Origin of the sequence: Ochrobactrum teleogrylli (assembly GCF_006376685.1) — a bacterium.
GTDB classification, from domain to species: domain Bacteria; phylum Pseudomonadota; class Alphaproteobacteria; order Rhizobiales; family Rhizobiaceae; genus Brucella; species Brucella teleogrylli.
The window spans coordinates 54587-112257 of sequence record NZ_VEWL01000012.1 but is presented as its reverse complement, the minus strand read 5'-3'; the positions used below and the strand labels follow the sequence as shown (position 1 = coordinate 112257).

Sequence of the window (57671 nt, the reverse complement as noted above, 5' to 3'; positions counted from 1 at the left end):
GCCCGTTGCCGAGCTCATTTCGGGTATCGTATACGCTCCCGTTCCTTCGGTTGTTACGCCCTGACCCTGGACGGTAATTGTTTCCAGTATCATGGAGCCATCCGGTGACGTGGCGGCGGCGGCATGATCCGAACCGTATTCTGATTGGTAAAGGTATAAGTGAGGCCGGTGCCGGAGAGGAGCCGTTGCAAAGCGACTTCTGGCGACAGAGCGCCGTTTACCGCGGTCGATTTCTTACCCAAGGCGAGGGAGGATGTAACGAAAATCCCGAGCTTCGTCTGGCGCGAAAAAGCGATCAGTGCCGTCGAGAGTGATTGGGCTGGGATATTGAATTTGGTCGATGTTGCCGATGTCGTGGCGGATTGCGCTTTGGCTTGCTCGACAATTGGAACGGACATCATGGCCGTCCCGGCCAGCAGAAATGTGATTATACCCGCTGACCGTCTTATGCGCGCGCTATTTCCGTCACCGATTCCCGAAACCTCGTCTCCAGATTGCATGGAGACCGGTACGAAAGTGGTCTCCTATTGTTGAAGACGCTGAATTCGGAAAAGTAATTAGTCGTTTCTCGTATTTTTTCAAAATCATCATTTTTGCGCAATTGCGACCAGCAGATTGGTCGCGCGATAAACCCGCAGATTGAGGCTTTCGGCAATTGTGTCGAGCGCCGCATCGGGGCGATGCGTGTCAAAAACAGCCGTCACGCGAAGATTGCCAGTTTCCCCGCTTAGCAACTGGATGCGGCCATAGCGATAACGCTGCAACTCGGCGATTACCTGATTAAGGGGAGCGTCATTAAACACCAGTTGGTCGTGACGCCACGCCTGAACGGTTTCGAGATTAGCATTTTTGACAGGCGATACGCCCTTCGCATCGTAATGGACAAGATTACCTTCGCTCACTCTCTTTCGGTCGCTAGCCGCACTCACCTCAACTGTGTTGTGCGTAACCGCAACCGTTACGCCATCCTCGATCTTGACGTTGAACGCTGTCCCAAGGACTGCGACCTGTCCATCGCCGGCCTGGACGACGAAAGGTCTTGCGGGATCCTTGGCGACGGTAAAGAAGGCTTCGCCCGTCAAGAGCTTAACGGTACGGCGCTCACCACTGTATTTCACATCGATGGCGCTCGATGTTCCGAGTTCGATCTGTGAGCCGTCTTCCAGACTGACGGTCTGACGTTCACCCACGCCTGATTGGTAGTCAGCCATTATACCAACCGGGACCAACTGCCAGCTGGCGACCAGCGCCAGCGCAAGACAGGCGGCGAGCATGACCTGCCTCCAGGAAGCGCGGCGCGGCGCTCCCGCAGCCATGCCGGGCAGTCGCGAGCAGTGCGACGCAGCGCGGACCGTCGGGCTTTCTGAGGTCAATGCTTGTTTTCCCGGGAGAAGATCGAGACCTTCCCAAACGCGCTCGACCTCCAGCCAGGCACGTTTGTGCTCCGAATCGGCGTCGAGCCACTGTTCGAAGCGTTGGCGATCATCCTCGGTGACATCCTCATCCCTGAGGGTCACGAACCATTGGACGGCCTCGTCCTCGATCAGTTGTCTGTCCGCAGTCCCCATCATCTCTCTTGGACAATTGGCTGCATTTTATGGCGCTTACGCTTCACTCGAATCCTCTGCCTCAAACGTTCACGGCGGCTGCACACCATTCGAAGTGTGGCCGTCCCTATTTACTTAGACGATTGCCGGAAGAAAACTAATTAGTCGCGCCGTGCATTATTTCGCGCAGCCGGGACCTCAGGCATCCGAGCGCTTTTACCATATGAACCATCACCGTATTTTCGGCGACGCCCAATTTGTCGGCGATTTCCGCGTAGTTCAATCCCTCGAACTTATGCAGGATGAGGACCTCCCGGCATCGCGCTGGCAGTTCCAGCAAAGCGGCGTTCAGTGCCAACGCATCCTCGCGGGAGATCATCAATGCGTCCGCAAGCGGCTGCGGATCGGCGCAACTGTCATCAATGAGGGCGTTAGGGTCTATTACCGCCGCTGCGCGCCGTTCAACGCGATGAACGTCGATGGCGACCGTCTCGGCAGTGCGCTGAACATAGCTCTTGAGGTCCCGGATATCATTGCCAGGCGAATGAATGCTTCCTGGACGGCATCGGCCGCGCTTTGGGCGGACATTCCCTTGCCAACCAGCTGCTAATTGGCAATGGTATTTTGTGTGATGAGCAACTGCAGAAACAGAACCACAGCCTTCGTAAGATGGCGGATGCGACCTGTTAATCGCATCCGCTATGGCTTTTGATCAGGGACGGGAGGCCTCGCCCGAAATGCCGTTACCGCTGGCGGCGACCGCAACCTTGTCATTATTCAGGCTGAAGCTCTCGCGGGTGACAACCAGAATGATGGCCAGAATGATCGCTTCCATGATCGCGAAGGTCAGGAAAGCGCTGACAAAAGACCCACCAGAAACCTTGATGACCACCCCCATGACCCAGGGCGAAATGAACGTCGCAAGGATGGCGAAAATCTCGGCATAGCCAACCGCTGCCGTCGCCAGCTCTTCAGGATATTTTTCGCTGAGGAATGCAAAGATCGCACCACCGCCGAAAAGTGCCACGCCGCTCAGGAGCGCCATGAGGATGAGCCAGCCGAAGCCAAGCGGTATCGCCATGCCGCCGGTGAACATTACCGCGACGAGGACGGCAAGTACCGTTCCGAACTTGATCATCCCTGTTTTGTTCAGGCGGTCGGCGGCGTAACCGCCGATGACGAGAAACACCACCTGCGACAGCCCCATCAAGGTGCCGATCAGTGCCGCATCTTCCACGGGCATCTGATGCACAGCAATATATCCGGGAATGACCCAGGTGGCGGTTCCGGCAATGGCCATCGTGCAGGCCGAAATGCCCAGGCTGCCGACGATAATCCATTTCGAGCGGAAGATGCTGGCCAGTGACGCCGTGGAGGTCTGCTGCTTTTCCGGTTCCCAGCTGAAACCCTTATAGCCGATATGAGCCGGATTGTTGCGGGTGAAGAGCAGCACGGCAGCCGCCGTCACCAGCGTTCCGATGGCGAGAATGGCGAAGAAGGTGCGCCAGCCATAGGTGATGGAAAGCGGAATGCCAATCGCGAAGTCCAGCGTGATTGCAAGACTATAGGCCGCGAGGATCAAGCCGATCATGCTGCCGCGTCGCTTCTGCGGGAACCAGCCGATGATGAGTTTCATATTACCGAGGAAGATTGCTGCATCGAAGAAGCCGATGAACAGGCGGAGCGCAATCAGCTGGGTGTAGGTTTGCACATAGACTTGCGCCACCATGCCGATAGCGGTGCAGAACAGGCCGATCAGCAGCAGCGATCGGGCATTCATGCGGCGGCTCAATTGCGACCAGACAATCATACCGAGACCATAGGTCAGCGCGAATATCCCCTGTGCCAGGCCGGCCTGCGCGGAATCGAGCTGAAGTGTTTCCGAGATGAACGGTATCACCGCCGCAAAGGCGTACCAGTCGGCGGCGAGAAACATCTCGCATAACAGCGCCAGCGCCAGCATGCCCCATTGCCAGCGCTTTATTCTGGATTGATCGAAGTCCGATAGGCTTTCCCATTGCATGGTTTGGTTCCCCTTATTTTTACCTGCAACTTCATAATGCTCCCAGACGGGAGCGTGCGGTGCCCAATGCTTGAAAACGGACCTCAGACCGTCAACAGGAAATCGCGCACAAGTGTCGCCGCCGCTGGCGTCTCTTCAAACAGCAGATGGCCGGTCGCGCCGAGCGTCTCCAGACGTGCGCCACTGATCCCGCGCTTCCATTCTTCGGCATATTGCGCGGGGATAACCCGGTCTTCCTCGCCCCAGAGGATCAGGGTCGGCATATTCAGCCGGTGCAGCCACTGGCCAAGCTTTTTATTGCCGCGCCCATCGGTCGCGTGGACCCGCGCCAGCGCGCCCATTTCGCGGCCGAGCGCTGCATCGAACCGGCTATCGGGCGCAGATGGAAAATAGCGGAGTGCGACTGCCGGATCATGCGTGAGATGGGCAGGGATATCGGCTGGCGCGACTTGAAACAGATCAGGAAGAGGGATTGCCGGAAGATCGAGTCCGGCAGGTGCCGCGAGAAACAGCGCGGTGAGCCTGTCCGGCTGCCTGATCGCGTATTCGGCTGCGATCCAGCCCCCCAGCGAAAAGCCGCCAAGGCCGAACTGATCCAGCCCCAGCGCATCGAAGAAATCCATGTAATGGAGCACATAATCGCCGATCTGCACGATATCGGCATCATCATCGCTTTCACCGAAATTCGAATGAAACGGAATGATGAGCCGGTTTCGCGAAGCAATGTCGGTTAGGCTGTCAAAGCCGGGAAATGTCCCGGTTCCGTGCAGAAAAACGATGTCCTTGCCTTCACCCTTCACAAGATAGGTGATGGTTTTACCTCGGATTTTGACCGTGCGTTTTTCAAAACTGCTCGAGTAATTCAACATCTTTCCACCTTATGCCGCTGGCTTGGTGTGACTGGACCAATTGCTTTCTCATCTGGTCGACGGCGCTGTCGATCCGCGCTGCGAGGGTCGGAGGCAAAAGCCCGTCCGGTTCCAGTTCCGCCGAACAGGCATAGATGCCGGTTGCGACGGTTCCGGCTTCGAAAAAGCCGAATAGCGGACGCAGATGATGCTCGACGACCAATGCGTGACGATGCCCGCCGCCCACAGCGCACAGCACGGTCGGGCGACCGCGCAGCGCCAATGGATGCACGAGATCGAACACATGTTTGAAAAGGCCGGGATAGCCTCCCTGATAGACCGGGCAGCCCACGATCAGAGCATCGCAATGCTCGATCTCCGAAATGAGGCTTTCAGACTGCTGGTCCAGTGCCTTGCGATTGACGGTAAACAGGTTCGGCCCGGCATGGGACAGGTCCAGATGCGTGACCGACACATCGTCTTCCGCTTCCAGCCTCGCGGCAATCGCCTGGGTTACCCGGTGAACTTTCGTCGGGCGATCACACCCGACGAAGCTGACAATATTTCGCGTCATGGCTGGTCTCAGTTTTCGCTGATGCCGAAAACGGTCCATCGCGCATCGGGGCCGGGCAGGCCGAGCAGACCCTTGCCGCATTCCTCCACGATCTGGTCAGCGAGCAGAATATGCTGGGTGCCGGAATGGATATCGCGGTAAAAGCGCTGCATGGCCGTGTTGTGCAGCGATGCACCGCGCGCTGCACGATGCGCGAACGTCGCCACATCGGAAACGATATCATGCATATAGCGCAGCGAGAGCTTCACCATCGTCATCTGGTCGAGCGACGGAATACCGCCGGATGTGGTGGTCTGTGAGACATCTTCCCATGTTTCCATCGCAAGTGCTCGCGCCGCCCGATAGCGGGCTTCCGCATTGGCAAACTGGAACCGCAGGCTGGCACTATCCGCACTCTTGCCGAACGGGTCATGCCGCTGGCGGATAACCCTGGCGAGTTCGTCGAGTATCCGGCGACCAACGCCAATAGCCCAGCTCGTATGGGTGAGGGCGCTGTAGCCCGCCAGCCCGAGATGGCCCTGCGTCTGACCGCGTTTCGGCGCGGATTGCGTGAAACTATAGACCATGGAATCCGGCACGAAGAGGTCTTCGTCGGTTGCCAGCGTGTAGTCGAAGCTGCCGGTCGCGCGCAGGCCCAGCACATCCCAGTTGCCGAGGAGCTGGATCGTCGAGCGCGGGTGATGCGCAACGATGATCTGCGGTGCGCCGGTTTCGTCTTTCAGCAGCGCTTTGCCGCTCGGGTCTTTGGGATCGAGCAGGAAACAGCCGGAATGAATCCATTCCGCGTGAAAGATGGAGCTTCCATAGGCCCAGTTGCCGCGGATCATGTAGCCGCCATCGACCTTGCGGGCGAAGCCGCGCGGCACGCCGTTGCCTGCAATGGTGACATCGACGCCATCCTTGAAGACATTGGCAATCCCCTCGTCGTCGAGGTAGATCGCCATGGTCGTGCCTTCCATATTGTTGACCATGGTGCACCAGCCAGACGATGCATGGGCATTGGAAAGCGCGGACATGATCTTCATGGCATCGATGGGTCGCAGTTCCGCGCCGCCAACCTCCTTCGGAAACAGCATCGTGTAGAAGCCGCCCCTGCGCATTGCGTCCACGACGTCATCATGCATCCGCCCGAGTTGTTCCGCTTCTTCCGCCTTTTCTTCAATCAAAGGTAGAATGGCTTGCAGGCGATCGTTGAAGCCCTGAATGACTGCGGAATAGTTGTCGGCGGTGTGAGCCCGGTGCACGCTGGTATCCAAAACGGTTCCCCTTGATTTAGTCGTTGTAAGCGGGAATGATACGAACAAGAGCGGGAACAAACATTCCCCCCGAATGGGGGGCTTGGGAATTCGGGAGATAGAATGCCCAGGGAAATACTAACGATAGACGAACGGGTCTCTGCAGCGCTTTCTGTTGCGGAGAGCCGTAATTATGACGATTTCACAATAGCTTGCGATTATTTTGCCGCGCATGTGCTGCGCGTGCGTTCGCTTGGAATTTATTTGCTGGAGAATAATCGGCCGCGCCTTTTTCACAGCATCAACACGCCCACAGGCTTTCTTCTCGAATATCAGAACGGGCTGGCAGATTCAGATCCGATGATTGCAGCTGTGGTGCAGAATGCCAGCGCGGTGGCGGGCTCGCGATTGCCCCAGAATGCAGCAGGCAATGTGCCGCTGATGCGCACGCTGCTCTATCGATGGAATTACAATGATAACTTGTGCTGCCCGATTTATGTCGGCGGCAATATTCAGGCACTGATTTATGCCGCTGGTTTCGAGATGCATGCAACGCAGCTTGAAGAGCAGGTTTCATTGTTGTGCCGCTCGTCGGCGCTTGCCTTGCGCAACATTCAGGAAGGGCATCCGGCGAATACGCCCGGCGCCAATCTGACCAGCCTTTCTCCGCGTCTTTCGACAGTCGCCCGGTTGCTGGCGGCTGGCAATACCAACAAGCAGATTGCACGGCATCTGGAACTTTCGCCCCATACGATAAAGGATTATGTCGATGATCTGATCAAGCGTTTCGGTGTCCATAACAGAACCGAAGTGGCCGTGATGATCAACCGCATGAACGGCGGGACGAAAGCCGAGCAGGCCAGCTTTGCTTTGTCAGGACATGAACAGCGTGGCCTTCCGATAGAGCATTTCTGAGAACGCTTTTGGCGCTGTCACGGACAGAGAAATTGGAGGACGCGCTTCAACCCTCCTCAACGAACACCTCGTCGCGTTTCTTGCGTATTGATGGAAGCAGCACGACCACGAGAACCGTTGCGGCTATGGCGAGCAGAATTGCGCTGATTGGCCGGGTGAAGAAGGTTGCCGGGTCGCCGCGTGACAGGATCATGGCGCGACGCAGATGTTCTTCCAGCAACGGTCCGAGCACGAAGCCAAGCAACAGGGGAGCCGGTTCGCAGCGCAGTTTAGCCAGCAGATAGCCGATGAAGCCGAAGAAGGCGACCGCATAGAGGTCGTAGACATTAGAATTGACGCTATAAACTCCGATGGCACAGAAGGTCATGATAATGGGGAACAGCACATAATAGGGCACTGTCAAAAGCTTCACCCACAGCCCGATCAGCGGCAGATTGAGGATGATAAGCATGAGATTGCCGATCCACATCGACGCGATCACGCCCCAGAACAGGGCGGGCTGCTCTGTTGCAACATTCGGGCCCGGAACGATACCCTGAATGATCATGGCGCCGATCATCAATGCCATCACCGGATTGGCCGGAATGCCGAGCGTGAGCATGGGAATGAAGGATGTCTGTGCACCGGCATTGTTGGCGGATTCCGGTCCTGCAACGCCTGCAATCGCGCCTTTGCCGAATTCCTCTGGCGTCTTGGAGATGCGCTTTTCCACGGTGTAGGAAGCAAAGGAGGCGAGAATGGCGCCGCCGCCTGGCAAGATTCCAAGCGCTGAGCCGATGACCGTTCCGCGCAGGATCGGGGCTGCCATGCGTTTGAAATCGTCTCGTGTCGGCATCAGCCCCGTGACCTTCGCCATCAGCACTTCGCGCGAATGTTCGCTTTCAAGATTCCGCAGAATTTCGGCAATGCCGAACACGCCGACCGCAACGGCTACGAAATTAAGGCCGTCGGCATATTCCGTAATACCCAGCGTGAAACGCGGCGCGCCGGTGTAGATATCTGTACCGACAAGGCCAAGCAGAAGTCCCAGAACGACCATGGCCAAAGCTTTGATGATCGAACCATGCGCCAGCGCTACGGACGAAACCAGCCCCACGACCATCAGCGAGAAATATTCCGCTGAGCCGAATTTCAGTGCGATTTCAGTCAGCGGCGGAGCGAAGACCGCCACCAGAAAGGTAGAGACTGTACCGGCGAAGAATGACCCGATTGCCGCGATTGCAAGCGCTGCACCCGCGCGCCCACGGCGCGCCATCTGGTAGCCGTCGATAGCGGTCACGGCGGATGAGGATTCTCCCGGCATGTTGATGAGAATAGCGGTCGTTGAACCGCCATATTGGGCACCGTAATAGATGCCAGCAAGCATGATCAGTGCGGAAACCGGGTCGCCGATCTGAAACGTGACTGGAAGCAGCATGGCGATGGTGGCCGTGGCGCCGATGCCGGGCAGGACGCCGATCAACGTGCCGAGGAGTACGCCTATGAGGCAAAAGCCGAGATTAGCCAGCGTCGATGCGGTTGAAAAGCCGAGCGCGAGATTGCTGAAAAGTTCCATGCTCATGCCCCCCTAGAATGGCCACCAGGGCCCGAAACGCTGATAAGGCAGCGCGAGCGCATAGCTGAACACAATGACGGAAAAGACCGTGATCGCAGCAGCGAGAATGATGGCTGCGAGCGGCTTCATGCGCATTGAGGCGAAAGAGGCGATAAGGCAGGTCAGGAATAGCGAAGGGACAAAACCGAGACCACGAACGGTCAGGCCGAAGAATATCGGCGCGGGCAGAATGAAGAAAAGGCCGCGCCATGCGATTGGGCCCATGGGCTCGCCGGAGACCCGTGTAGCCTGGATGAGAATAACCAGTCCAAGCAGGATCAGAACACCGGACAGGACAAGCGGGAAATATCCCGGTCCCATGCGAAGCGATGTCCCTAAGTCAAGACCCAGCGATTGATAGGCAAAAAAAGCGCCGGTCAGTGTGAGAAGGGCACCGCACAATCCGTTGGTCGGATCGATCGATAGTTTCCGCGAAGACTCGTTCATGGGCCAATCATCTTTCGGATTTGCCGTTGAAAGGGCTATGCCGGTGGTTCGGCATGTGAAGTCTGTCCTTTATCCCGGTGGCTGCGGTTTTAACGCGCAGATGCGGGAAACGATACTAGTGGTCTGATTCCAACATTTGCATCCCTCGGTTCACGCGCTGAGCAAATGTTGGAATCAAAAAGACCACTAGCAAGTATATGTATCTAGTTGATTTTTCGAATTTGACGTTTGAAACAGCATCTATGTCAGCCGGGATTCAAACGTCAAATTCAATCCACTAGAGGCGCGTTAAAAGGCGCGCCTCTAGTATTTGCCCTATGGTCAGTCTGCGTATTGTCCGGCAGCTTCGATGACCGGCTTCCACCGCGCGACTTCGGACTCGAGCTTGGCCTTCAATGCGGCTGGGGTTGCGTCGGAGTCCGATGACGGCTTCGTGCCCAGTTCCGCGAAACGGGCAACCACATTCTGATCCTTCAGGGCCAGTTGAAGCGATTTCGACAGTCGCTCGGTAATGTCAGTCGGAGTTCCCTTGGGTGCATAAATGCCGTGCCAGATACCAACTTCCATACCGTCCAGACCAGCTTCCTTGGTTGTCGGAAGGTCTTTCAACACGTCCAGACGTTCAGGGGATGTCACAGCATAAGCCTTGATCGTGCCTGCCTGAATCTGCTTCGTGGTGTTGGTCGTCTGATCGCACATGATGTCCACCTGACCGCCGAGCAGATCAGTCATGGCCGGGCCTGTTCCCTTGTAAGGAACTGTGACGAGCGGAGTTTCAATCGCGCTCATGAAAAGCATGCCGCAAAGATGCGATGCTGCGCCGATACCGGCATTGGCCACTGTCACGGTGTCCTTGTTGGCCTTGGCGTAATCGATCAGTCCCTTGAGATCGGTGGGTTCAAGATCCTTGCGCGCAACAATGGTCATCGGAACTTCCGTGACAAGGCCGACATATTCGAAGGCATTCAGCGTGTCATAGGCGAGCTTGCGATAGAGCGTGGCGCTTGTGGCCATGCCAATATGGTGCAGCAGCAGCGTATAACCATCCGGATCGGCGGTTGCGACACGGCCTGCGCCAAGTGTTCCACCTGCGCCGCCGACATTTTCGACAATGACCTGTTGTCCAAGATCCTTGGACATCGATTCCGCGACAAGTCGCGTCACCGTGTCTGTCGGTCCACCGGCAGCGAATGGCACGACCATAGTGATCGTTCGTTCCGGATAATTTTGTGCGTGCGCGGTGAAAGCCGCAGTGGAAATAGCAAGTGTTGTCGCCAGAGTGGCGATAAGCTTTATCATAGTGTCCTCCCAGACTATGTTGCGACGGGCGAGCCCGCATTATGAATTTAGTCCCCACGCCTCTTCGGGCGCTTCGGGTAATCTGATGCGATATTATTCAGTCACTGCAATGAAATGCTTATGCACTGAATTTTCTCTTGAATCGGCGCAACTATCCGTTGCTGTTTAAATTGAATGTAGATGCATCCCGGCGGATTGCCAATGCCCGGACTTCAATGAAAGCACTTATACTACCAAAGTCTGGGTAGCCTGTTCCTCGCGCTTGGACATCGCGTCCATACATTGTCTTGCAGACGTGCAGGAGAACGACACTGCCTTCTATTCGTCCGCACCGTTGCGAAGCAGTTATGAAAGAAGAGATGGCACCGAGCGGGTTTTCAATGTTAATGACATTGGCGGGTCTGGTATTTGTGAATCTTACGCAAATTTATTGCGCGTCGCGCGGAATACCAGAATAATGCATTATATAATATGTGAGCGAGTTCGCGTTAGAAATCGGCGGTTGTAGAGATTCTCGAGCGTTTACGCCGAAAATCGCTTTAAAATGGCGCTTCTAGCGTCATTAAATACCCGAGATCGCTCCCAATATTTGGAATTTTTATCCCGATTGCCAACAGATGTTTTGCAAACCGTCTCCAATGCATAATGCATTATCGGTTGACATCGGGTGCGAACCGTATTTAGATTTCGGCAAGTCATCCATTTAAACGATTTGGGAGGATCGAGGTATGGCTGGTATCAAGTCAGTGCTTGGCGCTGCTTCAGCATTCTTTTTAACGATGGTGTTGCCGGGCGCGGCCCAGAATATTGGCATCGATGAGGCAAACAAGATCGTAACAGTGGGTGCATTCACCCCTGTAACGGGGCCAGTTCCATTTTATTCAATTCTGACGCACGCGGCAGATGCACATTTTCAGCATGTCAACGAAACGGGTGGCGTCGAGGGCTGGAAGATAAAATACGTCACACAGGATGACGGTTATGAACCTGCGCGGTCCGCCGCAGTAACCCGTCAGATGGTGGAAGGTGAGGGTATTTTCGCTCTGGCCGCGTCTGTAGGAACTGCGACCAATGCCGCTGTTTTGCCATACGCCGCCGAAGTTGGCCTGTCGCTGATAGGTCCCATTGGCGGTGCTTCGGCTTTTTATGTGAATGACAAAGTGTTCCCGCTCTTGCCAGACTATGGTTGGTCGGCGGCGATGAATGTCGATTATGCAGTCAATGATCTCGGTAAAAAGAAGATTGCTCTTCTTTGGGAAAATGACGAGCTTGGTAAATCCGGCAAACGCGGATTCGACCTTTATATGAAAGAACATGGTCTGGAAGCCGTAGAGTCTGTACCGTTCGATGTGAAGACGACCAGCTTTGCCGCACATATCCGTCGCGTTGAACAGGCGGGTGCCGATGCCGTGGTGCTTTTCGGTTCAAATGCGAACCTTGCCGCAGCATTGAAAGCAGCCGATCAGGTAGGGTTCGAAACGGCCTGGTTTGCACCGTTCTTTACAGCCGACCCGTCCACCTACAAGCTGGCCGGCAAGCTGCTCGATGGTGTTTATTTCTCGTCATGGCTGTTGCCAGTGACCAGCGATGAGCCGACGGTTGCTGCATATCGCGAAGCCGTGGGCAAATACTATCCAAAAGATCCGCAAGGTGTGTTCGGCCTCAATGGCTGGAGCAATGCGTCGCTGTTCACCGAAGGGTTTCGCGCGCTGGTCAAAAGTGGCAAGCCTTTGACCCGTGAAAACCTGACGCTGGCGATGGAGAGCCTCAATAATGTGACGGTGGGTGGCGCCAAGGGCGTGAGCTTTATCAAGGGCGATCATCGTGGCACCCGCGCGGAGGGTATCATTCAGGCGCAGGACGGTAAATTTGTTCTGGTGCGTGATTTCAAGCCCTATCCAAAGGCCGTCTTTGAGGCCAAAACTAACTGACACGCGTGCCGTCTCTGGAGGATGGGGAGACATGCGTAAGAGATAGAGCGGTTCCAACGACGACGCGTTAATCGGAACCGCTCTAGAAAATGAAAATGGGAAGGGTAGGAGCATGCAGAAAATTCCGCTGAGCGGTCCGGCGCAGTTGCAAGGTCAGGTGGCCATTGTAACGGGCGGTGCCGGGGCGATAGGCCGAGCCACAGTTATGGCGCTGGCTGAAAGTGGCGCCACAGTGGTGGCGACCGATCTCGCTGAGAGCGCCGATTATGGGCATCCATCGATTGATTATCGCAAGTTGGATGTGACCTCGCGGGAGGCTTCGTCTGCGCTCGTTCGCGGCGTTAAAGCTCAGTATGGTCGGGTCGATATTCTGATCCTATGTGCCGGAACCATTTCGAACCGCTCGCTTGCCGATGCAAGCGACGATGAATGGCATTCTATCCTCAACGTCAATCTTTTGGGCGTCGCCAACCCGCTGCGGGAAGTCCTTCCGCTGATGGAGGAACAAGCCTACGGCAAGGTTGTGGCGCTGGGGTCTATTGCCGCCAAGATCGGTGGCGTCGCCTCCGGTCCGGCCTATATCGCCGCAAAATCCGGTGTCCACGGCGTTATCAAATGGGTCGCCAAGAGTTTCGCCTCAAAGGGTATCTACGCCAATGTCGTAGCGCCCGGTCCCGTCGAGACACCGATGTGGGAAAGCGTAACGCAAAAGGCGGCGCCATCCGCCAATGGAAATGTCCCGCTCGGTCGTTTTGGTCATCCCGACGATATCGCCCAATCTATTGTCTTTCTTGCGTCGCCACAGTCGAACTGGATCACCGGTACGGTCCTCGACGTGAATGGCGGCATGTTGATGGATTAAGATCATGAGCACGGAAACGATCGGTTTCATCGGACTTGGCGTTATGGGCGGGCCAATGTGCCGCAACGTGGCCACAAAGCATAAGGGTCGTGTACTGGCGCAGGATTTGTCTGCGGAAGCCCTGGCAGCGCTCTCGGACACCAAGGCCGAGGCGACAAGTTTCGAAGATTTGGCCAAAACGGCCAGTCTCGTCTGCCTTTCCCTGCCTGGCGGGCCGCAGGTGGAGGCGGTGACGGCTCGTCTCGTCGAAGTCGGGTTGCGTGCAGGTGCGATTGTCGTCGATCTTTCCACGACGCCGGTTGCTGTCGCACGTAAAGTCGGTGCGGAGTTAGCCACGCACGGAATTCACTTCGCTGATGCACCGGTGGCGCGCACGCGCGAGGCTGCGCAACGGGGCGAATTGTCGATCATGGTCGGCGCTTCACCAGAGAATTTCGCCCGGATCGAGCCGGTCCTGCGCTATATGGCGACCGATATCACCCATGGTGGCGACATCGGTGCAGGGCAGGTACTCAAACTCGTCAACAACATGCTGGTCTTTGAGAATGTGGTGACGATTGCCGAAATGCTGGTATTGGGCGAAAAGGCCGGTGTGTCGCCAAAAATCCTGATCGAGGCCGTCTCCAAGGGTTCGGGCGACAGTTTTGCGCTGCGCAACCACGCAACAAAATCCATGCTGCCGCGCGATTTTCCGGACAAGGCTTTTTCACCGGAATATGTGCTGAAAGATATCGGCTATGTCTTCGAACTGGCAGAGCAGACCGGCGTGCCGCTGCGCGCCGCGGATGTCGTGCGTCGCTATTATCAGGACGCGATAGAGCAAGGTCACGGCGGTCAGTATTATCCCGGGGTCATTCGCGTGGTCGAAGCCGGGTGGACGACGGAGCATGACGATGCAGCTTCTTAGCGATCTGTTTCCACTGGTCTGGTCGGGCCTCATCATGGGCTGTCTCTATGCACTGGGTGCAATGGGGCTCGTGATGATTTTCAAATGCTCCAAGGTCGTCAATTTTTCGCATGGCAATGTTGCCGGTCTTGCCGCCTTTCTGGTTTATGGCCTGTCGAGCGGCGCATTGCTGAGCCTGTCATGGGGCACATCGGTTCTGGTGACGCTTGTTGCGCTCGTGGCGATTGCCTGTCTGGTCTATGCGCTCATCTCGCCACTGGTTTTCAGCTCGGATCTGACGGCGACAATCTCGACGCTCGGTATCGGCCTGATCGCGCAGGGCGTGACTCTGATTGTGTTCGGTGCGGATATTGTCTCGCTTGATTTGCCAATTCCGGATTTTCGCTTTGCGATTCTGGGACTGCGCATCACCGGTTATGATCTGACCGTGCTGGGCGTCGTGGCCGTTACAATCGTGGCGCTGTTCCTGATCATCGATCATACCAAGCTTGGCATTGCCTTCCGTGCGATCTCGGCCAATCCTTTTGCGGCAGAGGTTTGCGGCCTGAGCCTGCGCAATGTGCATCTTTTCGCCTGGGCCGTCGCGGCGGTGCTCGGTGTTATCGGTGCACTGCTGATCGTGCCGACCACTTTCCTCAGCGTAACCACTGTTTCGGCCTTCATGTTGCAAGCCTTTGCTGCGGCAGTGCTTGGCGGGTTCAGTTCTTTGCCGGGGGCTTTGATCGGTGGCGTACTCATCGGCGTTTTGATGAACCTCTTCAACTATTATGTCTCGCCGCAGTTCAGCTCAACCTTTCTGCTGGGATTGATCCTTGTGGCGCTAAACCTGTTTCCTAACGGCGTTCTTGCCGCAGCCGGTGGAGGTTCACGTGTCTGACATTCCACTGCGTGCGCAGAACAATAGCACGTCCGATGTGATGTTGCTTTTCCGGGGGCGGTCGGCAGCTGTGATCCTTGCGCTGATCCTCATCGTGTTACCCTTGATCGTCGCGCCGTCCTGGCTATTCATTCTCGGCATTTGCTATGCCAATAGCCTCGGCGTTCTCTCGGTCAGCTTTCTTGTCCGCTATGGCGGCGAAGTCTCCATCGGCCATTCCGTGTTCATGGCGGCAGGTGCCTACGCGGTGGCCATTCTGGAAAAGCATTTTGGCATTTCGATCTGGATTTCGTTGCCGCTGGCCGTGATCATCGGTGCCGGACTGGGGGTTGCCTTTGCCTGGCCGTCGCGCAAGCTCTCAGGGATCTATCTTGCAGTCACGACCATGGCGCTCGCGCTGGCACTGCCTGAGATCATTGATGCCGGTGATCGCTGGACCGGCGGCTATGAAGGGCTTTACGTGTCACAATGGCTGCTGCCGTTCGGCACGCTGAACATGCAGCGTTATTATTTTGCTCTAGCGCTGCTGTTGGCCGGTGCTTATGTTTTGGTGCGGCTTCGCCAGTCACGCCAGGGCATGGCAATGCTTCTGGCTCGCACCCATCCTGCCGCCGCCGATGCCTTCGGGACGAGAAAAGGCTGGGCGCGCATCAGTGCCATGGCAATCAGTGCCGCTCTGGCTTCGACGGCGGGCGCAGCCCTTGCCTATGCCAGCGCAACGGTTTCACCCAGTGGCTTTACACTCTGGTCATCGATCTTCCTGTTGGTCGGTTCGGTGGTCAGTCTCTATGGACTGACGCTTGGTCGGGCCCTGATTGGCGGCGCATTTTTGACGCTCATTCCGCAAATCCTTGCCAGTCAGGGAGCATGGATTCCGGTCTTCTACGGTACCGCTCTGCTGGCCGTGATTTTGATCGGCTATCACGCACCGCGCTTGAAGGCAGCTTTTGATCGTCGTCGTGCAGAAAGGCATGGGCAATGACCGCTACATCCCTGATTGCCAAAGACATTCAACTTGCGTTCGGCGGGATCAAGGTTCTGCAGGGGCCGAGCCTCGAGCTTCATGCCGGTGAAATAACCGGTCTCATCGGGCCGAACGGTGCGGGCAAGACCAGCCTTTTCAATTGTCTGGCCGGCGCCTATCGCCCGCAAAGCGGCTCCATCTCATTTGCAGGGGAAGAACTCTGCAACATGCCGTCAGCGGCTCGCGCCGAACGCGGTATCGTGCGCAGCTTTCAGACCGTGGCGCTTTGCCCCGATCTGACTGTCGTTGAGAATGTGATGATGGGCCTTGCGCGCAATTACAAATCCGGCTGGCTCAACGCGTTCCTGCCGTTGTCGCGCGGTCATCGCGAACGCGAGGAAATGCGTGGGCAGGCCATCGCGGCACTGGAAGGCTTCGGCCTTGCGCATGTTGCCGATGAATTCCCGGCGCAATTGCCCCCCGGCAACCAGCGTTTGGTGGAGATCGCCCGCGCGATTGTCGGCAAGCCGAAGGTGCTTCTGCTGGATGAACCGGCTGCCGGGCTCAATAATTCCGAAACGCGCGATCTGGCGCTCGCCCTGGAACGTCTTGTTTCTCCTGAACTGGTCATGGTTGTCGTTGAGCACGATATGGATCTGGTCATGTCGCTTTGCGACCGCATCCATGTTCTGAATTTCGGCCAACTCGTCGCCAGCGGTACGCCCGACGAAGTGCGTAACGATCCCGAAGTAATCCGCATCTATCTGGGAGGCGACGATGACTGACCTGCTTTCGGTACAGGACATTTCGGTTTTCTATGGTGCGCGCGCGCAGGCGGTGGAAAAAGTTTCCTTTACGGTCGGACCGCGTGAGGTCGTGGCTTTGCTGGGGGCAAACGGTGCCGGTAAAACCTCGGTCATGCGGGCACTGGTCGGTCTTGTGAAAGCAAGCGGGGATGTCATCTTCGACGGCGCGTCGATAGCCAGCCTTTCCACGCGGGAACGCGTTGCGCGTGGTATCGTCTATGTGCCGGAAGGGCGCGAGATTGTCGGCTCGCTGACGGTGCGCGAAAATCTGGTCCTCGGCGGGTATCAACTGTCTTCGGGTCTACGCAAAAGCCGTATGTCCACCGTCCTCGACCTTTTCCCGGAAATCGCCAACAAGGTGGAGCGGCCCGCATGGCAGCTTTCCGGTGGCGAACAGCAAATGCTGGCTATCGGACGCGGCCTGATGGCCGGACCGAAGCTGTTGCTGCTGGATGAGCCTTCGCTCGGTCTCGCACCGCTGCTGGTCAGGCGCGTATTCGATCGTTTAACGGCCGTTCGCGCCGAAAGCAATCTCTCCATCGTGCTGGTCGAGCAGAATCTGCAAATGACCATGCGCCTTGCCGATCGCATCTATTTTCTGCGTTCGGGCCGCATTGTCGGTCATAACCATAAGCAAGAACTGGAAAGCGAAGCCGCCAGACAGCAAGTCATCGACGCTTATCTCGGCGCAGGCCAGCATCTTGTGGCATGAGGCAAATAATGATCCCTGAATACGAAATCTTCGGCATTCGTTATGGCACCAATCCGGGGCGCAAGCGCGGGCAGAATTTCATACTGGAAACCGATCCGACCACGCCGTTGACGATGGACTTTTATTGCTGGTTTTTGCGAAGTGGCGACCGCGTGATCGCGGTCGATACAGGCATGAACCCGAAAAAGGCGGAAAAACACGGGCATACCATGCTGGTCAATCCGCCAGACGTGCTGCGCGCCTGCGGTGTGGACCCGGAAACGGTCGATACCGTGATATTGACCCATCTCCATTACGATCACACAGGCCATCTGGCCGCCTTTCCGAATGCAAAATTCCATCTTCAGACGGAAGAAATGCATTATGTCACTGGACCGTGGATGCAACGCTACTGGTTTCGCCGCGCCTATGAGGTGGATGAGATCTGCCAGACGGTCGGACTGTTGCATGCCGACCGCCTGAATCTGCATGGTCGTGATCAAGAAATTGCACCCGGTGTCAGCGTCCATTGGGTTGGCGGACATTGCGCGGGCCAGGAGATCGTACGGGTCAATACTGCACGCGGCTGGGTCGTTCTCGCGTCCGATGCGCTGCATTACTACGAGGAATATGAGCGTGGCGTGCCATATTCGGTCGCGTTCAACCTTTCCGACATGATTGCAGGGCACGAAAAGATACGCGCACTGGCAGAGAGTGACGACCACGTTCTGCCCGCGCATGATCCGCGTGTTGCGCATATCTATCCTGAGGCCGGCATCGGTCCGCAAGGTTCGGTGTTCAGGCTCGACCTCGCCCCAAAAGTCTCCGCTGTCTGAATTGTTTGCATAATGCATGGTTTTTGGGGTATCTCGATCACAAAGGGCCTTTTGAAGGGGAAATCGCGTGCAATATCAGACCAAGGAAGAACTTGTTGCCGATTTCCTGCGCGAAGGAATCATTTCGGGTCGTTTCCCGCGTGGCTCCAAGCTCAAGCAGGTCGAGCTGGCCGAGATGCTAGGCACGTCGATTACGCCGGTGCGGGAGGCGATGAAACTTCTCGAAGCGGAAGGTTTTGTCGATGGCAATTCGCATCGCGGTGCGATTGTGGCACCGCTCGATATCCATGCGACCGAGGAAATCGTCGATTTGCGCGTGACGCTGGAGTGCAAGCTGGCGCTGAAAGCACTGCCGCTTTTGAACACAGAGGCAATCGACGAGTTGCGCAAGCTGCAAAGCCAGATCGAGGAAGCGTCGGCCAAGGGCGACCGCGAAGCCGTGCGCGTGATCAATTATCGCTTTCACGAGCGCATCTATATTGCCGCCGAATTGCCGCTGACGCTGAAATTCGTGCGCACTTTATGGGCGCGATACCCGTTCGACCTGATCAACCGGTTGGACAACCGCATCGGACGGGCGAGGGACGAGCATCAGGACATGATGCAAGCCATTCTAGCGCGCGACGAGGCCGCGTTGATTACGTCGTTACGGGTTCATATCCGCTCAGGCTGGGACGAGTTCAAGGCAAGTTACAAGTCCAGTTAACAGGACCAGTATTGCTACGCTCCCAGCCTCATGATTTTCACAGAGGAAAGGGAGTAGCGCAATGACGCTCAAGAGCATGTTGCTGGTTATGGATATGATGAACGATCTCGTTCATCCGGATGGGGCGGGTGCGAAAACCTATGTGCCCCTTATGCGGGAGCGGGACGTCTATGGCGCAACAAAGCGCGCTATTGCGCGCGCTCGTGCGACGAACACGCCGGTCGGCTATGTCCGCGTCGGTTTTTCACCCGATTATCGTGAAGTCTCCGAACGCTCCCCCGTATTCACGGGCGCACGCAAGGCAGGCATTTTCAAGCTGGGCAGCTGGGGTACCGAAGTCTATGCCGATTTTGCGCCCGAAGCGGGCGATGCGGATATTGTGAAACATCGCGTCAGCCCATTTTACGGCACCGCGCTTTTCCCTTTGTTGAGCGCCAGGGAAATCGGGCGTCTGGTGCTGGCCGGGGTTTCAACGAATGGCGTTGTGTCGGCTGCGGTGCGCGAGGGCCATGACCGGGACTATGAATGTGTCGTGCTTGAAGACTGTTGCGCCGGTTCCACAAGCGAAGAGCACGAATTTGCGCTGGCCGGTCTGCGCCGATTCTCAAAAATTATGACCTCCGCAGACTTCTGATACGCGATGCGTATCTCGGCGTAGCTGGCGAATTAAAATAATGCATTATATTTTGATTGCTGTGCTGCAAATTTTGAAAAATTCCCGGTAATACGCCGAAAATCGTTCGGTCCGTTCATTTTGGCGATTGACGACCCAAAATATAATGCACAATATACAAACTGAGGAGAGATCTTGGAAAGATCGATAGAAGCGGCAGGCCTGGCTCGCGTGCTTCGTGTCAGTCAGGCCAGGCTTTAGGAGGATAAAGTGACGACGATTGAGCTTGAAAAGAAGAATGTGGTCGAGGTTGGTGGTGCACCGGCGGAGGGTCGTATTACGGACGAATCCGTTGCGGCTGCACGCAGCATGATCGGATTGCAGCTGCGCCCGGAAGGTCCGTATCTTCAGGATGCTTCCACCGACACGTTGCGCAACTGGTGCAACGGTATCGGCGATCTCAATCCGCTTTACCGTGAGCAGGAATATGGCCGCAACAGCCGTTTCGGCGGTCAGGTTGCGCATCCGATGTTCCCGATGGCTTTTGGCTGGGTCGGTCGTACCCGTTGGGGTCTGCCCGGTGTACACGGTTTCTATGCCGGTAACGACTGGGAACTGTTCCGTCATATTCGTCCGGGCGACCGCATCTCCGCCATCGAACGTGTTGTCGGCGTCGAGGAAAAGGAATCAAAATTTTCCGGCCGTCTCGTGCTGCAATATGTCGAGGCAAGCTATTTCAACCAGCATGGCCAACTCGTGGCACGCGCCCTTGGCACCTGCACGCGCCACGAACGCAAGGCGGCGCGTGATACCGGCAAGTACAAGGACATTCAGACCCACGAATATACGCCGGATGAATTCGCCGAGTTGGACGAAGCGATCATGCGCGAGCCGCAGAATATTCGCGGCGCGAATGTGCGTTATTGGGAAGACGTGAAGGAGGGAGAGTCTCTCGATCCGATCGTTCGCGGCCCGCTTTCACTGATGGATACGATGGGCTTCCTCGTTGGTTGCGGTCGCGGCCACACGCATGGCGTCGTGTTCATGGCGGCCATGAAACATCCGGGCCATTTCTTCCGCAATCCGGAAGCGGGTGGCGGTATCGAATATACCGGTATCGGCCATCACCGTGAATCGACCGCCAAGGAAGTCGGTGTGCCGGGCGTTTACGACTACGGTCCGCAGCGTTCGAGCTGGATGGCAACGCTTGTCACCAACTGGATGGGCGATGCTGCCTTCCTGAAGCGCTGCCGTACCGAAATGCGCCGGTTCAACACCATGGGCGACAGCACCTGGTGCCGCGGCAAGGTTACCCGCAAATATGTCAAGGATGGCCATGCACTGGTCGATATCGAAATCAGCGGTGAGAACCAGCGCGGCGAACTGACGACGCCGGGTCTGGCCACAGTGATCCTGCCGTCGCGTGATCCGAATATTCGCGTTCATCTCGACGGTTCGAATCTCGATCTCGGATTGCCTGTCGTTCGCTAATCTTTGGAGAATACCCCATGGTACAAGCACTTCCGCTCCATGGTATCCGGGTCGTGGAGGTTTCCTCCACGGTTGCGGGAGCCTATGCCGGACGCCTCCTTGAGGCCATGGGGGCAGAGGTTATTTTGATCGAGCCGCCCACGGGCAGCCCATTGCGCACAGTGCCGCCGATCATTGGCGACAGTGCTGTGGGCGCTCTCTTTGCCAGCCTTTCCGTTGGCAAGCGGTCCGTGGTGCTTGATCTGTCTGATACGCAGGATCAGATGGATTTCGATGCTCTTGTGGCATCGGCAAGTATTCTGATTGATGACACGCCACTGGATCGACGCCAGCAATGGGGGCTCGATCAGGGTTCCATTGCGGCCCGTCATCCGCATCTGGTGCATCTTTCCGTGCTGCCCTTCGGGGCCGCCGGTCCCAAGTCGGGCTGGAAGGGTGAGGAAGTCAATCTCTTCCATGCCGGCGGCGAGGGCTATCTAATGCCCAATGGCCTGTCGGCCAATATGTTTCCCGACCGTGCGCCGATCAAGGTGCATGGCTATTTCGCTGAACGTCAGGGTGGCGTTGCGGGCGCGTTGGCTGCGCTGTCAGCGCTTTGGTCGGGGCAGGGGCAATTTGTCGATGTGGCGGTTCAGGATGCCAATATTGCGGTCGGCGCCTTTGCGATCCAGCGCTATGGCGACGGTTCTCTGGAACACCGGTCGACACGGTCCTTTCGTTATGGCGGGGTGATCGAATGCGCCGACGGTTATGTCGAGCTTTTGACCCTTGAAGAGCGGCAATGGGAAGGTCTGGTCGAATTGATGGGGCGGCCCGAATGGGCACTGAACCCCACATTGTCGGATTCGGTCGCCCGCAGTGTGCATGGGCCGGAAATCAACGGGCATATCCGGCAATGGGCCAAGGAACAGTTCGTGGAAGAACTGGTTGCGCAGGCGCAACGCCTGGGCGTTCCAATGGCGCGTTACAATACACCGGCTCAGGTTGTTTCGGGAAGGCACGAGCAGGCGCGTGGCATTTTCGCCGGGCTGAATGTGGGCGGATTGAAGGATCTGCCATTGCAAACTGCACCATTTCGCTTTGGTAAAGATCCGCTGCCGCTTTCGGGAGTGGTCCCGGAACTTGGCGCCGATCAAATTTTGGCCGAACCGGCACAATTCAGCTCAGATAAGAGGGCCAGTCCAGGCAGGAGGGCGAGCGTATGAAACCCTTGCAAGGCATCCGAATTGCGGATTTCACCGTCCACGCCGCCGGTCCGTTCTGTACGCATATGCTGTCGCAGCTCGGTGCGGAATGCATCAAGATCGAAAGCGTCGCGCGCCCGGATATTTTCCGCAAGCCACATGCCGTCTATGGCCGCTTTGGCCCGGCGACCTTTGATCAGGTGGCATCGAACAAACTGTCCGTTCGGCTCAATCTCAAACATGCCGAAGGTGTGGCGCTGGCCAAGCGGCTCGTTTCCATCTCGGATATTGCAGCTGAAAGTTTTCGAGCCGGCGTGATGCAGCGCCTCGGTCTCGGTTACGATGCGCTCCGCGAGATCAAGCGCGATATCGTTATGGTTTCCATTTCATCGTCCGGCCAGACCGGACCGGATTCGCATTTTGCGGGTTACGCGCCCCTGTTTGGCGCGTGGGGCGGGCTTGGTTATCTGACCGGATATCGCGATGGTCCGCCGGTCGAAATGCGGCATGTCATGGACCATTCTGTCGGGCTCAATGCAGCCTTGGCTACAGTTTCCGCGTTGCAAAAACGGCGTCTTACCGGTGCTGGCAGTCATATCGACGTGGCGGCGCGAGAAGTTGCGACCTCCATGATTGCAGAGAGTTTTCTGGCGGCGGCAGCAGGGCACGAACCGGGACGTCTAGGCAATGAAGATGCAATCTGCGCGCCATATGGTGTTTATGCCAGTGCTGAACATGATCGTTGGATCACGCTTGCAGTGCGTACCGACATAGAATGGCAGGCGCTGGCGCGCGTCATGGACAAGCCTGAACTGGCCAATACCGCTCGCTTCGCGACGCCTGAACAGCGTCATGCAGCCCGCGCGGAACTTGACGGTATCGTCGGCCAATGGCTAGCCGGTTGCGAGCCTGAATCCATTGTCGAAACGCTACAGAAAAACGGTGTTGCGGCACATATTTCATGGACCGCGCGCGATCTGGTCGAAGATCAACATCTGCGTTTTCGCAGGGCCATTGTCGATGTGCCGGAAGGCGATACGGGAACCGTCCGCGCTGCCATTGGAGCACCCGCACGGTTCAGCCGTTCGGACAACCCTTCGATCGATCGCGGGACACCGAAGCTCGGCGAAGACGAGACATATGTATTTGGCGAACTTCTGGGCATTTCAAGTCGCGAATATCGAAGACTTGTGGATGACAAGATCATTCACTGAAACGACAGGGCGGACAGATGGATACGCGTGTAAGTGATTTTTCTAACGTAATCGGGCGCAGTGAAAGCCGAACGGCAAGGATCGGACGAGAGCGGGCGGAACAGCTGGCGGCAACGATTGATCTCGCCGAGATTCCCGGCGATGGAACAGCTTTGCCGCCCGGCTGGCACTGGCTGTGGTTCAATCCTTTTGTGAAGCGCTCCGAAATCGGTCCCGACGGCCACCCGAGAAAAGGCGGTTTCCTGCCCGATGTTGGTCTTCCGCGCCGCATGTGGGCTGGCGGGCGCATGACCTATCATGCGCCGCTCCCTTTCGAGGTAATGGCTGAGAAGACAAGCACGATCTCCAACGTTGTAGAGAAAAACGGCAAGGCTGGCCGGTTGGTCTTCGTAACGGTTCGTCACCAGATCAACGCCGATGGGGTTCTTTGCATCGAAGAAGAACAGGATATTGTTTACCGCGAAGCGGCAAGCCCAGACGCGAAGGCTCCAACGCCCGCGCCTGCACCGGAAGGTGCGCGATGGGACCATGAGATCGTGCCTGATCCTGTTCTCTTGTTCCGCTATTCGGCCCTCACGTCCAACGGTCACCGTATTCACTACGATGTTCCTTATGCCCGCAATGAAGAACACTACCCCGACCTTGTCGTACATGGACCACTGACGGCGACATTCTTGCAGAATTTCGCTGGCGAAATTCGCAAAGGCGCAAGGCTGAAGCGCTTTGCGTTTCGCGGTATGTCGCCCTTGTTCGTTTCCGCACCGTTCCGGCTGCAGGCAAAAACGGGCAGCCAATCTGACGTATTGGAGCTTTGGGCTGTCGGGCCGAACAATGCCCTGGCCATGCAGGCGGAGGTAGAGTTCGATGTCTGAGCGGCGACCGTTCGAGATAGCGCGCAGCTTTCTGTTCGTGCCAGGTCATCGGCCCGAACGTTTTGCGAAAGCAGCGGCTACCAATGCCCATCAGATCATCATTGATCTGGAAGATGCTGTGGGACCCGCTGAAAAAGATGCAGCACGCGGCCATGTGGTCGAATGGCTCGCACAGCGCGGAACGGGATTGGTTCGCATCAATGCAGCCGATACGCAGTGGTTCGAGGATGATATCCGTGCACTGGCCGATATACCGAACCTTGTGCTTGTACTGCCGAAGGCAGAACCGGAAACGGTGCAATCGCTCGCCGCGCTTGCACCGAAGACGCCAATCATTGCTCTAGTTGAAACCGTGGCAGGCCTGTTGAATCTGGGCGCGTTGGCTCGGATGCGATCCGTTCGTCGCATCGCCTTCGGTCATCTCGATTTTGGGGCCGATGCGCGCATTCCCGGTACAGGCGGTGTTCTCGACATGGTGCGCTTTCAAATTGCACTGCATGCGCGCGGTGCCAATCTTCCCATGCCGATCGACGGTGTCACTGTGGAACTGACCGATGAGGCGGTGATCGCTGCCGACGTCGCACGCTGTCGCGAACTGGGCTTCGGCGCTAAGCTTTGCATTCATCCAAAGCAGGTCGATGCGGTCAACCTTGGCTTTGCACCGTCCAATAGCGAGCGCGACTGGGCGACGCGGGTGATTGCCGCACTTGAGGCTGCTGGAGGGGCGGCGGTGCAGGTTGACGGCAAGATGATCGACAAACCGATGATGACGCGCGCGGCTGCCATATTGGCGGAAGCGGCATGAAGAATTTGATAAGGGTCGAAGGGGAGGTTTCCATGTCGCACAAGGGTGTTCTGTCTGGAAAACGGGTGATTGAACTTGGCTCAATGATTGCAGCGCCGTTTGCCACCCACATCCTTGATGAAATGGGGGCCGAAGTCATCAAGATTGAACCCCCGGAAGGCGAAACGACGCGCCACCTTGTGCGTGGCGGTCCGAGCGGCACTTTCATCGCATATAATCGTGGCAAGCGCAGTCTCTGCCTCAATCTCCAGACTGAGGAAGGTCAAGCCGCGTTCCAGAAGCTGGTGGTCAGCGCGGATGTGGTTTTGCACAATCTATCGCCGGGTGCGGCACGCAAGCTTGGCGTGACATGGGAGGCTTGCCGGGCGCTCAATCCCGACATTATCTTTTGCCATATCCGCGGCTATGGCGCAGGGCCGATGGCCGAGGAAATCGCGTCAAACCCGATTGCGGAGGCTGCAACCGGCGTGATGTTTTCCAATCGTATCAATGGGCGCCCTTCGCGGCTTGGGCCGTCTTATCTCGATCAGTTCGCGGGCTGCTATGCAGTGATTGCGGTTCTAGCCGCCATGCTGGACAAAAGCGGTTCGCCAGAGCGTCGAAACATCGAGCTTGGGCTTTATGAAGCCGGTCTGCATATTGCGGCCCGGGAACTTGTCGGCGTTCAATTGAAATCGCAATTGCTGGGACGTGCAGAAACTGAACCGTCGCCGGAATTTTCAATTCCCGGTTATGGTGCTTATGAAACCCGCGATGGACGCTGGATTTATCTGGTGATGCTTTCCGACGAGCACTGGCGTCGCTTCTGCCGTTCGACGGGCCTTGCTCCCGATCCGGAACTGGCAACGTTACGTGATCGTCGCCGCAATCGCGAAAAAGTCGAAGCTGTAGTCGCTGATGCGGTGTCGCAATTCGATTATGATGGGATCTCTGCCGCTCTCGGTAAGGAGGGTGTCGGGCATACGGAAGTCTTGTCCGCTGACCGGGTGCTGGCGGCCGCGCAGGCCCGCGAACCGCAGAAATATGCAGATATCGCTTTTGCAGATTATGCCTTCCAGTCGCCAGATTTTCCGGTGCCGGTCTGCCGGGATACTTCGCCGGTCGGCGAGCCGCCTCGCCTTGGCGATCACACGCGCGAGGTTCTGGCCGGATTGGGGTATAGCGATGGTCAAATTAGCGCGATGTTGGATGCTGGTGCAGCCTTTGCTGCCAATCCCGACAAACCTCTCTGGTCCAAAATCGGGGCTGGCAATTCTCTGTAGGCGAGCCTAATTTGTCGCTTTCGTTGGAAAGCAATAGTTGAGGACCCATGTGTGACGGCAGTTCTTACGCGCTGCCGTATCTTCTACGAAATTGAACCGATTACACTGCATAAATTCCGAATTGAATTGAATATCTCGTATATAGCTACGGTCGAGTTATGCCTAAATTTACCCGTCCCGTTAGATAACGGCAATGAGGGGTAAAATGAAAAAATTCGCAGTTGGTGCTACTTTCGCGGCCATGTTCACCGGACTGTTAAGCGCCGCACCGGTCCACGCTGAAGACATCGCTATCGGAGCTGTAGTCCCACTCTCCGGCGCAAGCGCCACCACCGGCAAGGACCAGAGTCGCGGTATCGAGCTTGCGGTCAAGGAAGTCAACGCCAAGGGTGGCGTGCTTGGCAAGCAGTTGAAGGTTATCGTCGAGGATTCCGGCGGCAAGCCGCAGACTTCGATTGACGCTGCCAAAAAGCTGGTATCGGTCGACAAGGTGCCGATTGTTATTGGCGAATATTCCTCCGGCAACACCATTCCGCTTGGCCAGTATCTGGTTCAGGAAGGCATGCCCCACATCAATCCGGCGTCCACCAGTGGTCTCGTTCGCGGAATTGGTGCGACATCCTATAGCGTCGTCGGTCTGGACAATGTCTCGACGGAATTTGCTGCGCAGGACGTCATCGATCATGGCTGGAAAAAGGTCGCCGTGCTGGCGATGAACAATGCTTTTGGCCAGGGTGTTGCGGAAGAGTTCAAAAAGCACTTCACCGCGAAGGGGGGCGAAATCGCAACGACCGTCATGTATACGATTGGCCAGTCCACCTATCGTCGTGAATTGCAGCAGGTGGAAGCCACCGCTCCCGACGCCTATGTCTTCACCGCTTACGGTACTGAAGGCGCGCTCATCATGCAGGAAGCCTATGAGCTGGGAATGCAGCAGGGCAAGCCGTGGTACTCCATCCTGATCACGATGATGAACAAGGATACGCCCGCAGAGTTCAAGGTCGGTCTCCGTGGCATGGACGTGGGCTATATCGGCGAGGGTGGTGCGGCCTACAAGGCCGAATATGAAAAGGCCTACGGCGAAGGCTTCCTGTCTGCTTACGGCGGCTATGCTCATGATGCCATTCTCTTCGCAGCGGCGGCTCTCAACAAGGCTGGCAGCACGGACAGAGCAGCCGTACTCAAGGCGATTGAAGATCTTGGCAAGGAAGGGGTCAAAGGCGCCACGGGCGAGATCCAGTTCGACGCCGATGGCCAGCGCACGCACCAGCCTTATTTGAAGTTCAAGGTCGAAGGTGAAAAGCTCGTCGCCTACGATTGATGGTTAGCAGAGATACCTGCCGCAAGACCTGCGGCGGGTATCGCCTGTTGGACCGGACTGCCGTCCGATGGCGGTGGTTTCGGGGCTTCTTTCCTTTTCACACAGTTCCGGACCAAGGCACACTTGCGCCGGAACTGTCCAGATGGACATGTCTATGTTTCAATTCCTCTTCGACGTCCTGATCAGGTCCGTCGATCTGGCGCTGATTGCCGTCGCATTGAGTGCCGTTTACTCCCTGATCAAGTTTCCCAATGTCGCACTGGTCCAGTATGCGGTGGTCGGCGCCTTCGTTGCCATGTCGCTGCACGCGGTGGGACTGCCGCTCTTCGTGGCCGGGCTCATCGCGGTGTTCCTTGTCGGTTTGCTCGCCGTCGCCCTGAATGTTCTCATTTTCGAACGTCTGTTGAAGGCGGATTCAGCTATCGCGCTGATCGGCTCACTGGCCTTGAGCATGATCCTCTCGGCTGTGTTCCTGCTCACCTACGGCCCGACGGCTTATCGTTTTAAATTGCAGGTGTCGCCCGCAATGCGCGTTCTCGGTGCGCGCATTACTGATCATCAGATCACGACCTTGGTGGTCACGGCAGTCGCACTTGGCCTTTTCGCGCTCATTCTGTTTAAAACCAGTCTCGGTCGTGAAATGCGCGCGACAGCGACGAATGGTGTGCTTGCCTCTGCCACAGGCATCGACACGCGTCGGGTGACGAACATTGTCGTGTTCCTTTCCGGTATCCTCGCGGCGCTCGGCGGCATCACGCTTGCCATGCGCGGCAGCGTCAGCATCGACCTCGGCACGAATATGATGTTGCCGGTTTTCGCCGCGGCCATTCTCGGCGGGCTTGGCAATGCTTTGGGCGCAATTGTCGGCGCGATCATCATTGCCGCAGCAGAAACGGTCATCACCAACACCAATATCGGCCCGCTGATCGGATCGGATTTCTACTTCCTTCCAGCGAGTTACGCTCCGGTTGCATCATTCATCATCCTTGTGGTGTTCCTGCTGTTCCGCCCGCGCGGCCTGTTTACCAGCGAGGTGAGCCGTGTTTGATTTCTTCGTGCATGTCGCATCGATTGCCTGCCTCTATGGCATTCTGGCGCTCAGCCTCAATCTGCAAGCGGGTTTCACAGGGCTCATCAATTTCGGACTGATTGCGCTTTTCGGTTGCGGCACCTACGGCGCGGCTCTCGCGAATGGCATGGGCTGGCATCCCTTGGCTGGCCTACCTCTCGGCGTCGCGATGGCGGCAGTTTTCGGGCTGTTCTACGCTCGCCTCGGACGCAAGCTGTCGAGCGACTATTGGGGGATCGCCACTCTGTCCATCGCGGAAATTTTCCGCATAACCCTCACCAACGAGCAGGCGCTGACCGGCGGTGCGCAGGGCATTTCCGGTTTGCCTCTGCTGTTCGCCGAACTGAAACCTTACGACGGCGCAGCGCGACTGGTCCTCTATGCCCTCGTTCTGTTGCTGGTCTGGTTTATTTGTCAGCGCATTGTAAGAAGTTCCTATGGTCTTGCGATGAAATTGACCCGCGAAGAGCCGCAACTGGCCCGTTCTCTTGGTTACAATCTCGACGCTATCCGTCGCACGGTCATGCTGATCAGCAGTGCCATTGCTGCGATTGCAGGCTTCCTATACGCGCATTACCTCACTTTCGTCGGTCCCGATCAGTTGGTAGCGCCTGAAACATTTCTGATCTGGTCGATGGTGATCATCGGCGGTATCGGCAACAATTGGGGTGTGGTCGCAGGCGCTATCGTCATGCAATTTGCCATGGCTTATGTGCCGTTCGTCAAGGATATGCTGGACCTGCCAACCGACTTTGTGGCGGCTGCGCGGCTCCTCATTGTCGGGGGCGGCCTTCTCGCCTTCCTGCTCTGGCGGCCCAAGGGTCTGTTCCCCGAAAAAATTGGAGGCAGCTATGGCCGGTAAGCTTCTGGAACTCAGCAATGTCTCCAAGGCATTCGGCGCTCATCGCGTGCTGGAAGGCGTCAATTTCAACGTCGCAGCGGGCGAAATCGTAGGCCTGCTTGGTCCCAATGGTTCGGGCAAGAGCACTGCACTCAACATTATCTCCGGATTCCTCTCGGCGGATGGTGGCAGCATCCGCCTCGGTGGAGCAGATATAACCAACGGTTCGCCACAACGCATCACGGCGCAAGGTCTCGTACGCACGTTTCAGCTTCCCTCCATGCCGCACAAGATGACGGTTCGAGAAGTGCTGCAGGCGGGTGCAAGCGCCGAGGCCAGCCTCGGTTCTGTCTTCAAGGCATTCCGGTTCGACAACGAACTGGAAACGCTATTGGAAGCTTTCCGCTTGACGCATGTTGCTGAACTTCCCGCTAGCGCTTTATCTGGCGGGCAGAAAAAACTGCTTTCGGTAGCAACAGCCTTGCGTAGCCGACCAAAACTGCTCTGCCTGGATGAACCGACTGCCGGTGTTCACCCCAATCTCAGAGCCGACATGGTCTCGATCCTCAAGCGCTATCGCGATGCCGGTCTTGCTATCCTGGTGGTTGAGCATGACATGCTGTTCATCCGCGAACTTTGTTCACGCTGTGTGGTTCTTGATCGTGGCGAGATCATTGCAGATTGTACACCGCGGGAACTGGAAGACAATCCGCGGGTTGTGGAAGCCTATCTCGGGAAGGCGGTTGAAAAGGGGAAGACAGCATTATGATCGAAGCCAAGGACATTCGTGCTGGCTATGGTGACGGTGCCGATATTCTTACGGGCATTTCGCTCACAGCCAATCCCCGTGAAATCGTGACTATCCTGGGACCCAATGGCTGTGGAAAGTCGACCCTTCTGAAAACGATAGCCGGTTATGTGCGACCGCGTGCAGGTAGCATTGCGTTTCACGGCCAAGACGTCAGCAATGTGCCGATCCACGAAAAAGTGCGGCACCACAAGGTCGGTTATGTGCCGCAAACGGATAATGTTTTCGGAACGCTCACCGTCTTTGAAAACATCATGCTGGGTGCGCGGCTCTTATCCAAGCAAGAGAAGGAAAATCGCTTCAACACACTCATGGAGCAGTACCCGGCGCTTGCCGGCAAAAAGAACCGCAAAGCCTCGGCACTCTCCGGTGGTGAGCGGCAGATCCTGTCGCTGGCACGGGCGCTCATTGCGGGTCCGGAAATCCTGTTACTCGACGAACCGTCCGCAGGGCTGTCGCCTCTAATGATGCATGATGTCTTCGACGCGATTGCTTCGATCCGCGACAGCGAAAACATGTGCATTCTGATGGTTGAACAGAACGCCTTTGAAGCGCTGGGCATTGCTGATCGTGCTTATGTGCTTTCCCTGGGTCAGGTGGCGCTAACCGCGAGGGCGTCAGACCTGCTTGACGATCCTGCAATGCGAAAGCTCTATCTCGGTGCAGAAATAGAAACGGCTGCCTGAAACGCACTTTCCAGACAGCGGACCTATTTATCGGAGAAGGGGCCCTGGCCCCTTTTCGTATTTGATCAAAGAAACAGCGACAGCGCGCCGTCGTTTTTGATTTCTTCCATAACGGCATAAGTGCGCGTTTCACAAACGCCCGGCCAGGCGAGGACAATCTCCCCCAGAAAGCGCCGATAGGACGCCATATTCGGCAGCCTCGTCTTGACCAGATAGTCGAAGCCGCCAGCGACCATGTGGCACTCCAGCACTTCCGGCGCAAGTCGCACAGCGCTTGCAAATTTCTCGAACACATCCGGGGTTGTTTTATCTAGCAGGACTTCAATGAACACCAGCAAATCGAAGCCGATCAGAGCCGGATCGAGTCTGCAACCGAACCCAGTAATAAAACCGTCGCGTTGGAGACGGCGGAAGCGGTCGCTCATGGACGTTTGCGGAATGCCAAGCCGATGGGCAAGGTCACTATTGGTGATACGACCTTCAGATTGCAGGATCGTCAATATACGACGGTCCGTCTTGTCGAGATCAGGCAAACTTTTCTCCCCGATTTACCACCTTGCTTGCATTTACGAGCGTGATAGGGCGATTGGCGGTGGCTAATTGCCTGCCAATAGAGCTACAGGAATCACAGCGGCTCAATGTAAAATATGGCCATCAGCCCTTATCGAACGAGCGCTCTCGGATTGATCGTTAAATTAGTTTAATGGATCAATCGGGCGTTGTTTATTGGAATTTTTTTCTAATTTAACATATATATGCGACATAGCTGAAATTTCCCCGTTATTTTTCGATGTTGATGGTTGAAATATCTCATATATTTATGAGCTTTATATAATTATTTTTAAATAACACTCATCTCTTCGAATTTTGCAGGGAAATATACTTCATTGTCCCCGCCGCCAAAGGCTCGAACGCAACAAGCCTTTCAGTGGCGCGGGGATAGGCCCCTTTTGACGGGCGATCACAGAAGTCAGTCCGGGGACGGGCGTCACTCGCGATTTAGGTGATGCTAATCACACTTTCAAAATAGTATTTAAGAGTCTTCTAAAATTAAGGCGCCTATATCTATTAACGAAAGATGTACTAAAAGCCGAGCTATTAACGGTTACACCTCCTGCTTCTACTGTTGATTATATTTTAGAAATATATAGAAATTTGGAATTTGAGACGACCATTGGAGCGGCCCCGAGCGGGGAGAATGGCTGTGCTGAAAAAGCGTTCTTCAGCTTCAATCGGGGTGAAATTATGAGGCTAAAGGGGGACTGTGAATGATCGCACCTACAGCATCTTTGGTGAATCGCCCATCGCATGGGCCTGAGAATTCCTTTGGTACTTTTGATGCAAATCTGAAAGCACGTAGCGTGCTCATCCGTGGTGGCCGAGTGGGTAAGTATAAGGGCATCGTTGGCGGAATAGCGCCTTGTGAAGCAAGTTTTGCGCTGTCTCTATCTGCTTTACCAGCCGTTTCAGCGGCTGTGTTTGCATCACTCTTTGTTTGGTCGTCGCCATCACTGGCGGGTAGCTGCGTGGAAACCCCGCCCGCTTCGGGGAGTTGGACCTGTTCTGGCGCTTCTGCGGGCCCCGGTAGTGATCTATCGGTGTATATCTCATCTTCTCCAATAACCGTTGTCACACAGTCTGGATTTGGTCTGTCGACCGCTGTTGACCCGGCCCTTATCGCAGACTCAAGCGGCGGAATTAGCATAACGGACGAGAATGCTTCTTCCATCGCGTCCTCCGGTGGAGCCGGTATTGACGCGGACAATGATGGTTCGGGCGGGGTGTTAATCAGGACGAATGGCGACATAAGCGGCACCTACGGTATTTATGTTGTCAATGATGGGACTGGCCCCACAACGGTTGCAGTCTCAGGCACGACGACAGGAACATCTGAACACGGGATATTCATTGAAAACTCTGGCAATACAACAGATATAGCCGTCAGCCAGACAGCCGGAACCATCATTGGTGCGAAGGATGGGATTCATACAAACCATTATGGAACAGGGGCAACGGTAATTGATGTGGCCGGTGATGTGAACGGTGTAGGTGACAACGGTATATGGGCGGCAAACCAGACTGCAGCGACAGATATCACCGTCACCCAAGCCGCGAATAGCACGATCACAGGTTATACGCATGGCATTCGCGCCGATAATTATGGCACTGGTGCTGTGTCGATTACGACAGCCGGGACTATAAACCAGACCCAGGCCGGAGCCGCTTATAACGACACTTACGGTGTCTATGCCTATAATGCTGCATCTGCGACGGATATTGTCCTTATGCAGACAGGGGGATCAATCTCCGGAAATTGGTACGGCATGTATGCCAATAATAGGGGGAGTGGATCGACGACGATCATTAGTTCCGGCGATGTTGCGGCGATCGAAGTGGGTGGTCTTTACGCTTATAACGTAGGCACTGCAAAGGATATCATTGTCAATCAGACATCTGGAACGGTCAAAGGTGGGGACTATGGTGTTTACGCAGACAATGCGGGAATCGGTTCGACCACGGTTTCGTTGTCCGGCAACGTGACTGCTTCCGGTGATTATGGTGTCCGTGCAACTAATGGCAGCAGCGCCACCGACCTGACTGTACAACAGACTGCGGGTTCAATTACTGGCAGAACCGGCATTTTGGCACGTAACAGGGGCACTGGATCAACGTTGGTTAGCGTTGTGGGTATAGTGAGCGGCGGTGCGGGCGCGGGTATCCAGACGATAGCAGCAAACGGCTCGACGATCGATATTGCAGCTTCTGCAACAGTCAAAGCAACATCCGGGATCGCCATTCGGGATGGCGGTGTTGCTGGTAATCCGACCGCGTCGGATACGGTCGGGGGTAATGTCATTGTTAACAGCGCTGGCACTGTAACTGGCGATGCGATCCTTGGCCTCGGCAACGATACCTTCAATCTGGCTGGTGGAAGCTATGCCGGTAATATTTACGGCGATGACAGGGACGATCCCCAGAGCAATGACGGTATCGCCAACCATGAAGGCAATGATACGTTCAACTGGACGGGCGGCAAACTGACTGGTGGTTTCTACGGTCAGGACGGTTCCGACACTGCAACGGTGAGTGCATCGACCTATGATGGGTCGCAGGTGCTGGACGGTGGCGATGACACCTCCGTCGCCGATGGCATGATCGATACGCTCACACTCAAAGGTGTGACTGCGACCACGAATGGCGGCAAGATCACCAATTGGGAAGTCGTCAAGCTGGACGGTGCCAATCTGTCCATCGATAATGGTGCATGGCATGTCGGTGAACCGGATGAAGGAACAACCGGTGTGTTCCTGAACAACGGTTCTACGCTTGACGGCATGGCGTCGCTCGACTTCGACGGCAATATGGCGATTGATTCAAGCTCGACTTTTGTCGGTACGGGCGAGGGAGCCGGGGTTTACGCGTTCAGCGGCGATGTGACCAATGCCGGAACTATCACCACGGTCGATGATGCCGTGGGCGATGTTGTGATCATCGGTGGAAATTACAACGGCAATGGCGGACAGATGCTGTTCGATGTTGCGCTCGGCGATGACAACTCCAAGACGGATATGATCATCGTCAATGGCGATACATCGGGCACGACAAATGTTGGCGTCAACAATGTCGGTGGAACCGGCGCGCAGACCAATGAAGGTATCCGTATCATTGAAGTGAACGGCGCTTCCAATGGCTTGTTCTCACTCATCGGCGATTATACGGTTGGTGGCAAGCAGGCGGTCGTTGCGGGCGCCTATGCCTATCAGCTCTATCAGGGTGGCGCTTCAACGCCGACTGATGGCAACTGGTATTTGCGTTCGCAATTGACCGATGTATCCAATCCAGCAACAACGCCGACAGCGCCGCTTTATCAGGCGGGTGTTCCGACCTATGAAGCCTACCCGCAGGCATTGCTCGGACTGAACGGCGTGCCCACCTTGCAGCAGCGCGTTGGCAATCGTTTCTGGGCCGGCAATGGCAACAAGGTGGTGGCGCAGGGCGCTGACCCGGTCGGCACACCTTATGCCGCTCCGGAAGAAGCCGGCGTTGCGATTGAAGGCAACGGTGTATGGGGCCGCATCGAAGGCGCCCATAACAGCATCGAACCGCGTTTCTCGACCTCAGCCACTGATTACGACCAGAATATCTTCAAGCTCCAGGCTGGTATTGATGGGCTGTTGAGCGAAACGGAAAGCGGCAAGCTGATCGGCGGTGTCACAGTCCATTACGCCCATGGTAAAACCGACATCAATTCTGTTTATGGCGATGGTGAGATCAAGACGGACGGGTATGGCTTTGGCGGTACGCTGACCTGGTATGGCGAGAATGGCTTTTATCTGGACGGTCAGGGCCAGATGACCTGGTACACGAGCGATCTCGACTCTATTCTCGCCCGCAGGAATCTCGCCGATGGCAATGACGGCTTCGGTTATACGCTGTCGCTGGAAAGCGGCAAGCGCATCGCCATCGATCCCGCCTGGTCTGTCACGCCACAGGCCCAGCTGGTTTATTCCAATGTCGACTTCGACGCTTTCACCGATGCATTCGGTGCACGAGTCAGTCTTGATCGTGGTGAAAGCCTGCAAGGCCGTCTCGGTCTGACGCTCGACCATGAAAACTCGTGGCAGAATGACAAGGGCTTGCTCAATCGCACCCACGTCTACGGCATCGCCAATCTCTATTATGAGTTCCTTGAGGGAACCAGGGTCGATGTTCAGGGCGTGAGTTTCGCCAGCCGCAATGACCGTGTATGGGGCGGTCTGGGGATCGGCGGAACCTATAACTGGGATGATGATAAATATTCCATTTATGGCGAGGGTCTGATCAACACCAGTCTGAATAACTTTGGCGACAGCTATTCTGTCAAGGGACAGGTGGGCCTGCGCGTGAAGTGGTAACCGGATCGGTCTAATCGACCCTGAAAGCCCGAACTGTGATGAAGCCGCTGTCGATCCGCGATGTGATTGGCAGCGGCAACTTGTATTCGTTCAGCATCGCCAGCGCCATGGGAGAGTCCCTCAGCTGATTGGATCACGGTTAGTCCAAACGCTCGCGGGTGCTCAGCGACAACTCTTTCAAGATGATTGCGCATGAGGTCGCTCCTGCATCTCGCACCCCCAACGATCTTTCGCCAAGGCGGCTTGCTCTGCCGACTTTAGCCACGAGATTGATTGTGGAATCGCGGCCCCTTTCGGCCGCTTCAACGAAGGCCTCAATGGCCGGGACAAGTGTGTCCAGCCGAGTCTTGTCGCCGCCTTTCGCCGAACCAATGGACTGAGCGCCTTCCAGACCTCGGTGCAGCATGCGGCTGAATCAGTTTGGGTCAATCTTATCGACGCCATCAGGCTTTTCCGCGAATGCGATGAACATCACATCGTAAAGCGGTCTCATCGAGCCGAGACGATGTGGACCGCCGTGAACAACGGGATTAAACTCTTGTAATTTTAAAAATACAGTTGTAAATGTGCCGAAGATCTTAATGTGCGGAGCGAAATTCATGGCGTTTCGCACATCGATTTGCGGGCAGGTGAGGTTGCCTGGCCTGATTTTGCTTAGGGAGGAATCTAATGAAAAAATTCGCTACTTTGCTGGCGCTTGCCGCCTTTGCATTGCCGACTGTCGCAATCGCGCAGGATGCGCCGGGAACGACGAAGAAGGATAGCTATCGCTTCGTTATCGTGCCGAAGGTCGTTCATCCCTGGTTCGACAAGGTGAATGATGGCGCGCAGCAGGCCGCAGCAGCACTCAAGGCGCAGACTGGCGCGAATGTTGAAATCGTTTATTCCGCTCCGCAGAGCGCGGATGTCGTACAGCAAAACCAGATCATCGACAGTGCGCTGGCAACCCGTCCTGACGGTCTGGCGCTGGATCTGCTCGACCCGTCTGGCAATCGGGCATCCCTCGAAGAAGCGCAGGGACAGAAGATTCCGCTCGTCCTGTTCGATTCCGTGCCGCCGGAAGGCATGGCTATTACCCATATCGGTTCCGACTTCTGCGAGCAGGCAAAGATCGCCGCGCGCCGTCTGGTCGAGGTGCTTGGCGGTGAAGGCGAAGTCGCGATCATGATGGGCGTGCCGACGGCGCCTAATCACTCCATCCGCGCCGATTGCCATCGTCAGGTATTCGCCGAGCATCCGGGAATCAAGGTTGTTGCTGAAGGCATCGACAATGACAGCATCGAAACCGCTCAGCAGCAGGCAGCCGCAATCATGCAGGCCAACCCAAATCTGAAGGGCTGGGTCGCATCGGATGCCGCAGGTCCGATCGGCATCGGTCAGGCTATTGTCGAAGCTGGCAAGCAGGGCAAGGTCACGCTGGTCGGTCTCGATAACCTGCCGGAAATGCTCGACATGATCCGCAACGGCGTTGCTGACAGTTCTTCGGCATCGCAGCCGGAATTGCAGGGCTACTGGTCGGTCATGGTGCTCTGGGCCCAGGCAACCGGCGCTCCGGTGCCGGGCTATATCGATACCGGCAACGCATTCCTGACCAAGGAAAACGTGGGTAACTAATCCCACCGATCACGCTACAGGAGCGCGGGGTTTCTCCGCGCTTCCTTTGTCCAATGCTGTCCAGGATGTCCCTCTATGGCTTATCTTGAAACGCGCGGCCTCGGCAGGGATTTTCCCGGTGTGACCGCTCTGGATGGGGTCGATCTCCAGATTGAGCTCGGACGCACCCATATTCTTGCTGGCGAGAACGGCGCGGGTAAATCCACCCTCGTGAAAATTCTGACCGGGACCGATCACGCATCACGAGGTCAGGTTCTGATCGATGGGCGCGATCCTGCGTCCGATCCGACGCTCTATAAGAATGTGGCCTATGTCCCGCAGGAACTGACCCTGTTTCCGCAGATGAGCGTAGCCGAAAACCTGTTCATGCCATTCAGCCGGACAGGTCATGGCGGTTTTCTGGTCAATCGCACCGCGTTGATGGAAGAGGCCAAGACATATCTTGACCGGTTCGGTATCGAAGCGCATCCCCATCAGCTGGTCGCCAATATCTCGGTATCCGACCAGCAGCTTTTGCAAATCGCGCGCGCCTGCACCAATTCGCAGATGAAGGTTCTCATTCTGGACGAACCGACATCGTCACTGACGCGTGTCGAGGTGGAGCGCGTTTTCAAGGTTATTCGAAGCCTGCTCGATCGTGACCATGCGATTGTCTTCATCAGTCACAAGATGGATGAAGTCTTCCAGATCGGTGATGATTACACGGTCCTTCGCAATGGCACAAAGATTGAGAGCGGCAAGATCAGCGACGTGACGGAGGCGGATCTCATCCGCGCCATGTCTGGTCGCGATCTCGCGCTGGACGAGCATTTCCGACCGACGGGCGAGATCGGCGCGCCGATCATGGAAGTTCGTGGACTTTCGGGCCCGCGATTTGAAGACGTCAGCTTCGATCTGCGTAAGGGCGAAATTCTCGGTTTTGCCGGACTGGTCGGCGCTGGCCGTTCGGAAGTCATGCAAACCATCTTCGGATTTCTCAAGGCGCGCGCCGGAAGCGTGACGGTCGAAGGCAAGGATTGGGCATTGAACGACACGTCGCGTTCCGTGGCCGGCGGCATGCTCTATCTTTCGGAAGAGCGCAAGCATCACGGGATTTTCCCGCTGCTGTCGCTGCGCGAGAATATCGGTCTGTCCGTGCTTTCACTGACCAGCGGCTCGCTCGGCATCAATGACCGCCGCGAACGTAACATTGTTCAAAAAATCATCGACGATTACGGTATTCGCACCTCCGGCATGGGCAAGCGCATATCGCAACTTTCAGGCGGTAATCAGCAAAAGGCGATTATCGGGCGCGCCATGGCAACGCGGCCGCGCGTGCTGATCTTCGATGAACCGACCAAGGGCATCGATATCCGCACCAAAACCGAAATCTATCGCATCATGAAGAATCTGGCCGAGGAAGGCGTGGGCGTCATCCTGGTTTCCTCGGAACTGAACGAACTCAAGAAATGCGCAAGCCGTATCATCACGATGCACAACGGGCGCATTACCGGCGAGTACGACGCCACCGAAACCAACAACGAAACACTCGTAGGCGCGATCTTTGGAACAGAGGTAAAAGCCGATGCAAACTAAACCGCTTTCCAACTTGATACGCACGCCGCTTGCAGGCGTCTTCTTTGCCCTGCTGGTGATTTTCGTCCTGTCGGCGGTGATTTCACCTTACTTCCTCACGCCATATAACCTTTCCGTCGTGGCACGCGGATTGGCCTTTGTGGGGCTCATTACCATTGCCCAGTCCATGCTCATGGTGTTGGGAGAACTTGATCTGTCGCTTGGCGTCATTGGCGGCCTGTGCGGCGTCGTCTCCGGTATTCTGATGGTCAAATTGGGAATCGAACCTTATACCGCCATGCTGTTGGCACTGTGTCTCGGCGCTTGTCTTGGCCTGCTTAACGGCTTGCTGGTCACCGTTCTTGGCTTGCATTCGCTGGTTCTCACTATCGGTACGGCGGGTATTTTCGGCGGCGCTAATCTGGTGCTGACGCGTGGTGTCGCGATTACCGGCATACCGCGTGAGGTACAGTTTTTGGGACGTGGCGACCTCTTCGGCGTTCCGGTGCCGTTTCTGGTGATGATCGCCGCACTTCTGGTTGCAACCTTCGTAATGCTGAAAACGCCGTTCGGTCGCTATATGTATGCCATTGGCAACAACCGCGACGGTGCACGTATGCTGGGTATCCGCGTCAACAAGGTACGCCTTCTGGTGTTCGTCGTGGCGGGCGCCATCGCGGCACTGGCCGGCGTGTTGATGGTGGCGCGTCTGGGAACGGCGCAACCGTCCATCGGCGATAGCTGGGTTCTGGCCCCGATTGCAGCCTCTGTCATTGGTGGTGTCGCCACCACGGGCGGCATCGGCAGCCCGATTGGAGCGATCCTTGGCGCAGGTATAATCGCCATCATCGAAAACATCATCGTGCTGTTTGGCGTCTCGCCTTACTGGCAGGGGATTGTGTCCGGTGCGATTGTGGTTCTCGCTATTTCCTTTGATGCAATCTCGCGCCGCTATCTACGACGCGATGCCAACTAAATCCGCCGCTGAAGTTTGATGAGAGATACGAACATGAATGAACAGGTCAGAACCAAAAAGCTGATTAATGCGCCGGAAAACATCATTGCGGAATTGATTGAAGGCATGGTTAGCGCTCATCCGGATATGCTGCGTGTCGAAGGCGAGACCGGACGTGCCGTGGTGGCCGTTGATGGTCCCCGCGACGGCAAGGTTGGTATCGTTGTGGGTGGGGGCTCGGGACATGAGCCTGCCTTTGCCGGGTACGTCGGTCGCGGACTGGCCGATGCCGCAGCGGTTGGCAATATTTTTGCCTCGCCATCGCCATCGCATATTGCTGAAGCGGCGCGCGCGGCGGATGGTGGTGTCGGTGTTCTCATGCTTTACGGCAATTACACCGGCGATGTGCTTAACTTTACCATGGCTGCGGAAGAGCTGGCGCAAAACGGGATGGATGTGCGTCATGTGGCTGTTGCCGACGACGTGGCCTCCGCACCGCTTGAACGGAAGACGGAACGGCGCGGCATTGCGGGTGATTTCTTCGTATTCAAGGTTGCAGGCGCTGCCGCGGATCTCGGTGAACCTCTGGCGCGCGTTGAAGCATTTGCGCAGGCGGCGAACGAAGCGACACGCTCGATGGGTGTTGCGCTGAGCCCATGTTCCTTGCCACAGACCGGCAAGCCGAATTTCACCATCGGCGACGAGGATATGGAAATCGGCATGGGGCTGCATGGCGAGCCGGGTATCCGTCGCGAAAAACTTGCGCCGGCCGATGCCGTCACCGACGAATTGATGGCGTCCATTCTGGAAGAACTGGCCCTCAAGCGCGGAGACCGGGTTGCGGTTCTGGTCAACGGACTTGGTGCGACATCGCAGATCGAGCTCTATCTGGTTTTCCGCCGCGTCAAGCAGTTGCTGGATGGCAAGGGCGTGAGTATCCACGCGTCCTGGGTGGGCGAATATGCAACATCGCTCGAAATGGCTGGCGCTTCCATTACGCTGATGAAGCTCGACGATACATTGCAGGCGCTGCTTGATCATCCGTGTCATACGCCCGCGCTGACGGTTGGCGCCGTGCAGCCCAAGGAGCGTCTGGCCAGTCGCAGCCATAAGGTGGAGCATGCCGCAGAAACTCGCGATCCTGCCCAAGACGCGCCGCGTGAGTTGATCAAGGATGGTGATGTGACGCCAGCCATTTTCAAGATCATGATGGCCAATGTCGGCGAGCAAATCATCGCCGAGAAAAACTGGCTATCGGAGCTGGACGGCGTTATCGGCGACGGCGATCATGGCATCACGATGGAAATCGGCTGGAAGGCAGTGCAGCACGCGCTGGAAGACGCGCCGGAAGACGAAACCATCGAAGCCATCTGCAAGCGCATGGCCAAGGCGTTTCTCGATGCAGTGGGCGCATCCTCGGGGCCGCTCTACGCGACGGCATTCCTGCGCGCTGGTACTGCGGTCAGCAACCGGTTGAATCTTGATGGTGCGGGCATGGCCGATTGGCTGGCAGCGGCGTGTCAGGGCATTCGCGATCGTGGTCGCGCGGAACCGGGCGACAAGACCATGATCGATGCATGGGTTCCGGCTGTCGCTGCCGCTGCGGAGGCCGCAAAGCAGGGCCGCTCGACGCTGGATGTCCTCCTTGCGGCCCGCAAGGGTGCAGAGGCTGGTATGCAATCGACGGCTGCCATGGAATCGCGTCGCGGTCGTTCCGCAAAACTCGGTGAGCGTTCCGTTGGCCATATCGACCCCGGCGCAGCATCGACATTTGTGACGCTGCGCGCCATGACGGAAGCCTTGCAGAGCACCGCGAAGAAATAAGCAATTGCTTGCAGGGGTTGCTTAACGCGGCCCCTGCAACAAAGCCCGGGCGACGCCTTCATTGGTGACGAGGCGATTGACATATCCGCCGCGCAATATGGCGCGGATGATTGGAATTTTATTGAGACCACCAGAAACAAGAACCGAGACGGGTTTGAGTTTCAGCTTGTCCGGCGGCAGAGCGATAATTGAATCATTGAGAAAATGTTCGATCGGTCGTCCCCGAGCGTCGAGAAAGCAGCCCATGAATTCTCCGACTGCGCCAAGTTTCAGCACCGTATCGAGATTATCTTTGACAACCCGGATATGTGTCAGCGACGTTTCTTGCGTCAGCGGGCCGCACGAAACAAGCCCGATATCGGCAATCTCAGTTCTGGCCAGAACATCGGTCAGCTCATCATTGAGCAGCAGCGCATTGCGGCTTTCCGGGTTTGCGCAATAGATCGGCGCGGTCAGGTAGTGACATTCCACGCCCAATGCGCGGGCAAAATCCGTTGCCACTTCGAACGTGTTTGTCGCTGAACCGCTGGTGACGCCGCCTGTTAATCCGACAACCCAGCTCTCGGGCTTGGGACGCAGATGGAGCCTGCGAACCGCAAAGCTCAAGGTTCTGCCAGAGCCGATCCCGACGCCCATGTCGCGCCCTTCAATCAGTTCCGACGCCATTGTGCCCGCGGCTTCGCCGATAACCCGCTTCTGCTCGATATAATCGTTGAGATCGGGCACGACGACCGCCTCGACCAGATCGTATCGCGCCGCTACCTTCTCAGCCAGTTCAATGCAGTCTGTCAATGGCAGGTTGACGTTGACTTGCACCTGTCCCGACTCACGCACATGCCCGATGATCTTGTTGACCTTGAGCCGGGTGATGTTCATCCGCTGTGCAATTTCTTGCTGGGTCTGCCCACCGATAAAATAGAGCCAGGCAACGCGCGCGCGCTCCAGCTCGTCATCCAGCGATCCGAAATCCTCGTTCATTTCCGTGCCTTGCACATTGCGCGCGCCTTCAGCTGCAATCTATCTCGAAACAGTATCTCCACTCATAGCAGGCATATCAATGCTGGCAACCGGCCAGTTTCGCAAAGGCAGGACGCTTGTTCAGGCATGGAATGGAACATGACTTCTTTCAAAGGCGGTATCGGGCACAATGAGGCGGCGACTCGCTTTGCAACATGATGCGGCCCGGAATCTCCGGAAAGGAGCGGTGTCGCCGAAACATAATGATTACAAGGAGATGGCTAATTGCCAACGATCACGAAATAAAAAAATTGAACACAAAATCACATTTAAATCGTTATAATGTTATAGCCACGTTGTTAATATCTCAGGATGATGTTAGTGGGCTCTGGCCTGCTGACCTTTCTCACGAATATGCGTGCGGCAGGCAAAAAATCAGTGATTGGCAAGGAGGTTGCCGCCATGAATTTCGCCTCACCCGTATTCGACATGCTGCAACTGGCAAACTGCATCGGAGAGGAAGTGATTGGCACGAACGGCTTCGGCGCTTCCGCGTCGATGCTCGGCGAAATTTCTTCTGGAGCAAGGTGAATAATAATGGCTGGCAATTTTGCGCCGCTGGTTCTGGCTGGCGATAATGACCGCGTCGAGGCTGATACCGTTGGAAACTATCTCGATGGCTGGGCAGGGCAAGATGTTCTGCGACTGGCGACAGCCAATGCGATCAAGGCCATTCTGGCCGGATCGAGCAGGCTTGCCGGGCGCATTGCACGCGGTTCGTTGCCGGGTGATCCGGGAAAGCTTGTTGGCGTCAACAGCGATCAGGATCAGCAGAAAAGCATCGATGTCGGTTCGCACAATCTGTTTGTTGATTTGCTGATCGAAGCGGGTGCGGCCTCCGTTTTATCGGAAGAAGCCGATCTGCCCGTGGCAGGCAAGGCTGATGGTCTGATTGCGGTTGCCATCGACCCGCTGGACGGTTCCGGCAATGTTGGTCTCGGCGCGCCGCTTGGCACGATTTTCTCGTTCTTCCCCGCTGATACGGACGAACCCTTCCTGCAGCCGGGCAACAGGCAGATTGCAGCAGGATATGTATCCTACGGCAATTCTGTCGATCTCTGCTTTTCGGTTGGCGATGGCGTGATTTTCGCCACCTTCGATCCGGCGAGCGAACTATTCCAGATTACGCGCCGCAACGTGACCCTGCCAGAACGCGCGTCGGATATTGCGTTCAACGCATCCGTTCAGCGGCATCTTTCTGCGGGCATGCAGGCCTATGTGAATGACGTCTTCCTTGGTAAGGACGGGCCGCGCGGTCGCAATTTCAACATGCGCTGGCTCGGCGCCGCCGTTGGCGACATGCATCGCATCATGCAGCGCGGCGGCCTCTTCTTCTATGTGGATGATCGCCGTGCGGGCTATGAAAAGGGCCGCCTGCGGCTCGTTTATGAAGCAAATCCGATCGCTTTCCTTTGCCGGGAAGCAGGCGGAAAAGCGACCAACGGTTCAACCGCTATTCTTGATATTCTGCCGCAATCCTACCATGAGCGAAGCGCGCTCGTGTTTGGCGTTGCTGAAGAGGTGGATGTTCTGGGTGAATATTACGCGCGTGAGCGCATCTGACCGCGACTGGTAGGGAGACTGAAAAATGGCACGCATCACACTGCGTCAATTGCTCGATCATGCAGCCGAAAAAGGCTATGGCGTTCCGGCATTCAACATCAACAATATGGAGCAGGCGCTGGCGATCATGGAAGCGGCAAATGCCGTCGATGCGCCGGTTATCTTGCAGGCATCCCGCGGTGCGCGTTCTTATGCCAATGATATTATGCTCCGACACATGATGGATGCAGTGACGGAAATCTATCCGCATATTCCGGTTTGCGTCCATCTCGATCACGGCAATGAAGCTGCTACCTGCATGACGGCCATCCAGGCCGGGTTCACCTCGGTGATGATGGACGGCTCGCTTAAAGCTGACGGCAAGACGCCTGCCGATTGGGACTATAACGTCTCGGTCACCCGCCGCGTCAGCGAAATGTCGCATCTCGGCGGTATTTCGGTGGAAGGTGAACTGGGTGTTCTCGGTTCGCTGGAAACCGGTATGGGCGATGCGGAAGACGGCCACGGCGCGGAAGGCAAGCTCTCGCATGATCAGCTTCTGACCGATCCGGATGAAGCGGTGAAATTCGTCCGCGAAACCAAAGTCGATGCACTGGCAATTGCCATGGGCACCTCGCACGGCGCATATAAGTTCAGCCGCAAGCCGGACGGTTCCGTGCTGGCCATGAATGTGATCGAAGAAATTCATCGCAAGCTGCCGAACACGCATCTTGTCATGCATGGTTCGTCGTCTGTGCCGGAAGACCTTCAGGAAATCATCAACAAGTTCGGCGGCAAGATGAAGCCGACCTGGGGTGTGCCGGTCGAGGAAATCCAGCGCGGCATCAAGCACGGCGTGCGCAAGATCAATATCGACACGGATAACCGCATGGCAATGACCGGCCAGATCCGCCGCATCCTGCAGGAAGACCCAAGCGAGTTCGACCCGCGCAAATATCTGAAGCCAGCGATGGCCGCGATGACCAAGCTTTGCAAGGATCGTTTCGAGCAGTTCGGCACCGCCGGACACGCATCCTCTATCCGTCCGATACCGCTTGCCGATATGGCGAAGCGCTATCTCGACGGCTCGCTTGATCCGAAGTTCAGCTAAGCTTTAAGCTTGCTGTAAAAATAAAAGCGGACGGTTTCCCGTCCGCTTTTTTTATCGTCAGTCCTGACGACTAAATCAGCACTTGTTGTACTTGGCGTCGACATCGTTGATGGCGTTCACGTTTCCAGCCGAGCGACCGTTTTCGTCAAAGGTCTGGGCGAGAAACGCATCGGCGATGGTCTTGGCGACTTCCGATCCGATCACGCGCGCACCCATGGTGATGATCTGGGCATTGTTGGACAAGGCGGCGCGTTCAGCCGAATAGGTGTCATGCGTCAGCGCTGCGCGAATGCCGGGAACCTTGTTGGCCGCGATGCAGACGCCGATACCGGTGCCACAGACGAGAATGGCGCGGTCATAGGTGCCGTCCAGAACAGCCGATGCAACGCGGTCGGAAAGATTGGCGTAGAACGCGTCGGCGCCAGCCTCGGTGCGCGAGATTTCCGAAACCTCGAAACGGTCCTTGAGGTGGTCGGCGAGAACCTTGGCCAGACCTTCGCCAGCGCTGTCTCCTGCTACTGCAATTTTCATGATCTCACTCCTTAACTAGTCTGAATTCTCAATTCACTTGAATCTTGGCTGCGCATTTGGCCAGAATGTCGAGATAGCCCTCGACGTTCCAGGCGGAGCGTCCGATGAAGAGGCCATCAATATGCGGGCAGGCGATCAGTTCTTCGCAGTTGCCGGGATTGACTGAACCGCCGTAAAGGCAGGGAACGCGGCGACCGACAATGTCTTCAGCGACAGCGATAATTTCTGCCTGTCGGGCATCGGCATAGTCGGCGGAAGCGGGAATGCCGTTTTCGCCGATGGCCCAGACGGGCTCATAAGCGAACAGGATTTCGGCCTGCTTTTGCTCGTCCGACAATTTGGACAGCGCGCCGCGCACTTCTTCCGCGAGAACCTCTGCCGCCCGACCGCTTTCACGGTCCTCCAAGGTCTCGCCGATGCAGATCAGCGGGATCAGCCCGTGGCGCACCGCAGCTTCAACCTTGAGGCCAACAGTCTCGTTGGTCTCGCCGAAATGCTCGCGCCGCTCGGAATGGCCGAGTTCCACAATGTCGAGATTGCAGTCTTTGAGCATCAGCGGAGAAATTTCACCGGTCCATGCGCCTTTATCAGCCCAATGCATGTTTTGTGCGCCGACCTTTACCGATGTGTCGGACAGGATTTCCTTCACTTCGCGCACAGCAGTGAAGGGCGGAATGATGAAACGCTGAATATCAGCTGATCGTTCGCCGTCAGCGGCCTTCAGCGCGTCGGCAAAGGCCCGCGCTTCCGCCAGCGTCTTGTTCATTTTCCAGCTCGTTCCAACCCAAAATCTGGCCATTCCCAAATGCTCTTTCCTAGTCTGCTATTGTCAGTTTGATCCCAGCCTGTTCCAGCTCGGCTGTGATTTCGCGGCCAGGGGATGTATCGGTGATGATGGCATCGAAATCGGCGAGGTCGGCCATGACATGTAAAGCGGGGCGCCCGAAGCGCTGATGATTGACCAGAAGGCAGGTGCGTGTCGCCGAAGCGGTCATTGCGCGTTTGGTGCGCACGACATTTTCGTCCATATGATATACGAGTCTGCCATTGACGGCGGGTGTCGAAATGAAGGCGATGTCGGCACTCAGATGTGACAGTGCCTCTTCCGTCAACAGGCCGAAAAAAGCGTTGAACTTGGGCGAGAAAACACCGCCGAGAGCAATGAGATTGATCCCGCTTTCGCCTTTCAGCTCATCGATGATGACCGCGTTATTGGTGATGACGGTCAGCGGCCGCTTTTCGGGAAAAAGCCCGCCCAGAACCGCAGCCGTGGAACCGTCATTGATCATGACGGTCATGCCCGGCTCGATCAGTTCCAGTGCCGCTCTGGCCATCTGAAGCTTGGCTTCATTGTCCTGGCGCACGCGAAATCGAAAATCGCTTTCGAATTGCGAGCCTGCATCCATTGTCGCGCCGCCGCGAACCTTGCGCAAAACACCGGATTCTTCCAGCGAATCCAGATCGCGATGGATTGTCATTTTGGACACGGCAAAGCGATCCGACAGATCGTCAAGATCGACGGACTGATTCTCAATCAGTAAATTTATGATCGCCTGTCTTCTGTCGTCGCGCTTCACGCTTGTGTCCGATCTGTCTCGCGAAACATTCAACGACGATAAATCACAAAATCACAAAAAAATCTACAATAAATGTGATTTTGTGACGTTTTCACGTTCGCTATTCGACGAGGAATTTGGCTGTGCGTTCATCGGTGATCAGGCCGTAAAGACGCCCGCTTTTCAGGACTGCTCGAATGGCTTCGGCTTTCGGCAAGCCGCCCGCAAGGGCGATAATGCGGCTCATATCCGCGTTTTCAACCGACGCGGCGATGGTGCGTGCGGTGAGACCGGTTTCCAGTCGCTTGCCATTAGCATCGAAGAAATGTCCGAGCATTTCGCCGACGCCACCGAGATAGGCGATTTCTTCGACTTCGGCGAGTTCGATCATGCCGGATGTCACGAGTTGCGCCTGAGAATCCACAGTGCCGATCCCGACTATTTTCAATTCTGCACGGCATCCCATATCGAAAACAGCAGTGACGCCACGCTGGGCAAGCAGCACTTCGCGATCTTCAGCCGTGTTGGCGAAGAACGGCACCGGCATCACATAAGCAGGCATGCCGGTTTTTTCCGCGATGCGATGCATCACGTCATGGGGATTGGCGGCGAAATTGCGTGTAAGGCCGCCGAGAAGCGAGACAAAGCGCAAATCATTTGCCACAACGCGCGGCATATAGTTGACCGCAGCCGACAGGGTGCGGCCATGGCCGATACCGATTACCTCATGGTCGCCATGTTCGATTTCGCGGCGAAGAAAATCCGCGCCCGCGTGGCCAAGCGCGGTGAGGGGCAGGCCTTCCTCACCAATATCGGGTACGACTTCGCAATAATCGAGATCGTATCGATCTGCGAGACGGTTCTCCAGATCGATACACTCGGTAATGTCGCCGTCGATGGTGACCTTGACGGCACCGTCCGCAACCGCCTTGGCGATGAGACGATGCGCCTTCACGGAAGGTAGCCCGAGGCGCTTGGCAACAGCCGACTGGGTCATGCCTGCAACAAAGTGGAGCCAGGCTGCACGAAGGGCGAGGGAATCGTCTGCATCTGCCATTTCGAGCTGTCCGGTCCCTTCGCAGGTCAGGCGCGTTTTAATCTGATCTTATCAGAGGCGCGCGCCTTAAGGTCTTTCACTTGAAGCATTATCCTGTCGAACGTCGTGGTGCTTCGGTCGGATTCTGCCGTTCTTTATATCTTCAAATCCTTGACGCCGGTGTCAATGTGCGGGGCCCAGAAAGCCACACTTTCCGCAATCTGCGGAATGACTTCGCGGTCGTTCGGTTCGCGTTCCTTGAATGAAAGTTCAAGGCAGATTTCATTGTCTTGGGCACCGCCCTCGGCGAAAGCCTTCAGCAAAGGTTCCGGCTGAATGCGACCCTTGGCGTTGAAGGCCGCGGTGAACGGACGATGGCCGCCCTTATCCATCAGGCTCTGCTTGATGTGGATGATCGGCGAAACTTTTGGCACCGCGCGTGCCCAGGCATAGGGGTCAAAGTCGTCCGGATTGGCCGATGTGACATCGCCGTGGTCGATATCCGCCATCATCCACATCGGGATCGTCATATGTGCAGCGGTCAGGCGATCCTGAAGTTTCATGCATTCGGCGATGGTTTCGCCGAATTCCCGACCGATACTCATCGGCTCCCAGAATACATAATCCAAACCGGCACCGGCTGCATGGTCCGCCACTTCCGCCCAGCAGTCGATTGCAATGTCTATAAGCTCCTCGCGACGCGCGGGATTGTCAAAGTCTTTATATGGGAAGATCGCAAACTGTGTGCCGACCGATTTGCCGCCAAGGTCGCCGATAATATCGGCAAAGGTCTTGAACCAATCGACATAATAGCGGCGCACTTCGCGGTCGGGATGGCCGAAGTGATTGAGGCGACCATAGGGCCCTGTCATGCCCGATGTTACGCGAACGCCTGTTCGCTGCAGGGTTTTGTCCATCGTGCGCGTCAGGCGACGGATCGTGGAGGCCTGCCAGCTGGGATTGATGAATTCATGGGTCAGCTGAAGATCGCGCAGGCGGAGATCGCGGGCCACTGTTTCGATTAGATCATCAGGCTCGGCAAAGCGATTGACCAGCGGGTTGGTGTTCAAAGAGAGCGTAAGGGCCATGTCGTCCTCAGGCAGCAATATGTGTGTTGTCGAACCATTCCGTGACGGCGGCGCGTTCGGCTTCAGTCAGATGCAGGTAATGCTTGGTGCGGCGGTAGAGAATATCTTGTGCCGTCTTCGCCCATTCCTTTGCGACCAGATAGCGAATTTCGGCCTCGTAAAGATTGCCGCCAAAATGGCGGCCAAGACCTGAAAGTCCAGCCGCACCGGCGACGACATCCTTGGTCCGCGCGCCATAAAGGCGACCGTAATGGTGCACAAGCTGACGGGGCATCCAAGGATAGCTGTCGCGCAAACTATTGGCGAAGGTTTCGTAATCGGCGTTGGGTATTTCACCGCCGGGTAGCGGCGCGCCATGAGTCCAGTCGCCCCCCATATTGGGGAAAATATGCTTCAGGCGATGCATGCCCCGCTCGGCCAATTCTCGGAATGTCGTGATTTTACCGCCGAACACGTTCAGAAGGGGTGCATCGTTGGTTTCATCCAGGTCGAAGACATAGTCGCGTGTGACAGCCGAAGGGTTGCCCTTGCCGTCATCGAACAATGGGCGCACGCCTGAGAATGCGTGCAACACATCTTCCCGGCGCAGCTTTTCCTTGAAATAGCGGTTCACCGCGGCGAGCAGATAATCGATTTCCTTTTCATCTGCGGCAACGTCTTCCGCGCGGCCCTCATAGGCAATGTCTGTGGTGCCGATCAGCGCCTTGTCGCTTTCATAAGGGTTGATGAAAATCACGCGCTTGTCGTGGTTCTGAACGAGATAGGCATTCGAACCGGCCCAGAATTTGGGCACGATGATATGGCTACCCTTGACCAGACGCACATTCCGGCTTGAGTTCGATCCGGCCACATTGTGGATAACATCCGTTACCCATGGGCCTGCGCAATTAACGATGCAGCGGGCGCGGAAGCTGCGGTTTTCGCCAGTGTCACGGTTGCGCGTTTCAACGATCCAGCCGCCTTTTTCGCGGCGCGCCGACACAACCGGTGTGCGGGTGAGGATGGTCGCTCCTTTTTCAGCGGCACCCAGCGCATTGAGTGCGACAAGGCGGGCGTCATCGACCCAACAGTCTGAATATTCAAAGCCCTTGGTATATTGGTCGAGGATCGGTGTACCTTCCGGGTCGCGCCGGAGATCGAGCGTGCGGGTGCCGGGAAGTTTCTTGCGTCCGCCGAGATGATCGTAGAGAAACAAGCCAAGCCGCACGAGCCAAGCCGGACGATCCTGCGGGCTGTGGGGCAAAACGAAACGCATCGGCCAGATGATGTGCGGCGCCGCGTTGAGCAGCACTTCGCGTTCGATCAGCGCTTCCCGAACAAGACGGAATTCGTAATATTCCAGATAGCGCAGGCCGCCATGGACAAGTTTACCGGAACGTGACGAAGTGCCTTCCGCCAGATCGTCCTTTTCGGCCAGAACAACCTTGAGACCGCGCCCGGCAGCATCGCGCGCAACGCCTGAGCCATTGATGCCGCCGCCAATCACAAACAGGTCACAAGTTTCCGTCTCAGCCATAGCATGCTCCTTGGAATGCCGATGTTTCGGCACGTCTCATCATATTGCGCCAATCCGCCCGGCCTTACCTGTCGGCGGCCAGTTGGTCCCAAACCGGCGACAGCGCCAGCCGGGATTCCCGATAGGCGAGATAAAGCTCTTCATAATGCCGTGCGCGGGAAGCGTCGGGTGCTTCCGGGGGTCCAAGCAGAGGCTCCACCCATTCGGCGATACAGTCATCCATCGTCGCATAGGCCCCAATGGCGACAGCCGCCATCATCGCCGCACCGGCGGCGCCAGCTTCCTCGCGGGAGGAAACGCGAACCGGCGCATTGACGGAAGCGCTGAGTGTGCTGCGCAAAGCGCGTGATCGCGCGGCGCCGCCCGTGATGCGCAGTTCGGCTGGCATGTCGCCCATGGCGGCATAACAATCGCGCGTTGCCATGCCCAGTCCTTCGACCACGGATCGCACCAGTTCGGGGAAACGATCACGGCTCGAAAGACCGATGAGGCTTGCGCGCGCGCTGGCATTGACGAAAGGTCCGCGTTCTCCTGCCTCTGAAATATACGGATGATAGAGGATTGCACCCGGGCGGCTTGCATTGAACCATACGTCGAGGCGCGGGATAAGGTCATTCAGCGAAACAGGCTTGTCCGGTGTGGACATGAGGTCGGCGGCCACCTGCAATATCCAGTCGATATTGATCGTCGCGCCCATATTGGTCTGAACTTGCGTCACAATGCCGGGAATTGGCAATGCGATAACATAGCCGGTGCCTTCCCGATTGAGGTGAATGTCTGCGACCCGCTTTGCGCGCATATGCACGCCTGTGGAGCCAATGGTGGAGCAGCCGGCATCAGAGGCTCCGCCACGAACGCCAGCACCGAGTGCAGTCATGGCCATGTCCACATAGCCGAGGCTGACGGGCGTTCCGGCCAGCAAGCCGGTTGCGGCTGCCGCCTCTGCACTCAACGGATGCATGGTCTGTGTGCCGTCGATGATTTCAGGCAGAAGCTTGCGGCGTTTTTGCAGGCCCAGTGCTTCAATGACGACATCGTCATATTGGCGGTTGCGAAAATTGCCGAAGGTGAAGCTTGCTTCCGATGGGTCGGTGGCCCGAATGCCAGTCAGATTCAGATAGAGCCAGTCCTTGCAGTGAAGCGCGACCTCGGTCTGGTCGAGCAGTTCTGGCGCAACGCTATCCATATGCGCCATCTGCGAGCCTTGTTGGCATGTATTGAGCCCCGTGCCTGTCGCTTCGAAGCGTGCGCGGTTCATGGGGCCGGCGGCAAGCCGCGTCACCGTTGTGGCGGCGCGCGCGTCGAGCCAGATCCAGGCATCGGTAACGGGCTGGTTGTTTTTGCCGACAAGCCAAGTGCCGTCGCCCTGGCCGGTGACGGCGATCGCCGCCGCGCGCTCGCGCAGGTTGGGAACTTTTTCTGCAAGGCCGAGCAGGGCGCTGGCGCAATCTTTCCAGGTTTGTGACAGGGACTGGGTCACTGCACCGTGATCGCCGGTATCGTATTTGTTGCGTACGGCGGCAGACTCGATCTGGCGTCCGCTGAACTCAAACGCGACTGCTTTGAGAACGGATGTGCCAGCATCGATCCCGATGATGAGATCACCTTTATGACGCATGGCCGCTACACGTATTTATCGACATCTGGATTCCTCCCGCGACTGAAATGCGTCGCCGCAACCCTGTTTTTAATGAAATCGGGCATTCGCGTTCAACTGAGATAACATAGCGGTTCGGCAATGTCTGTAAAATTTTTATGTGTACGAATTATTTTTCACAAACTTGTTAGCCGAAGGGAAACCACTTCGAGAAGTGAGGCGATTCTCGACCCTTTGGCAGCAGGAAATCGTTCGCGTAGGATGGTATAATATATTGAAAAATAATGATATTTGGATGAATCGATCTGAGCGAAGCTTAAGCCTAGATCCGGTCGTCAACAGCCGCGATGGCTTTTAAATATGTGGATTGAGACAGTCGTTTCCGGTGCCATAACGGGCGGATTTCTCACCGAAACACGAACTTCCTCCGCCTGTTCCAAAACATCGGATTGACAGTTATCTATGTTTATAACATCATAATTGGAGTTAATAACACGTCGCTATCATAATGCATGGGGCGATGCCTGTTTCCAGTAGGCACGGAGGAGCGGAGCCCTGGGACCGCGTGGAGGATGTCATGATTTTGTCCGTTGTCCCGGTTGCCGCGCGAGTGGAGAATTTCGCTGGCCCGATCTGACCGCAGGGCTATTCGCAAACAGGTGAGTGTTCACGGCGGTCAGAACTGGCCGCGATCCGTTCCGACAATTCGGCAGGTTTGAATAATGAGTGCACAGACTAATCAAGTTTCGCGAGCTTCGCCCAAGCAAAACCGCGCCATTCTTTGGAGTGTGATTGCGGCTGTGGTCGTTATAGGCGCGATTGGCTTCGATACGAAGATCGTCAAGATCGGTTCTGATTCCGATGTGCGTCAGCAGGCATTTTCGCCTGAGGCTTATGGCGCTTCAGAGTTTCCGAAGGTTAAGTCGAGCATTATCGAACGCGCCGCCGATGCAGCCGAAGTTGGAACGGCGCTGGCAGCCGACAAGACTGCGGCAGGTAAAAAATATGGCGTCGGCAGCGTCAATCCGGTCATTCCTGTGAAGTTCACCGGCGTGGTTGAAGAGCGCAAATCGAACTATAATGTGATCAAGGTCGATGGCTTGCCTGAAGGCATGGCGATCCGGGTCCAGACCGGTCCCGCCGTCAATGGCACGGATTTGCGCGATGCGACCGGCACAATCGAATTTGGTCAGTTCAAGAACCAGATCGAGTTCCAGAATGCAGGTTCTGCGCTCAACAACGAAATGAAGAAGCAGGTTCTGCAAGGCGTGGATGCCGATAATCTCGTCGGCAAGACGGTTTCGGTGACCGGCGTGTTCAAGCTCGTCAATCCAAAGAACTGGCTCGTGACGCCAGTAGAGTTCGCAGTCAAATGAGCGCGGCACCAACAATCGAAAATCCCGGAATTGAAGGCAAGAACGGTGATGTCGTTCTGGCCGCGCAGAATGTCGCCAAATCCTATGGCCGCATTCACGCTCTCAAGGGTGTGAATTTCGAGATACGTCGCGGCCAGGTCACCACGCTTTTCGGCGAAAACGGCGCCGGCAAGTCGACTTTGATGAAGGTGCTGTCGGGAGTTATTCAGCCGACATCCGGCACGATTGTGCTGGACGGCGAACCGGTGACATTCAATTCGTCGACGGAAGCGCGTGACCGAGGCATCTCGATCATCCATCAGGAACTGAGCCTCGCACCCAACATGAATGTGCGTGACAATATCTTCATGGGGCGTGAAATCCGCACGCCGACTGGCGTAAATTTCGCCGAAGAAGAACGCCTCACGCGCGAACTCATGAAGGAACTGGAAGAAGATATCGACCCGCTGACACCGGTAGAAGAGTTGCGTCTCGGCCAGCAGCAGATTGTGGAAATCGCCCGGGCCCTTTCGGTCAATTCCCGCATTCTCATCATGGATGAACCGACCTCCGCATTGAGTGCATCGGAAGTCGAGGTGCTGTTCAAGGTCATCCGCGATCTGACATCGCGTGGCGTTGCGATTGTCTATATCTCGCACCATCTCGAAGAAGCGCTACAGATCACCAATCATGCCGTCGTGCTGCGCGATGGAACGATGACGGCCTATGCGCCGCGCAACGAAATCGATCTGGAATGGATCGTTCGTAACATGGTGGGCGAGAACTTCGATCTTGGGTCTCCGCCAACAGGATATGAATGGGGGGATGTTGCTCTTTCCGTAGAGAACCTGACGGTTCCAGATCCGGCAGGCGCGGATTTCGCGCTGGTTGACCGGCTGTCGCTCAATGTGCGGGCAGGCGAAATCGTTTGCATCTATGGGCTGATGGGTGCGGGCCGCACCGAGCTTCTGGAAACGGTTGCCGGTCGTTTGAAGGCCAGTGACGGTCGTGTGCTTCTCAAGGGCACCGACGTCTCGGGTCTTTCCATCGCCCAACGCATCGAAAAGGGGCTGGTTCTGGTTCCGGAAGATCGCCAGCGTGATGGTCTGGTCCAGACGATGACTGTCGGAAAGAACCTGTCACTGGCCAGCATAGCCGAGATCACCAAAGGCCTCTTCACGTCCCGAAAGAGCGAGAAGAACATCATCGATCAGTCGATCAAAAATGTTCATATCAAGACCGATGGGGGTGACGCGGCGATCGGGTCGTTGTCCGGCGGTAATCAGCAGAAGGTCGTGATCGGCAAGATGCTGGCCACCGAGCCCGAAGTGATCCTGCTGGATGAACCGAGCCGGGGCATCGACATCGGCGCGAAGGCCGAGGTGTTCAAGTTGCTGGCCGAGAAAGCCAAGCAGGGGCTGGCGGTCATTTATACGACTTCCGAAGTTGGTGAATGCCTCAGCATTGCTCATCGCATCATCGTCATGCATCGCGGGCGCATCTCAGCCGAATTTGGTTCGGATGTCTCCAAGGAGAAGATCATGGCCGCCTCGGGCGAAGCCATGGTTGGTCATTGAGAAACTGCTGCATGTCTTCGGTTTTCGAGCGGGCATGCGCAAGTCGAAAAGTTCGAGCACCTGATCTGATGTTACCAGATCGCTGGAATGCTTTAGTTATGGAGCACTGATAGAATGTCAGTCACGAGCACAAAAGACAAAGCGGCAACCCCAGGCGGGGCAAAGCGGAAAACCAATATCGTGCATCTGCTGCTCGAAGGTCGTGCATTTTTTGCTTTGATCGCAATCATCGCTGCCTTTTCGTTCCTATCGCCCTATTATTTCACGGTCGACAATTTCCTCATCATGTCTTCGCATGTGGCCATTTTCGGGTTGCTGGCGATTGGCATGTTGCTGGTGATCCTGAATGGCGGCATCGATCTTTCCGTCGGTTCCACACTGGGGCTTGCAGGCGTCGTTGCGGGTTTCCTGATGCAGGGCGTGACGCTGCAGGAATTCGGCATCATTCTGTATTTCCCTGTCTGGGCCGTGGTCATCATCACCTGTGCATTGGGGGCGTTTGTCGGCGCTGTTAATGGCGTGCTGATTGCCTATCTGCGGGTTCCAGCCTTCGTGGCCACGCTTGGCGTGCTCTATTGTGCTCGCGGTGTCGCCTTGCTGATGACGAATGGTCTGACCTACAACAATCTTGGTGGCCGTCCGGAACTGGGGAATACCGGCTTTGATTGGCTCGGTTTCAACACGCTTTTCGGCGTTCCGATTGGCGTTCTGGTTCTGGCTGTGCTGGCGATCATCTGCGCGGTCGTTCTCAATCGCACTGCGTTCGGTCGCTGGCTCTATGCTTCGGGCGGAAACGAGCGGGCGGCAGAACTTTCAGGTGTTCCGGTCAAGCGGGTCAAGATTTCCGTTTATGTGATTTCGGGCATCTGCGCTGCCATTGCCGGTCTCGTCCTGTCGTCGCAGCTGACCTCTGCTGGTCCAACCGCCGGTACAACCTACGAATTGACGGCAATCGCGGCTGTCGTCATCGGGGGCGCGGCGCTGACAGGCGGACGCGGCACCATTCAGGGTACGCTGCTCGGCGCCTTCGTTATCGGCTTCCTCTCCGACGGTCTGGTGATCATCGGCGTATCCTCCTATTGGCAGACCGTCTTTACCGGCGCGGTGATCGTGCTCGCGGTTCTGCTCAACAGCATTCAATACTCCCGACGATAGGAATAGGGCCAGGTCCGATTTCGGATGGGCCGTATTCCAAGGGCGTATCGAAAGGTTCCAAGACGGCGATCAACCTCAAAAGCCTCGCCCAATGGAAATGATACCCGCCGGGCAACCGGCACAACACAAACAAAAATGTTACGGGAGTGAGACATGTTTAAGAAGGGTATGCGCGTTCTGTTCGCTGCTGCAGCGGCACTGCCGCTTATCGCCAGCGCTGCCTGGGCCGAAGGTCTGATGACGATCATCGTCAACGACCCTTCGAACCCATACTGGTACACCGAAGGTGAAATCGCCAAGAAGACGGCTGAAGGCCTGGGCTATTCGGCTGTCGTTGGCGGTCACAAGGGCGACACCAACACCGAAAGCAACCTGATCGACACTGCGATCACCAACAAGTCGGTTGCGATCATTCTTGATCCGGCAAATGCTGACGGCTCGGTTGGGGCGGTCAAGCGCGCTGTCGCAGCAGGCATTCCGGTGTTCCTCGTCAACGCCGAAATCAATCAGGAAGGTCTTG

General features: G+C 56.4%; 54 protein-coding genes and 1 pseudogene (2 of these 55 running past the window's edge). 34 read left to right on the top strand and 21 right to left on the bottom strand.

From position 1 onward, the window contains the following. The 8 genes from FIC94_RS17610 to FIC94_RS17575 form a co-directional block, all read right to left on the bottom strand. Positions 1 to 93: the 5' end (the start) of a TonB-dependent siderophore receptor gene (locus tag FIC94_RS17610; protein WP_140025797.1), read on the bottom strand. It extends 1941 nt beyond the left edge of the window; 93 of the gene's 2034 nt are visible here — the first part of the coding sequence; the start codon lies at positions 91 to 93; its stop codon lies off the left edge, out of view. Next, positions 90 to 401 (bottom strand): STN domain-containing protein, encoded by a 312-nt coding sequence (locus tag FIC94_RS17605; RefSeq protein WP_180918039.1) that lies wholly within the window; start codon positions 399 to 401, stop codon positions 90 to 92. Before FIC94_RS17605 ends, FIC94_RS17610 begins: the two co-directional genes overlap by 4 nt. 186 nt (positions 402 to 587) lie before the next feature. Then, positions 588 to 1571, bottom strand: coding sequence for a FecR family protein (locus FIC94_RS17600; protein ID WP_140025793.1), 984 nt, complete (start codon positions 1569 to 1571; stop codon positions 588 to 590). A 133-nt stretch (positions 1572 to 1704) separates the two neighbouring features. Next, positions 1705 to 2028, bottom strand: coding sequence for an RNA polymerase sigma factor (locus FIC94_RS22905; protein ID WP_371830933.1), 324 nt, complete (start codon positions 2026 to 2028; stop codon positions 1705 to 1707). A gap of 231 nt (positions 2029 to 2259) precedes the next feature. After that, positions 2260 to 3570, bottom strand: a complete 1311-nt coding sequence (locus tag FIC94_RS17590; protein WP_140025791.1) for an MFS transporter — start codon at positions 3568 to 3570, stop codon at positions 2260 to 2262. A gap of 83 nt (positions 3571 to 3653) precedes the next feature. Continuing rightward, entirely contained in the window at positions 3654 to 4439 is a 786-nt protein-coding gene (locus tag FIC94_RS17585) for an alpha/beta fold hydrolase (protein WP_140025789.1), read from the bottom strand. Beyond that, positions 4414 to 4992, bottom strand: coding sequence for an NAD(P)H-dependent oxidoreductase (locus FIC94_RS17580; RefSeq protein WP_140025788.1), 579 nt, complete (start codon positions 4990 to 4992; stop codon positions 4414 to 4416). The genes FIC94_RS17585 and FIC94_RS17580 overlap by 26 nt, the downstream gene beginning before the upstream one ends. An 8-nt stretch (positions 4993 to 5000) precedes the next feature. Continuing rightward, positions 5001 to 6236, bottom strand: coding sequence for an acyl-CoA dehydrogenase family protein (locus FIC94_RS17575; protein ID WP_235892051.1), 1236 nt, complete (start codon positions 6234 to 6236; stop codon positions 5001 to 5003). Positions 6237 to 6350: 114 nt separating this feature from the next. Here FIC94_RS17575 and FIC94_RS17570 point away from each other — a divergent pair, with 114 nt between their 5' ends. Beyond that, positions 6351 to 7142: a LuxR family transcriptional regulator gene (locus tag FIC94_RS17570; protein WP_235892050.1), complete on the top strand. Its 792-nt coding sequence runs from the start codon at positions 6351 to 6353 to the stop codon at positions 7140 to 7142. Positions 7143 to 7188: 46 nt separating this feature from the next. On the opposite strand, the gene FIC94_RS17565 is transcribed toward FIC94_RS17570, so the two are convergent. From FIC94_RS17565 to FIC94_RS17550, 3 genes are all read right to left on the bottom strand, one after another. Further along, complete coding sequence (locus tag FIC94_RS17565) at positions 7189 to 8697, bottom strand: tripartite tricarboxylate transporter permease (RefSeq protein ID WP_140025867.1); 1509 nt, start codon at positions 8695 to 8697, stop codon at positions 7189 to 7191. A gap of 12 nt (positions 8698 to 8709) precedes the next feature. After that, positions 8710 to 9183 carry a tripartite tricarboxylate transporter TctB family protein gene (locus FIC94_RS17560; RefSeq protein ID WP_109365834.1) on the bottom strand — a complete coding sequence of 158 codons (474 nt, stop codon included), beginning with the start codon at positions 9181 to 9183 and terminating at the stop codon, positions 8710 to 8712. A 321-nt stretch (positions 9184 to 9504) separates the two neighbouring features. Then, positions 9505 to 10482 carry a tripartite tricarboxylate transporter substrate-binding protein gene (locus FIC94_RS17550; protein ID WP_109365835.1) on the bottom strand — a complete coding sequence of 326 codons (978 nt, stop codon included), beginning with the start codon at positions 10480 to 10482 and terminating at the stop codon, positions 9505 to 9507. Between the two features lie 728 nt (positions 10483 to 11210). On the opposite strand from FIC94_RS17550, the gene FIC94_RS17545 reads away from it, so the two are divergent. The 21 genes from FIC94_RS17545 (at position 11211) to FIC94_RS17445 (ending at position 31228) form a co-directional block, all read left to right on the top strand. After that, positions 11211 to 12413: an ABC transporter substrate-binding protein gene (locus FIC94_RS17545; RefSeq protein WP_140025784.1), complete on the top strand. Its 1203-nt coding sequence runs from the start codon at positions 11211 to 11213 to the stop codon at positions 12411 to 12413. Between the two features lie 112 nt (positions 12414 to 12525). Beyond that, positions 12526 to 13275, top strand: a complete 750-nt coding sequence (locus tag FIC94_RS17540; RefSeq protein ID WP_140025782.1) for an SDR family NAD(P)-dependent oxidoreductase — start codon at positions 12526 to 12528, stop codon at positions 13273 to 13275. Positions 13276 to 13279: 4 nt separating this feature from the next. After that, positions 13280 to 14182, top strand: a complete 903-nt coding sequence (locus tag FIC94_RS17535; protein ID WP_235892049.1) for an NAD(P)-dependent oxidoreductase — start codon at positions 13280 to 13282, stop codon at positions 14180 to 14182. Beyond that, on the top strand, positions 14169 to 15059 hold the full coding sequence (locus tag FIC94_RS17530; protein ID WP_140025778.1) for a branched-chain amino acid ABC transporter permease: 891 nt from the start codon (positions 14169 to 14171) through the stop codon (positions 15057 to 15059). Before FIC94_RS17535 ends, FIC94_RS17530 begins: the two co-directional genes overlap by 14 nt. Beyond that, positions 15052 to 16041 (top strand): branched-chain amino acid ABC transporter permease, encoded by a 990-nt coding sequence (locus tag FIC94_RS17525; protein ID WP_235892048.1) that lies wholly within the window; start codon positions 15052 to 15054, stop codon positions 16039 to 16041. The genes FIC94_RS17530 and FIC94_RS17525 overlap by 8 nt, the downstream gene beginning before the upstream one ends. Then, positions 16038 to 16808, top strand: coding sequence for an ABC transporter ATP-binding protein (locus FIC94_RS17520; protein WP_140025777.1), 771 nt, complete (start codon positions 16038 to 16040; stop codon positions 16806 to 16808). Before FIC94_RS17525 ends, FIC94_RS17520 begins: the two co-directional genes overlap by 4 nt. After that, a complete protein-coding gene (locus tag FIC94_RS17515) occupies positions 16801 to 17541 on the top strand; it encodes an ABC transporter ATP-binding protein (protein WP_140025775.1) in 741 nt (246 codons plus the stop codon). Before FIC94_RS17520 ends, FIC94_RS17515 begins: the two co-directional genes overlap by 8 nt. A gap of 8 nt (positions 17542 to 17549) precedes the next feature. After that, a complete protein-coding gene (locus FIC94_RS17510) occupies positions 17550 to 18356 on the top strand; it encodes an N-acyl homoserine lactonase family protein (protein ID WP_140025773.1) in 807 nt (268 codons plus the stop codon). 67 nt (positions 18357 to 18423) lie between these two features. Then, positions 18424 to 19062 carry a GntR family transcriptional regulator gene (locus tag FIC94_RS17505; RefSeq protein WP_140025771.1) on the top strand — a complete coding sequence of 213 codons (639 nt, stop codon included), beginning with the start codon at positions 18424 to 18426 and terminating at the stop codon, positions 19060 to 19062. A gap of 61 nt (positions 19063 to 19123) precedes the next feature. After that, entirely contained in the window at positions 19124 to 19696 is a 573-nt protein-coding gene (locus FIC94_RS17500) for a cysteine hydrolase family protein (protein ID WP_140025769.1), read from the top strand. 249 nt (positions 19697 to 19945) lie between these two features. Continuing rightward, positions 19946 to 21166: an FAS1-like dehydratase domain-containing protein gene (locus FIC94_RS17495; protein WP_235892047.1), complete on the top strand. Its 1221-nt coding sequence runs from the start codon at positions 19946 to 19948 to the stop codon at positions 21164 to 21166. 17 nt (positions 21167 to 21183) lie between these two features. Continuing rightward, the gene (locus FIC94_RS17490) at positions 21184 to 22371 is read left to right on the top strand and encodes a CaiB/BaiF CoA transferase family protein (RefSeq protein ID WP_140025767.1); all 1188 of its coding nucleotides are present in this window, start codon (positions 21184 to 21186) and stop codon (positions 22369 to 22371) included. Continuing rightward, complete coding sequence (locus FIC94_RS17485; protein ID WP_140025766.1) at positions 22368 to 23564, top strand: CaiB/BaiF CoA transferase family protein; 1197 nt, start codon at positions 22368 to 22370, stop codon at positions 23562 to 23564. Before FIC94_RS17490 ends, FIC94_RS17485 begins: the two co-directional genes overlap by 4 nt. Positions 23565 to 23581: 17 nt before the next feature. Continuing rightward, positions 23582 to 24436: an HTD2 family dehydratase gene (locus FIC94_RS17480; protein WP_140025764.1), complete on the top strand. Its 855-nt coding sequence runs from the start codon at positions 23582 to 23584 to the stop codon at positions 24434 to 24436. After that, a complete protein-coding gene (locus tag FIC94_RS17475; protein WP_140025762.1) occupies positions 24429 to 25241 on the top strand; it encodes an HpcH/HpaI aldolase/citrate lyase family protein in 813 nt (270 codons plus the stop codon). The genes FIC94_RS17480 and FIC94_RS17475 overlap by 8 nt, the downstream gene beginning before the upstream one ends. Positions 25242 to 25273: 32 nt before the next feature. After that, on the top strand, positions 25274 to 26503 hold the full coding sequence (locus tag FIC94_RS17470; RefSeq protein WP_140025760.1) for a CaiB/BaiF CoA transferase family protein: 1230 nt from the start codon (positions 25274 to 25276) through the stop codon (positions 26501 to 26503). 205 nt (positions 26504 to 26708) lie between these two features. Then, positions 26709 to 27824 carry an ABC transporter substrate-binding protein gene (locus FIC94_RS17465; protein ID WP_235892046.1) on the top strand — a complete coding sequence of 372 codons (1116 nt, stop codon included), beginning with the start codon at positions 26709 to 26711 and terminating at the stop codon, positions 27822 to 27824. A 154-nt stretch (positions 27825 to 27978) separates the two neighbouring features. Continuing rightward, positions 27979 to 28872, top strand: a complete 894-nt coding sequence (locus FIC94_RS17460) for a branched-chain amino acid ABC transporter permease (protein WP_140025758.1) — start codon at positions 27979 to 27981, stop codon at positions 28870 to 28872. Continuing rightward, positions 28865 to 29755 (top strand): branched-chain amino acid ABC transporter permease, encoded by an 891-nt coding sequence (locus tag FIC94_RS17455; RefSeq protein ID WP_140025756.1) that lies wholly within the window; start codon positions 28865 to 28867, stop codon positions 29753 to 29755. The genes FIC94_RS17460 and FIC94_RS17455 overlap by 8 nt, the downstream gene beginning before the upstream one ends. Further along, positions 29745 to 30503, top strand: coding sequence for an ABC transporter ATP-binding protein (locus tag FIC94_RS17450; RefSeq protein WP_140025754.1), 759 nt, complete (start codon positions 29745 to 29747; stop codon positions 30501 to 30503). Before FIC94_RS17455 ends, FIC94_RS17450 begins: the two co-directional genes overlap by 11 nt. Further along, a complete protein-coding gene (locus tag FIC94_RS17445; RefSeq protein WP_140025752.1) occupies positions 30500 to 31228 on the top strand; it encodes an ABC transporter ATP-binding protein in 729 nt (242 codons plus the stop codon). The genes FIC94_RS17450 and FIC94_RS17445 overlap by 4 nt, the downstream gene beginning before the upstream one ends. 65 nt (positions 31229 to 31293) lie before the next feature. Here FIC94_RS17445 and FIC94_RS17440 read toward each other — a convergent pair whose 3' ends face one another. Then, entirely contained in the window at positions 31294 to 31761 is a 468-nt protein-coding gene (locus FIC94_RS17440) for an Lrp/AsnC ligand binding domain-containing protein (RefSeq protein WP_109365852.1), read from the bottom strand. A 1791-nt stretch (positions 31762 to 33552) separates the two neighbouring features. Between FIC94_RS17440 and FIC94_RS17435 the strand changes: the two genes are divergently transcribed. Beyond that, positions 33553 to 36123 carry an autotransporter family protein gene (locus tag FIC94_RS17435; RefSeq protein WP_371830932.1) on the top strand — a complete coding sequence of 857 codons (2571 nt, stop codon included), beginning with the start codon at positions 33553 to 33555 and terminating at the stop codon, positions 36121 to 36123. 139 nt (positions 36124 to 36262) lie between these two features. On the opposite strand, the pseudogene FIC94_RS17430 reads toward FIC94_RS17435, so the two are convergent. After that, positions 36263 to 36622, bottom strand: a pseudogene (locus FIC94_RS17430) (dihydroxyacetone kinase subunit L); the annotation flags it as partial. Between the two features lie 170 nt (positions 36623 to 36792). Here FIC94_RS17430 and FIC94_RS17425 point away from each other — a divergent pair. The 4 genes from FIC94_RS17425 to dhaL all read left to right on the top strand — a co-directional run bounded on the left by FIC94_RS17425 (position 36793) and on the right by dhaL (position 42070). Beyond that, the gene (locus FIC94_RS17425) at positions 36793 to 37737 is read left to right on the top strand and encodes a substrate-binding domain-containing protein (RefSeq protein ID WP_109365855.1); all 945 of its coding nucleotides are present in this window, start codon (positions 36793 to 36795) and stop codon (positions 37735 to 37737) included. A 75-nt stretch (positions 37738 to 37812) separates the two neighbouring features. Then, positions 37813 to 39312, top strand: a complete 1500-nt coding sequence (locus tag FIC94_RS17420; protein ID WP_140025748.1) for a sugar ABC transporter ATP-binding protein — start codon at positions 37813 to 37815, stop codon at positions 39310 to 39312. Further along, positions 39302 to 40267 carry an ABC transporter permease gene (locus FIC94_RS17415; protein WP_121538966.1) on the top strand — a complete coding sequence of 322 codons (966 nt, stop codon included), beginning with the start codon at positions 39302 to 39304 and terminating at the stop codon, positions 40265 to 40267. The genes FIC94_RS17420 and FIC94_RS17415 overlap by 11 nt, the downstream gene beginning before the upstream one ends. 33 nt (positions 40268 to 40300) lie before the next feature. Next, complete coding sequence (dhaL, locus tag FIC94_RS17410) at positions 40301 to 42070, top strand: dihydroxyacetone kinase subunit DhaL (RefSeq protein WP_140025864.1); 1770 nt, start codon at positions 40301 to 40303, stop codon at positions 42068 to 42070. A gap of 21 nt (positions 42071 to 42091) precedes the next feature. Here the strand turns inward: dhaL and FIC94_RS17405 are convergent, their stop codons facing one another. After that, positions 42092 to 43048, bottom strand: coding sequence for a sugar-binding transcriptional regulator (locus tag FIC94_RS17405; RefSeq protein ID WP_109366406.1), 957 nt, complete (start codon positions 43046 to 43048; stop codon positions 42092 to 42094). 360 nt (positions 43049 to 43408) lie between these two features. On the opposite strand from FIC94_RS17405, the gene FIC94_RS17400 reads away from it, so the two are divergent. From FIC94_RS17400 to fba, 3 genes are read left to right on the top strand one after another with little or no spacing between them, the layout of a single operon-like run. Beyond that, a complete protein-coding gene (locus FIC94_RS17400) occupies positions 43409 to 43618 on the top strand; it encodes a hypothetical protein (RefSeq protein ID WP_140025746.1) in 210 nt (69 codons plus the stop codon). Continuing rightward, the gene (locus FIC94_RS17395) at positions 43619 to 44650 is read left to right on the top strand and encodes a class 1 fructose-bisphosphatase (RefSeq protein WP_140025735.1); all 1032 of its coding nucleotides are present in this window, start codon (positions 43619 to 43621) and stop codon (positions 44648 to 44650) included. Between the two features lie 25 nt (positions 44651 to 44675). Continuing rightward, positions 44676 to 45740, top strand: coding sequence for a class II fructose-bisphosphate aldolase (gene fba, locus FIC94_RS17390; RefSeq protein WP_109365861.1), 1065 nt, complete (start codon positions 44676 to 44678; stop codon positions 45738 to 45740). Between the two features lie 75 nt (positions 45741 to 45815). On the opposite strand, the gene derI is transcribed toward fba, so the two are convergent. The 7 genes from derI to FIC94_RS17355 all read right to left on the bottom strand — a co-directional run bounded on the left by derI (position 45816) and on the right by FIC94_RS17355 (position 53085). Next, positions 45816 to 46271 (bottom strand): D-erythrulose-4-phosphate isomerase, encoded by a 456-nt coding sequence (gene derI, locus FIC94_RS17385; RefSeq protein ID WP_109365862.1) that lies wholly within the window; start codon positions 46269 to 46271, stop codon positions 45816 to 45818. Positions 46272 to 46299: 28 nt separating this feature from the next. Beyond that, a complete protein-coding gene (locus FIC94_RS17380; RefSeq protein ID WP_140025733.1) occupies positions 46300 to 47070 on the bottom strand; it encodes a triose-phosphate isomerase in 771 nt (256 codons plus the stop codon). A 16-nt stretch (positions 47071 to 47086) separates the two neighbouring features. After that, a complete protein-coding gene (locus FIC94_RS17375; protein ID WP_109365864.1) occupies positions 47087 to 47848 on the bottom strand; it encodes a DeoR/GlpR family DNA-binding transcription regulator in 762 nt (253 codons plus the stop codon). 100 nt (positions 47849 to 47948) lie between these two features. Further along, on the bottom strand, positions 47949 to 48884 hold the full coding sequence (locus FIC94_RS17370) for a sugar-binding transcriptional regulator (protein ID WP_140025732.1): 936 nt from the start codon (positions 48882 to 48884) through the stop codon (positions 47949 to 47951). 134 nt (positions 48885 to 49018) lie between these two features. Further along, complete coding sequence (locus FIC94_RS17365) at positions 49019 to 49951, bottom strand: sugar phosphate isomerase/epimerase family protein (RefSeq protein ID WP_140025730.1); 933 nt, start codon at positions 49949 to 49951, stop codon at positions 49019 to 49021. A gap of 7 nt (positions 49952 to 49958) precedes the next feature. Beyond that, the gene (locus FIC94_RS17360; protein ID WP_140025728.1) at positions 49959 to 51467 is read right to left on the bottom strand and encodes a glycerol-3-phosphate dehydrogenase; all 1509 of its coding nucleotides are present in this window, start codon (positions 51465 to 51467) and stop codon (positions 49959 to 49961) included. 64 nt (positions 51468 to 51531) lie between these two features. Continuing rightward, on the bottom strand, positions 51532 to 53085 hold the full coding sequence (locus FIC94_RS17355; RefSeq protein ID WP_140025727.1) for an FGGY-family carbohydrate kinase: 1554 nt from the start codon (positions 53083 to 53085) through the stop codon (positions 51532 to 51534). Between the two features lie 701 nt (positions 53086 to 53786). On the opposite strand from FIC94_RS17355, the gene FIC94_RS17350 reads away from it, so the two are divergent. The 4 genes from FIC94_RS17350 to FIC94_RS17335 all read left to right on the top strand — a co-directional run. Further along, a complete protein-coding gene (locus FIC94_RS17350) occupies positions 53787 to 54440 on the top strand; it encodes a DUF2291 family protein (protein ID WP_109365869.1) in 654 nt (217 codons plus the stop codon). Next, positions 54437 to 55996, top strand: a complete 1560-nt coding sequence (locus FIC94_RS17345) for a sugar ABC transporter ATP-binding protein (protein WP_140025725.1) — start codon at positions 54437 to 54439, stop codon at positions 55994 to 55996. The genes FIC94_RS17350 and FIC94_RS17345 overlap by 4 nt, the downstream gene beginning before the upstream one ends. A gap of 114 nt (positions 55997 to 56110) precedes the next feature. Continuing rightward, on the top strand, positions 56111 to 57151 hold the full coding sequence (locus FIC94_RS17340) for an ABC transporter permease (RefSeq protein ID WP_109365871.1): 1041 nt from the start codon (positions 56111 to 56113) through the stop codon (positions 57149 to 57151). Between the two features lie 153 nt (positions 57152 to 57304). Next, positions 57305 to 57671 carry the beginning of a D-ribose ABC transporter substrate-binding protein gene (locus tag FIC94_RS17335; protein WP_109365872.1) on the top strand. The gene runs 581 nt beyond the window's last position, so 367 of the gene's 948 nt are visible here — the first part of the coding sequence; the start codon lies at positions 57305 to 57307; the stop codon falls past the right edge of the window.

Excerpts from the sequence above, each read along its gene's own strand:
- FIC94_RS17605 (WP_180918039.1), bottom strand. The coding sequence starts at position 401 with ATGATGTCCGTTCCAATTGTCGAGCAAGCCAAAGCGCAATCCGCCACG.
- FIC94_RS17600 (WP_140025793.1), bottom strand. The coding sequence starts at position 1,571 with ATGATGGGGACTGCGGACAGACAACTGATCGAGGACGAGGCCGTCCAA.
- FIC94_RS17590 (WP_140025791.1), bottom strand. The coding sequence starts at position 3,570 with ATGCAATGGGAAAGCCTATCGGACTTCGATCAATCCAGAATAAAGCGC.
- FIC94_RS17585 (WP_140025789.1), bottom strand. The coding sequence starts at position 4,439 with ATGTTGAATTACTCGAGCAGTTTTGAAAAACGCACGGTCAAAATCCGA.
- FIC94_RS17580 (WP_140025788.1), bottom strand. The coding sequence starts at position 4,992 with ATGACGCGAAATATTGTCAGCTTCGTCGGGTGTGATCGCCCGACGAAA.
- FIC94_RS17570 (WP_235892050.1), top strand. The coding sequence starts at position 6,351 with ATGCCCAGGGAAATACTAACGATAGACGAACGGGTCTCTGCAGCGCTT.
- FIC94_RS17565 (WP_140025867.1), bottom strand. The coding sequence starts at position 8,697 with ATGGAACTTTTCAGCAATCTCGCGCTCGGCTTTTCAACCGCATCGACG.
- FIC94_RS17560 (WP_109365834.1), bottom strand. The coding sequence starts at position 9,183 with ATGAACGAGTCTTCGCGGAAACTATCGATCGATCCGACCAACGGATTG.
- FIC94_RS17550 (WP_109365835.1), bottom strand. The coding sequence starts at position 10,482 with ATGATAAAGCTTATCGCCACTCTGGCGACAACACTTGCTATTTCCACT.
- FIC94_RS17545 (WP_140025784.1), top strand. The coding sequence starts at position 11,211 with ATGGCTGGTATCAAGTCAGTGCTTGGCGCTGCTTCAGCATTCTTTTTA.
- FIC94_RS17540 (WP_140025782.1), top strand. The coding sequence starts at position 12,526 with ATGCAGAAAATTCCGCTGAGCGGTCCGGCGCAGTTGCAAGGTCAGGTG.
- FIC94_RS17535 (WP_235892049.1), top strand. The coding sequence starts at position 13,280 with ATGAGCACGGAAACGATCGGTTTCATCGGACTTGGCGTTATGGGCGGG.
- FIC94_RS17530 (WP_140025778.1), top strand. The coding sequence starts at position 14,169 with ATGCAGCTTCTTAGCGATCTGTTTCCACTGGTCTGGTCGGGCCTCATC.
- FIC94_RS17520 (WP_140025777.1), top strand. The coding sequence starts at position 16,038 with ATGACCGCTACATCCCTGATTGCCAAAGACATTCAACTTGCGTTCGGC.
- FIC94_RS17515 (WP_140025775.1), top strand. The coding sequence starts at position 16,801 with ATGACTGACCTGCTTTCGGTACAGGACATTTCGGTTTTCTATGGTGCG.
- FIC94_RS17510 (WP_140025773.1), top strand. The coding sequence starts at position 17,550 with ATGATCCCTGAATACGAAATCTTCGGCATTCGTTATGGCACCAATCCG.
- FIC94_RS17500 (WP_140025769.1), top strand. The coding sequence starts at position 19,124 with ATGACGCTCAAGAGCATGTTGCTGGTTATGGATATGATGAACGATCTC.
- FIC94_RS17490 (WP_140025767.1), top strand. The coding sequence starts at position 21,184 with ATGGTACAAGCACTTCCGCTCCATGGTATCCGGGTCGTGGAGGTTTCC.
- FIC94_RS17485 (WP_140025766.1), top strand. The coding sequence starts at position 22,368 with ATGAAACCCTTGCAAGGCATCCGAATTGCGGATTTCACCGTCCACGCC.
- FIC94_RS17480 (WP_140025764.1), top strand. The coding sequence starts at position 23,582 with ATGGATACGCGTGTAAGTGATTTTTCTAACGTAATCGGGCGCAGTGAA.
- FIC94_RS17475 (WP_140025762.1), top strand. The coding sequence starts at position 24,429 with ATGTCTGAGCGGCGACCGTTCGAGATAGCGCGCAGCTTTCTGTTCGTG.
- FIC94_RS17470 (WP_140025760.1), top strand. The coding sequence starts at position 25,274 with ATGTCGCACAAGGGTGTTCTGTCTGGAAAACGGGTGATTGAACTTGGC.
- FIC94_RS17465 (WP_235892046.1), top strand. The coding sequence starts at position 26,709 with ATGAAAAAATTCGCAGTTGGTGCTACTTTCGCGGCCATGTTCACCGGA.
- FIC94_RS17460 (WP_140025758.1), top strand. The coding sequence starts at position 27,979 with ATGTTTCAATTCCTCTTCGACGTCCTGATCAGGTCCGTCGATCTGGCG.
- FIC94_RS17450 (WP_140025754.1), top strand. The coding sequence starts at position 29,745 with ATGGCCGGTAAGCTTCTGGAACTCAGCAATGTCTCCAAGGCATTCGGC.
- FIC94_RS17445 (WP_140025752.1), top strand. The coding sequence starts at position 30,500 with ATGATCGAAGCCAAGGACATTCGTGCTGGCTATGGTGACGGTGCCGAT.
- FIC94_RS17435 (WP_371830932.1), top strand. The coding sequence starts at position 33,553 with ATGTATGCCAATAATAGGGGGAGTGGATCGACGACGATCATTAGTTCC.
- FIC94_RS17425 (WP_109365855.1), top strand. The coding sequence starts at position 36,793 with ATGAAAAAATTCGCTACTTTGCTGGCGCTTGCCGCCTTTGCATTGCCG.
- FIC94_RS17420 (WP_140025748.1), top strand. The coding sequence starts at position 37,813 with ATGGCTTATCTTGAAACGCGCGGCCTCGGCAGGGATTTTCCCGGTGTG.
- FIC94_RS17415 (WP_121538966.1), top strand. The coding sequence starts at position 39,302 with ATGCAAACTAAACCGCTTTCCAACTTGATACGCACGCCGCTTGCAGGC.
- dhaL (WP_140025864.1), top strand. The coding sequence starts at position 40,301 with ATGAATGAACAGGTCAGAACCAAAAAGCTGATTAATGCGCCGGAAAAC.
- FIC94_RS17405 (WP_109366406.1), bottom strand. The coding sequence starts at position 43,048 with ATGAACGAGGATTTCGGATCGCTGGATGACGAGCTGGAGCGCGCGCGC.
- fba (WP_109365861.1), top strand. The coding sequence starts at position 44,676 with ATGGCACGCATCACACTGCGTCAATTGCTCGATCATGCAGCCGAAAAA.
- derI (WP_109365862.1), bottom strand. The coding sequence starts at position 46,271 with ATGAAAATTGCAGTAGCAGGAGACAGCGCTGGCGAAGGTCTGGCCAAG.
- FIC94_RS17380 (WP_140025733.1), bottom strand. The coding sequence starts at position 47,070 with ATGGCCAGATTTTGGGTTGGAACGAGCTGGAAAATGAACAAGACGCTG.
- FIC94_RS17370 (WP_140025732.1), bottom strand. The coding sequence starts at position 48,884 with ATGGCAGATGCAGACGATTCCCTCGCCCTTCGTGCAGCCTGGCTCCAC.
- FIC94_RS17365 (WP_140025730.1), bottom strand. The coding sequence starts at position 49,951 with ATGGCCCTTACGCTCTCTTTGAACACCAACCCGCTGGTCAATCGCTTT.
- FIC94_RS17360 (WP_140025728.1), bottom strand. The coding sequence starts at position 51,467 with ATGGCTGAGACGGAAACTTGTGACCTGTTTGTGATTGGCGGCGGCATC.
- FIC94_RS17355 (WP_140025727.1), bottom strand. The coding sequence starts at position 53,085 with ATGCGTCATAAAGGTGATCTCATCATCGGGATCGATGCTGGCACATCC.
- FIC94_RS17350 (WP_109365869.1), top strand. The coding sequence starts at position 53,787 with ATGAGTGCACAGACTAATCAAGTTTCGCGAGCTTCGCCCAAGCAAAAC.
- FIC94_RS17345 (WP_140025725.1), top strand. The coding sequence starts at position 54,437 with ATGAGCGCGGCACCAACAATCGAAAATCCCGGAATTGAAGGCAAGAAC.
- FIC94_RS17340 (WP_109365871.1), top strand. The coding sequence starts at position 56,111 with ATGTCAGTCACGAGCACAAAAGACAAAGCGGCAACCCCAGGCGGGGCA.